This window comes from Variovorax sp. KBS0712, from assembly GCF_006323185.2.
GTDB lineage: Bacteria > Pseudomonadota > Gammaproteobacteria > Burkholderiales > Burkholderiaceae_C > Variovorax > Variovorax boronicumulans.
The window spans coordinates 1,354,152-1,410,068 of the sequence record NZ_VCCD02000002.1; the positions used below are offsets into that span (position 1 = coordinate 1,354,152).

Annotated in this window: 54 protein-coding genes (2 of these 54 running past the window's edge); 28 read left to right on the forward strand and 26 right to left on the reverse strand. The window is 68.1% G+C overall.

The annotated features are described in order from the left end of the window. The 4 genes from FFI97_RS23285 to FFI97_RS23300 form a co-directional block, all read left to right on the forward strand. Window positions 1–1,163, forward strand: partial view of an efflux RND transporter periplasmic adaptor subunit gene (locus FFI97_RS23285; RefSeq protein WP_062481754.1) — the 3' portion only. It extends 133 nt beyond the left edge of the window; only the last 1,163 of its 1,296 coding nucleotides appear in the window; the start codon falls outside the window, past its left edge; it ends in the stop codon at window positions 1,161–1,163. 15 nt (window positions 1,164–1,178) lie between these two features. After that, window positions 1,179–4,346 carry an efflux RND transporter permease subunit gene (locus tag FFI97_RS23290; RefSeq protein ID WP_062481757.1) on the forward strand — a complete coding sequence of 1,056 codons (3,168 nt, stop codon included), beginning with the start codon at window positions 1,179–1,181 and terminating at the stop codon, window positions 4,344–4,346. Further along, entirely contained in the window at window positions 4,339–5,763 is a 1,425-nt protein-coding gene (locus FFI97_RS23295; RefSeq protein ID WP_062481759.1) for an efflux transporter outer membrane subunit, read from the forward strand. The genes FFI97_RS23290 and FFI97_RS23295 overlap by 8 nt, the downstream gene beginning before the upstream one ends. A gap of 115 nt (window positions 5,764–5,878) precedes the next feature. Next, window positions 5,879–6,484, forward strand: a complete 606-nt coding sequence (locus FFI97_RS23300; RefSeq protein ID WP_062481762.1) for a c-type cytochrome — start codon at window positions 5,879–5,881, stop codon at window positions 6,482–6,484. 91 nt (window positions 6,485–6,575) lie between these two features. Here FFI97_RS23300 and FFI97_RS23305 read toward each other — a convergent pair whose 3' ends face one another. The 4 genes from FFI97_RS23305 to FFI97_RS23320 all read right to left on the reverse strand — a co-directional run bounded on the left by FFI97_RS23305 (window position 6,576) and on the right by FFI97_RS23320 (window position 9,523). After that, entirely contained in the window at window positions 6,576–7,124 is a 549-nt protein-coding gene (locus FFI97_RS23305) for a DUF2946 family protein (RefSeq protein WP_139705042.1), read from the reverse strand. Then, window positions 7,117–8,133 (reverse strand): YheT family hydrolase, encoded by a 1,017-nt coding sequence (locus FFI97_RS23310; protein WP_139705044.1) that lies wholly within the window; start codon window positions 8,131–8,133, stop codon window positions 7,117–7,119. Before FFI97_RS23310 ends, FFI97_RS23305 begins: the two co-directional genes overlap by 8 nt. A gap of 81 nt (window positions 8,134–8,214) precedes the next feature. Further along, entirely contained in the window at window positions 8,215–8,667 is a 453-nt protein-coding gene (locus FFI97_RS23315) for a YybH family protein (RefSeq protein ID WP_062481770.1), read from the reverse strand. A 52-nt stretch (window positions 8,668–8,719) separates the two neighbouring features. Then, window positions 8,720–9,523 (reverse strand): hypothetical protein, encoded by an 804-nt coding sequence (locus tag FFI97_RS23320; RefSeq protein ID WP_144004515.1) that lies wholly within the window; start codon window positions 9,521–9,523, stop codon window positions 8,720–8,722. Window positions 9,524–9,570: 47 nt separating this feature from the next. Here FFI97_RS23320 and FFI97_RS23325 point away from each other — a divergent pair, with 47 nt between their 5' ends. The 4 genes from FFI97_RS23325 to trxC all read left to right on the forward strand — a co-directional run bounded on the left by FFI97_RS23325 (window position 9,571) and on the right by trxC (window position 12,156). Further along, a complete protein-coding gene (locus FFI97_RS23325) occupies window positions 9,571–10,170 on the forward strand; it encodes a LemA family protein (RefSeq protein ID WP_172438430.1) in 600 nt (199 codons plus the stop codon). A 12-nt stretch (window positions 10,171–10,182) separates the two neighbouring features. Next, window positions 10,183–11,109, forward strand: a complete 927-nt coding sequence (locus FFI97_RS23330) for a TPM domain-containing protein (RefSeq protein WP_139705514.1) — start codon at window positions 10,183–10,185, stop codon at window positions 11,107–11,109. 5 nt (window positions 11,110–11,114) lie between these two features. Beyond that, window positions 11,115–11,645: a TPM domain-containing protein gene (locus tag FFI97_RS23335; RefSeq protein WP_139705516.1), complete on the forward strand. Its 531-nt coding sequence runs from the start codon at window positions 11,115–11,117 to the stop codon at window positions 11,643–11,645. A gap of 61 nt (window positions 11,646–11,706) precedes the next feature. Then, window positions 11,707–12,156 carry a thioredoxin TrxC gene (gene trxC / locus FFI97_RS23340; protein ID WP_070063801.1) on the forward strand — a complete coding sequence of 150 codons (450 nt, stop codon included), beginning with the start codon at window positions 11,707–11,709 and terminating at the stop codon, window positions 12,154–12,156. A gap of 18 nt (window positions 12,157–12,174) precedes the next feature. Here the strand turns inward: trxC and FFI97_RS23345 are convergent, their stop codons facing one another. The 16 genes from FFI97_RS23345 to FFI97_RS23420 form a co-directional block, all read right to left on the reverse strand. Further along, window positions 12,175–12,699 carry a DUF3617 domain-containing protein gene (locus tag FFI97_RS23345; protein WP_139705518.1) on the reverse strand — a complete coding sequence of 175 codons (525 nt, stop codon included), beginning with the start codon at window positions 12,697–12,699 and terminating at the stop codon, window positions 12,175–12,177. Window positions 12,700–12,768: 69 nt separating this feature from the next. Next, a complete protein-coding gene (locus FFI97_RS23350) occupies window positions 12,769–13,464 on the reverse strand; it encodes a phosphatase PAP2 family protein (RefSeq protein ID WP_139705520.1) in 696 nt (231 codons plus the stop codon). Between the two features lie 52 nt (window positions 13,465–13,516). After that, a complete protein-coding gene (locus FFI97_RS23355; RefSeq protein ID WP_185993698.1) occupies window positions 13,517–14,647 on the reverse strand; it encodes a Gfo/Idh/MocA family protein in 1,131 nt (376 codons plus the stop codon). 37 nt (window positions 14,648–14,684) lie between these two features. Continuing rightward, window positions 14,685–15,650, reverse strand: coding sequence for a substrate-binding domain-containing protein (locus FFI97_RS23360; RefSeq protein WP_139705524.1), 966 nt, complete (start codon window positions 15,648–15,650; stop codon window positions 14,685–14,687). 57 nt (window positions 15,651–15,707) lie between these two features. After that, window positions 15,708–16,745, reverse strand: coding sequence for an ABC transporter permease (locus tag FFI97_RS23365; protein WP_139705526.1), 1,038 nt, complete (start codon window positions 16,743–16,745; stop codon window positions 15,708–15,710). Then, window positions 16,711–18,246: a sugar ABC transporter ATP-binding protein gene (locus tag FFI97_RS23370; protein WP_139705528.1), complete on the reverse strand. Its 1,536-nt coding sequence runs from the start codon at window positions 18,244–18,246 to the stop codon at window positions 16,711–16,713. Before FFI97_RS23370 ends, FFI97_RS23365 begins: the two co-directional genes overlap by 35 nt. Beyond that, window positions 18,243–19,412, reverse strand: coding sequence for an ROK family protein (locus tag FFI97_RS23375; RefSeq protein ID WP_139705568.1), 1,170 nt, complete (start codon window positions 19,410–19,412; stop codon window positions 18,243–18,245). The genes FFI97_RS23370 and FFI97_RS23375 overlap by 4 nt, the downstream gene beginning before the upstream one ends. Window positions 19,413–19,659: 247 nt before the next feature. Further along, the gene (locus FFI97_RS23380) at window positions 19,660–20,079 is read right to left on the reverse strand and encodes a F0F1 ATP synthase subunit epsilon (RefSeq protein WP_062480186.1); all 420 of its coding nucleotides are present in this window, start codon (window positions 20,077–20,079) and stop codon (window positions 19,660–19,662) included. Window positions 20,080–20,097: 18 nt separating this feature from the next. Further along, window positions 20,098–21,513 (reverse strand): F0F1 ATP synthase subunit beta, encoded by a 1,416-nt coding sequence (atpD, locus tag FFI97_RS23385; RefSeq protein ID WP_062480184.1) that lies wholly within the window; start codon window positions 21,511–21,513, stop codon window positions 20,098–20,100. 43 nt (window positions 21,514–21,556) lie between these two features. Beyond that, window positions 21,557–22,432 carry a F0F1 ATP synthase subunit gamma gene (gene atpG / locus FFI97_RS23390; RefSeq protein ID WP_062480182.1) on the reverse strand — a complete coding sequence of 292 codons (876 nt, stop codon included), beginning with the start codon at window positions 22,430–22,432 and terminating at the stop codon, window positions 21,557–21,559. Window positions 22,433–22,465: 33 nt separating this feature from the next. Beyond that, window positions 22,466–24,079, reverse strand: a complete 1,614-nt coding sequence (gene atpA, locus FFI97_RS23395; RefSeq protein ID WP_062480180.1) for a F0F1 ATP synthase subunit alpha — start codon at window positions 24,077–24,079, stop codon at window positions 22,466–22,468. A gap of 47 nt (window positions 24,080–24,126) precedes the next feature. Beyond that, window positions 24,127–24,657 (reverse strand): F0F1 ATP synthase subunit delta, encoded by a 531-nt coding sequence (locus FFI97_RS23400; protein ID WP_062480178.1) that lies wholly within the window; start codon window positions 24,655–24,657, stop codon window positions 24,127–24,129. 7 nt (window positions 24,658–24,664) lie between these two features. Further along, on the reverse strand, window positions 24,665–25,135 hold the full coding sequence (locus tag FFI97_RS23405; RefSeq protein WP_062480176.1) for a F0F1 ATP synthase subunit B: 471 nt from the start codon (window positions 25,133–25,135) through the stop codon (window positions 24,665–24,667). Window positions 25,136–25,168: 33 nt separating this feature from the next. Further along, on the reverse strand, window positions 25,169–25,438 hold the full coding sequence (atpE, locus tag FFI97_RS23410; RefSeq protein ID WP_056576471.1) for a F0F1 ATP synthase subunit C: 270 nt from the start codon (window positions 25,436–25,438) through the stop codon (window positions 25,169–25,171). Between the two features lie 49 nt (window positions 25,439–25,487). After that, a complete protein-coding gene (gene atpB, locus FFI97_RS23415; RefSeq protein ID WP_062480174.1) occupies window positions 25,488–26,366 on the reverse strand; it encodes a F0F1 ATP synthase subunit A in 879 nt (292 codons plus the stop codon). A gap of 26 nt (window positions 26,367–26,392) precedes the next feature. Beyond that, complete coding sequence (locus FFI97_RS23420) at window positions 26,393–26,863, reverse strand: ATP synthase subunit I (RefSeq protein WP_056576477.1); 471 nt, start codon at window positions 26,861–26,863, stop codon at window positions 26,393–26,395. A 137-nt stretch (window positions 26,864–27,000) separates the two neighbouring features. Here FFI97_RS23420 and FFI97_RS23425 point away from each other — a divergent pair, with 137 nt between their 5' ends. From FFI97_RS23425 to ispC, 13 genes are all read left to right on the forward strand, one after another. Further along, window positions 27,001–27,894 (forward strand): D-amino acid aminotransferase, encoded by an 894-nt coding sequence (locus FFI97_RS23425; RefSeq protein ID WP_139705530.1) that lies wholly within the window; start codon window positions 27,001–27,003, stop codon window positions 27,892–27,894. Further along, window positions 27,891–28,199 carry a YbeD family protein gene (locus FFI97_RS23430; protein WP_095747011.1) on the forward strand — a complete coding sequence of 103 codons (309 nt, stop codon included), beginning with the start codon at window positions 27,891–27,893 and terminating at the stop codon, window positions 28,197–28,199. The genes FFI97_RS23425 and FFI97_RS23430 overlap by 4 nt, the downstream gene beginning before the upstream one ends. After that, window positions 28,196–28,873: a lipoyl(octanoyl) transferase LipB gene (gene lipB, locus FFI97_RS23435; RefSeq protein WP_139705532.1), complete on the forward strand. Its 678-nt coding sequence runs from the start codon at window positions 28,196–28,198 to the stop codon at window positions 28,871–28,873. Before FFI97_RS23430 ends, lipB begins: the two co-directional genes overlap by 4 nt. A gap of 7 nt (window positions 28,874–28,880) precedes the next feature. Then, window positions 28,881–29,864 (forward strand): lipoyl synthase, encoded by a 984-nt coding sequence (gene lipA / locus FFI97_RS23440; protein WP_062480166.1) that lies wholly within the window; start codon window positions 28,881–28,883, stop codon window positions 29,862–29,864. A gap of 411 nt (window positions 29,865–30,275) precedes the next feature. Beyond that, window positions 30,276–32,171: a 1-deoxy-D-xylulose-5-phosphate synthase gene (gene dxs / locus FFI97_RS23445; RefSeq protein ID WP_139705534.1), complete on the forward strand. Its 1,896-nt coding sequence runs from the start codon at window positions 30,276–30,278 to the stop codon at window positions 32,169–32,171. Window positions 32,172–32,213: 42 nt separating this feature from the next. Further along, complete coding sequence (locus FFI97_RS23450; protein WP_139705535.1) at window positions 32,214–33,161, forward strand: SAM-dependent methyltransferase; 948 nt, start codon at window positions 32,214–32,216, stop codon at window positions 33,159–33,161. A 94-nt stretch (window positions 33,162–33,255) separates the two neighbouring features. After that, the gene (locus tag FFI97_RS23455) at window positions 33,256–34,440 is read left to right on the forward strand and encodes a terpene synthase family protein (RefSeq protein ID WP_139705536.1); all 1,185 of its coding nucleotides are present in this window, start codon (window positions 33,256–33,258) and stop codon (window positions 34,438–34,440) included. Then, entirely contained in the window at window positions 34,437–35,510 is a 1,074-nt protein-coding gene (locus tag FFI97_RS23460) for a Rieske 2Fe-2S domain-containing protein (protein WP_139705538.1), read from the forward strand. The genes FFI97_RS23455 and FFI97_RS23460 overlap by 4 nt, the downstream gene beginning before the upstream one ends. A 53-nt stretch (window positions 35,511–35,563) precedes the next feature. Next, window positions 35,564–36,703 (forward strand): Rieske 2Fe-2S domain-containing protein, encoded by a 1,140-nt coding sequence (locus tag FFI97_RS23465; protein ID WP_139705540.1) that lies wholly within the window; start codon window positions 35,564–35,566, stop codon window positions 36,701–36,703. Window positions 36,704–36,713: 10 nt separating this feature from the next. After that, window positions 36,714–37,631 carry a polyprenyl synthetase family protein gene (locus FFI97_RS23470; RefSeq protein ID WP_409574647.1) on the forward strand — a complete coding sequence of 306 codons (918 nt, stop codon included), beginning with the start codon at window positions 36,714–36,716 and terminating at the stop codon, window positions 37,629–37,631. A gap of 29 nt (window positions 37,632–37,660) precedes the next feature. Beyond that, the gene (gene ispH, locus FFI97_RS23475) at window positions 37,661–38,608 is read left to right on the forward strand and encodes a 4-hydroxy-3-methylbut-2-enyl diphosphate reductase (RefSeq protein ID WP_139705542.1); all 948 of its coding nucleotides are present in this window, start codon (window positions 37,661–37,663) and stop codon (window positions 38,606–38,608) included. Continuing rightward, the gene (ispG, locus tag FFI97_RS23480; protein ID WP_139705543.1) at window positions 38,605–39,903 is read left to right on the forward strand and encodes a flavodoxin-dependent (E)-4-hydroxy-3-methylbut-2-enyl-diphosphate synthase; all 1,299 of its coding nucleotides are present in this window, start codon (window positions 38,605–38,607) and stop codon (window positions 39,901–39,903) included. Before ispH ends, ispG begins: the two co-directional genes overlap by 4 nt. A gap of 10 nt (window positions 39,904–39,913) precedes the next feature. Continuing rightward, window positions 39,914–41,161 (forward strand): 1-deoxy-D-xylulose-5-phosphate reductoisomerase, encoded by a 1,248-nt coding sequence (gene ispC / locus FFI97_RS23485; protein WP_139705545.1) that lies wholly within the window; start codon window positions 39,914–39,916, stop codon window positions 41,159–41,161. A gap of 94 nt (window positions 41,162–41,255) precedes the next feature. Here the strand turns inward: ispC and phnY are convergent, their stop codons facing one another. The 4 genes from phnY to psrA form a co-directional block, all read right to left on the reverse strand. Beyond that, window positions 41,256–42,713: a phosphonoacetaldehyde dehydrogenase gene (gene phnY, locus FFI97_RS23490; protein WP_139705547.1), complete on the reverse strand. Its 1,458-nt coding sequence runs from the start codon at window positions 42,711–42,713 to the stop codon at window positions 41,256–41,258. 21 nt (window positions 42,714–42,734) lie between these two features. Beyond that, a complete protein-coding gene (phnA, locus tag FFI97_RS23495) occupies window positions 42,735–43,982 on the reverse strand; it encodes a phosphonoacetate hydrolase (RefSeq protein ID WP_139705549.1) in 1,248 nt (415 codons plus the stop codon). 44 nt (window positions 43,983–44,026) lie between these two features. Next, complete coding sequence (locus tag FFI97_RS23500; protein ID WP_062480079.1) at window positions 44,027–45,343, reverse strand: MFS transporter; 1,317 nt, start codon at window positions 45,341–45,343, stop codon at window positions 44,027–44,029. A gap of 166 nt (window positions 45,344–45,509) precedes the next feature. Further along, window positions 45,510–46,604, reverse strand: coding sequence for an iron-containing alcohol dehydrogenase PsrA (gene psrA, locus FFI97_RS23505; protein WP_139705551.1), 1,095 nt, complete (start codon window positions 46,602–46,604; stop codon window positions 45,510–45,512). A 176-nt stretch (window positions 46,605–46,780) separates the two neighbouring features. On the opposite strand from psrA, the gene FFI97_RS23510 reads away from it, so the two are divergent. The 6 genes from FFI97_RS23510 to FFI97_RS23535 all read left to right on the forward strand — a co-directional run bounded on the left by FFI97_RS23510 (window position 46,781) and on the right by FFI97_RS23535 (window position 52,483). Beyond that, complete coding sequence (locus FFI97_RS23510; protein ID WP_139705552.1) at window positions 46,781–47,665, forward strand: LysR substrate-binding domain-containing protein; 885 nt, start codon at window positions 46,781–46,783, stop codon at window positions 47,663–47,665. An 86-nt stretch (window positions 47,666–47,751) separates the two neighbouring features. Next, complete coding sequence (locus tag FFI97_RS23515) at window positions 47,752–49,305, forward strand: class I adenylate-forming enzyme family protein (RefSeq protein WP_139705572.1); 1,554 nt, start codon at window positions 47,752–47,754, stop codon at window positions 49,303–49,305. Then, window positions 49,306–50,427, forward strand: coding sequence for an SLC13 family permease (locus tag FFI97_RS23520; RefSeq protein ID WP_139705554.1), 1,122 nt, complete (start codon window positions 49,306–49,308; stop codon window positions 50,425–50,427). A 38-nt stretch (window positions 50,428–50,465) separates the two neighbouring features. Further along, on the forward strand, window positions 50,466–51,158 hold the full coding sequence (locus FFI97_RS23525) for a helix-turn-helix domain-containing protein (protein WP_139705556.1): 693 nt from the start codon (window positions 50,466–50,468) through the stop codon (window positions 51,156–51,158). 64 nt (window positions 51,159–51,222) lie between these two features. Next, window positions 51,223–52,074: a DMT family transporter gene (locus FFI97_RS23530; RefSeq protein WP_070061911.1), complete on the forward strand. Its 852-nt coding sequence runs from the start codon at window positions 51,223–51,225 to the stop codon at window positions 52,072–52,074. Between the two features lie 79 nt (window positions 52,075–52,153). Further along, window positions 52,154–52,483 carry a hypothetical protein gene (locus FFI97_RS23535; protein WP_095747028.1) on the forward strand — a complete coding sequence of 110 codons (330 nt, stop codon included), beginning with the start codon at window positions 52,154–52,156 and terminating at the stop codon, window positions 52,481–52,483. A gap of 81 nt (window positions 52,484–52,564) precedes the next feature. On the opposite strand, the gene FFI97_RS23540 is transcribed toward FFI97_RS23535, so the two are convergent. Then, a complete protein-coding gene (locus tag FFI97_RS23540) occupies window positions 52,565–53,629 on the reverse strand; it encodes a DUF6708 domain-containing protein (RefSeq protein ID WP_139705558.1) in 1,065 nt (354 codons plus the stop codon). 268 nt (window positions 53,630–53,897) lie between these two features. On the opposite strand from FFI97_RS23540, the gene FFI97_RS23545 reads away from it, so the two are divergent. After that, a complete protein-coding gene (locus FFI97_RS23545; RefSeq protein ID WP_139705560.1) occupies window positions 53,898–54,770 on the forward strand; it encodes a hypothetical protein in 873 nt (290 codons plus the stop codon). A gap of 108 nt (window positions 54,771–54,878) precedes the next feature. Here the strand turns inward: FFI97_RS23545 and FFI97_RS23550 are convergent, their stop codons facing one another. Continuing rightward, window positions 54,879–55,917, reverse strand: partial view of an NADP-dependent oxidoreductase gene (locus FFI97_RS23550; protein WP_095747032.1) — the 3' portion only. 5 nt of this gene lie beyond the right edge of the window; 1,039 of the gene's 1,044 nt are visible here — the last part of the coding sequence; the start codon falls outside the window, past its right edge; its stop codon occupies window positions 54,879–54,881.

The following is a 55,917-nucleotide window of genomic DNA, read 5'->3' on the forward strand; positions in this document are numbered from 1 at the left end:
GCGGCGGCGCCCGTCCGGCGCCTGAAGTCGGCGTGGTGACGGTCAAGCCCACCGACGTGGGCCTCGTGACCGAGCTGCCCGGCCGCCTCGAAGCCTCGCGCATCGCCCAGGTGCGCGCCCGCACGCCGGGCATCCTGCTCAAGCGCGAGTTCCGCGAAGGCAGCGACGTGAAGGCCGGCCAGCTGCTGTTCCGCATCGACCCGGCACCGCTGGTGGCCGCCACGCAGAACGCCCAGGCCGCCCTGGCCCGCGCCGAAGCCAACGCCGTGCAGGCCAAGGCACTGGCCGACCGCTACAAGCCGCTGGTCGAAGCCAACGCCGTGAGCAAGCAGGAATACGCGACGGCCGTGGCCTCCGCCAAGACGGCCGACGCCGACGTGGCCGCCAACCGCGCGCTGCTGCAGACCGCCAAGATCAACCAGGGCTACGCCGATGTCACCTCGCCCATCGCGGGCCGCATCGGCCGCGCGCTGGTCACCGAAGGCGCACTGGTCGGCCAGGGCGACGCCACCGAGCTGGCCGTGGTGCAGCAGATCAACCCGCTGTACGTGAACTTCACGCAGTCGGCCTCCGACGTGCTCAAGCTGCGCCGCGCCGTGGCCGCCGGCCAGTACAAGCGTGCCAGCGGCGAAGAAGCCGCGAGCATCCGCGTGGTGCTGGAAGACGGCACCGACTACGGGCAGGACGGCAAGCTGCTGTTCTCCGACCTCACGGTCGACCCGACCACGGGCCAGGTCACGCTGCGCGCCGAGATCCCGAACCCCAAGGGCGAGCTGCTGCCCGGCCTGTACGTGCGCGTGAAGCTCGAGCAGGCCCAGGTGACGAACGCGATCACGGTGCCGCAACAGGCCGTCACGCGCACCCAGCAGGGCGACCACGTGACGGTGGTCAGCGCCGACGGCAAGCTGAGCCAGCGCACCGTGAAGATCAGCGCCGCCAAGGACAACCAGTGGGTGGTGCTCGACGGCCTGAAGGCCGGCGAACAGGTGATGGTCGACGGCTTCCAGCGCCTGCAGATGATGCCGCCCGGCACGCCCGTGAAGGCGGTGCCGTGGCAGAAGCCGACGCCGAACGGCGCGGCTGCACCCGCGGCACCGGCAGCGTCTGCTGCCGCAGCGGCACCCGCCGCCAGCCCGGCTTCGGCCCCGGCTGACAAGAAGTAATCAGGAGCGCCTCGCATGGCCAAATTCTTTATCGACCGACCTATCTTCGCGTGGGTGATCGCACTGTTCATCATCGTGGTGGGCGGCGTCGCCATCACGCAGTTGCCGATCTCGCAGTACCCGCCGGTGGCCCCGCCGGCCATCGTGATCAACGTCGCCTACCCCGGTGCCTCCGCACAAACGCTCGAGGACAGCGTGCTGTCCGTGATCGAGCGCGAGATGAACGGCTCGCCCGGCCTGATCTACATGGAATCGGTGGCCCAGGCCGACGGCACCGGCGCCATCACCATCAGCTTCGAGGCCGGCACCAACGAAGACCTCGCGCAGGTGGACGTGCAGAACCGGCTCTCGCGCGCCACGCCGCGGCTGCCCTCGGCCGTGACGCAGCAGGGCGTGCGCGTGGACAAGTCGCGCAACAACTTCCTGCTGTTCGCGATGCTGTCCTCGGACAACCCCGACTTCGACCCGGTGGCGCTCGGTGACTACGCCGCGCGCAACATCGTGCCGGAACTGCAGCGGATCGACGGCGTGGGCCAGGCCCAGCTGTTCGGCTCCGAGAACGCGATGCGCATCTGGATCGACCCGGCGAAGCTGCAAGGCTTCAACCTGTCGGCCAACGACGTCAATGCCGCAATCCGCGCGCAGAACGCCCAGGTGGCCTCGGGCACGCTCGGCGACCTGCCGAACATCCCCGGCCAGGCGATCTCCGCCACGGTCACGGTGAACGGCCAGCTCAACAGCGTCGAGCAGTTCCAGAACATCGTGCTGCGCGCCAATACCGACGGCTCGACCGTGCGCCTGAAGGACGTGGCGCGCGTCGAACTCGGCGGCCAGAACTACGCCACCTCCGCGCGCCTGAACGGCGTGCCCGCGGTCGGTATCGGCGTGCAGCCCACGCCCACCGGCAACGCGCTGAAGTCGGCCAAGGCGGTGCGCGCCAAGATGGCCGAGTTGGAGCGCTACTTCCCCAAGGGCGTGAAGTGGGACATTCCTTATGACAGCTCGCGCTTCGTGCAGATCTCGATCTCCGAAGTGGTGAAGACGCTGTTCGAGGCCATCGCACTGGTGTTCCTGGTGATGTTCCTGTTCCTGCAGAACTGGCGCTACACGATCATCCCGACGATCGTGGTGCCCATTGCACTGCTGGGCACCTTCGCCACGCTGCTCGCATTGGGCTTCTCGATCAACGTGCTCACCATGTTCGGCATGGTGCTGGTGATCGGTATCGTGGTGGACGACGCCATCGTGGTGGTGGAGAACGTCGAGCGCATCATGAGCGAAGAGGGGCTGTCGCCGCTCGACGCCACGCGCAAGGCGATGCAGCAGATCTCGGGCGCCATCATCGGCGTGACCGTGGTGCTGATCTCGGTGTTCGTGCCGCTGGCTTTCTTCGCGGGTTCGACCGGCAACATCTACCGCCAGTTCTCGGCGGTGATGGTGGCCTCGATCGGCTTCTCGGCCTTCATGGCGCTGTCGCTCACGCCGGCGCTGTGCGCCACGCTGCTCAAGCCGGTGGAAGCCGGCCACCACCATGAGAAGCGCGGCTTCTTCGGCTGGTTCAACCGCGGCTTCTCGCGCACGGCCAAGGGCTACGAAGGCGTGGTCGCGCGCATCCTGCGCCGCGCCGCACGCTACCTCGTGATCTACGCCGCGATCATCGGCGCCGTCGCGTACTTCTACACGCACCTGCCGAGCTCGTTCCTGCCCGAGGAAGACCAGGGCAACATCATCGTGAACGTGCAACTGCCCCCGGGCGCGACGCAAGAGCGCTCGCTGTCGGTGATGCAGCAGGTCGAAGGCTTCATCCTGAAGCAGCCTGAAGTGCAGAGCATCGTGAGCGTGATGGGCTTCAGCTTCTCCGGCCAGGGCCAGAACGCAGGCCTCGCCTTCGTGACGCTGAAGGACTGGGAAGAACGCAAGGACCCGGCCAACTCGGCCAGCGCGCTGGCCGGCCGTGCCTTCGGTGCGCTGTCGGGCATCCGCGACGCCTTCATCTACCCGCTGAGCCCGCCGCCGATTCCCGAACTGGGCAACGCCAGCGGCTTCAGCTTCCGCTTGCAAGACCGCGCGGGCGCAGGCCACGAGGCGCTGATCAACGCGCGCAACCAGCTGCTGGGCATGGCCTCGCAGAGCAAGATCCTCGCGCAGGTGCGCCCTGACGGCCTGGAAGACGCGCCGCAGCTGGAGATCGACATCGACCGCGACAAGGCCAACGCCCTGGGCGTGAGCTTCGACGCGATCAACAGTGCGCTGTCGACCTCGCTGGGTTCGAGCTACATCAACGACTTCCCGAACCGCGGCCGCCTGCAGCGCGTGGTGGTGCAGGCCGATGCGCCGGCACGGATGCAGCCGGACGACCTGCTGCGCCTGAACGCCGTCAACACCAAGGGCCAACCGGTGCCGCTGTCGGCTTTCGCGACCACCAAGTGGGTCTCGGGCGCCACGCAGACCGTGCGCTACAACGGCTACCCCGCCATCCGCATCAGCGGTGACGCGGCGCCGGGCCAGAGCACGGGCGCGGCCATGGCCGAGATGGAAAAGCTCGCCGGCCAGCTGCCGCAAGGCTTCGGCTTCGAGTGGACCGGCCAGTCGCGTGAAGAGAAGCTCGCCGGCTCGCAGGCCATGATCCTGTACGGCTTCGCGATCCTGGCGGTGTTCCTCTGCCTGGCCGCGCTGTACGAGAGCTGGTCGATCCCGCTGTCGGTGATCCTGGTGGTGCCGCTGGGCGTGCTGGGTGTGCTGGTGGCGACGATGCTGCGCGCCTATTCGAACGACGTGTACTTCCAGGTGGGCCTGATCACGATCATCGGCTTGTCCGCGAAGAACGCGATCCTGATCATCGAGTTCGCGAAAGACCTGCAGGCGCAGGGCCGCGGCGTGGTCGAGGCCGCGCTCGAGGCCGCGCACCTGCGGTTCCGTCCCATCATCATGACCTCGCTGGCCTTCGGCCTGGGCGTGCTGCCGCTGGTCCTGGCTTCGGGCGCAGGCTCGGCGAGCCAGCGTGCCATCGGCACCGGCGTGCTCGGCGGCATGGTGACCGGCACGGTCCTGGCCGTGATCTTCGTGCCGGTGTTCTTCGTGGTGGTGCGCACGCTGTTCAAGGGCAGCGCGCGCCAGCACGAGGCCGACAAGCGGCATGCGGCAGCTGCCGGCATCACGGGAGATACCACACACCATGACTAAGAAACCTCTGATCCCCACCGTGCTGGCAGCAGCGATGCTGCTGGCGGGCTGCTCGCTGATCCCGACCTACGAGCGCCCCGCGGCGCCAGTGCCGACGACCTACCCGGGTGACCCGGCACAGCCGTCGGGCCCCGCCGCGGCCGCCCTGCCCTGGCAGGACTTCTTCACCGACCCGCGTCTGGCGGGCCTGATCCAGACGGCGCTGGCGAACAACCGCGACCTGCGCGTGTCGGTGCTCAACATCGAGCAGGCGCGTGCGCAGTTCCAGATCGAACGCTCGGCGCTGTTCCCGGCGCTCGGCCTCACGGGCACGGGCTCGCGCTCGAGCCCCAACGCCTACCAGGCGATCGATCCGACGCAGGGCAGCGTGGCCTCGCAGTACGCGGTCAACTTCGGCTTCACCGCGTGGGAGCTCGACTTCTTCGGCCGCATCCGCGCGCTGAAGGACCAGGCGCTGTCGCAGTACCTGGCCACCGAAGAGTCGCGCAAGGCCGCGCAGATCAGCCTGATCGCGGCCGTTGCCAGCGGCTGGCTCACGCTGCTGGCCGACGACGAGCTGCTCGAGATCACGCGCCAGACCATGGTCACGCGCGACGAGTCGGTGCGCCTGACCAAGCTGCGCTTCGACAACGGCGTGTCGTCCGAGATCGATTTCCAGGCCGCGAACTCGCAGGCCGAGACCGCGCGCGCCGCCTATGCGCAGCAGCAGCGTGCCCGCCTGCAGGACGAGAACGCGCTCGCCCTGCTGCTGGGCGCGCCGGTGCCGGCCGAGGCCACCGCCGGCGGCACCAAGGGACTCGCGGGCATCCGCCCCATGCCCGACGTGCCGGCCGGCCTGCCCTCCGACCTGCTGACCGAGCGGCCCGACATCCGCGCGGCCGAGCAGCAGCTGATCGCGGCCAACGCCAACATCGGTGCGGCGCGCGCGAACTTCTTCCCGCGCGTGTCGCTCACGAGTTCGATCGGCACCGCGAGCAGCGAGTTCTCGAACCTGTTCGATCGCGGCACCAAGGCCTGGAGCTTCGCGCCCACGGTCACGCTGCCGATCTTCGATGCGGGCCGCAACATCGCGGGGCTCAACTCGGCCAAGGCCGGGCGCGAGATCGCGGTGGCGCAGTACGAGAAGTCGGTCCAGACCGCGTTCCGCGAAGTGGCCGACGCACTCGCGGGCCGCGCCACGCTGGGCGAGCAGGCGCGCGCGCAGACCGCGCAGGCCGACGCCGAGGCGGTGCGCTACAAGCTGTCCGACCTGCGCTATCGCAACGGCATCGCCAGCGCGCTCGACCTGCTCGACGCACAGCGTTCGCTGTTCACGGCGCAGCAATCGGCAGTGGCCACGCGCCTGCTGCAGCTGCAGAACCAGGTCACGCTGTACAAGACGCTGGGTGGCGGCTGGGCCACACGCAACAACGGTTGAGACACCTGCGCGTCCGATATGGAGAGGTCAATTGCCCGCGCGGGCAAAGGGCCTCTCTATAATCGCCGGTTGGTTAGAAAAAGCCCCCGACGAGCCCCCCGTTATTGAGGACGCCATGAGCGCAGACCCGCACAACCAGGCCACAGAAGAAGCCCATACCGGCCCGATCAAGAACCCGAAGCAACTGCTGCTCGCGGTATTTTTCTCTTTCATCATTCCGATCCTGATCATCGTGGGCCTCGTGTCCTATGTGGTCTCGGGCACCAAGCCCGCCGGTACCGCGGAGGGCGACAACATGGCGCTCTACGGCGTGACCAAGGAATCGCGCGACCGTGAAGTGGCCGAGCGCCTCAAGAAGGTCGGCTCCATCGAGATCCGTGACGCCAACCGGCCGCTGGCCGCTGGCGACGCCGTGTTCAAGGCCCAGTGCGTGGCCTGCCACGGCGCCCCCGGCATCCCCGGCGCCCCGCACCTGAACGACGCCGCAGCCTGGGGCCCGCGCATCGGCCAAGGCTACGCAACGCTGCTCGAGCACGCGCTCAAGGGCAAGGGCGCCATGCCCGCCCAGGGCGGTGGCGACTTCGAAGACATCGAAATCGGCCGTGCCGTGGTGTACCTGGCCAACGCCGGCGGCGCCAAGTTCCCGGTGCCGGACCGTCCGGCAGCGGCCGCCGCACCGGCCGAAGGTGCATCGGCTGCGGCCAGCGCGCCTGCCAAGTAAGCGATCGACGGCGCCTCGCGCCCATGAAAAAACCGGCTCTCAGGCCGGTTTTTTTACGTCCGGACGATCCGGATTGCTATCTTTTCAGTAGCTATACAGCCACACCTGCATGACGTTCCACCGGGCTCAGCACATGGCCGAAGCGCCCCGGCAGGTCGGCCGCGCGCACCGGCTCCGGCGTCCAGACGCCCTGCTCCACGGCCTCGGCGGCGATGCCCACGTCCTGCGTGTGCACCAGCCCGAGCCCCGCCGGGGCCACGAGATAGAGCCGGCCTTCTTCGTCGAGCAGGCAGCCCGACACCTCGGCCGGCGCGCCCGTGTGGGCCGTGACCGTGAAAGCGCCCGCGCCCTGCTGCGCCACGCGCCACACCAGCGGCGCCGCCTCCAGCTCGACATACACGCGCTGCGGCCCGTTCTGGAAGAACCACTGGCCGTCGGCGTCGTGCTCGTAGTTGCGGTGGATGAAGTCGATCAACTTGTCGTGCCGCAGCATCGAGCCCTTGGCGCTGCGAAACGGGCCCTGCGCCTGCGTGCGGTCGTCGCGCATGTACCAGTTGCCGCGCGCGTCCAGGCCCAGCCAGCCGTAGCAGTGCGGCACGTTCGGCCACTTGGCCAATGCCTGTTTGACGATGTCATCCATGGGCCGTATTTTGCGCCCGCGTCGACGAGAGGTGGTGGGCCAGCCACCCTCCTACGCGCTCGGGCATTCCGCCCACGTGCCCCGGCGGCAGGCCAAGCGGAAAGCCCACGTGGCCGCCACCCGCGGGCTGCCACAGCGTGACGTGCGACCCGACCTCGCTGGGCCCCGGCAGGCTGCGGGCCGGAATGAAGGGGTCGTTGCGCGCGTTCACCACCAGCGCGGGCACGCGGATCGCGCCCAGCAGCGGCTTGGACGAGCCGCGCGCCCAGTAGTCGTCTGTGTTGCGAAAGCCGTGCAGCGGCGCGGTGAACACGTCGTCGAAGTCATACAGGTCGCGCGCGGCCATCAGCCGGTCGCGGTCGAACAGACCCGGGAACTGCGCCAGCTTGGCCAGCGCCTTGGGCTTCATGGTCGCGAGGAACATGCGCGTGTAGACCAGCCGGTTGAAGCCGCGCCCGATCGCCTCGCCGCCCGCCGCGAGGTCGAGCGGTGCGCACACCGACGCCACCGCGTCGACCGAGGCCCGCGCGCTCTCGCCCGCCTCGCAGGCCCAGCGCAGCAGCGCATTGCCGCCCAGCGAGACGCCGGCCGCCAGCACCGGCCCGCCGCCGCCCTGCACCACGTGCTGCGCGTGCATGCGCCGCAGGATCCAGTCGATCTCCTCGTGGTCGCCCGAGTGGTAGGCGCGCGGCGCGAGGTTCAACTCGCCGCTGCAACCGCGAAAGTGCGGCACCGCGAAGGCCATGCCGCGCGCGGCGGCAAAGGCCGCGAAGGCCTCGGCGTAGTGGCTGCGCGAGGAGCCCTCGAGCCCGTGGAACAGCACCAGCAGCGGCCGGGGGCCGGGCTGCGGCGCGTCGGCGAAGTCGACGTCGATGAAGTCGCCGTCCGGCGAGGTCCAGCGCTCGCGGCGGTACACCGGCGCGGGCCCGTCGAAGCGGCGCGCGCACAGCGCGGCCCAGATGGTCTGCAGGTTGCCGCCGGGCAGCCAGCGCGGGGCGTCGTAGCCCATCGCATCGTGCGCGGCGGGCGACGCGGAATTCGGTGAGAAAGAGGAAGAAGGAAAGGGAGAGGCCATCGCTCGAAGCAGGACTCAGTGCAGGACCTGCGGTGGATCGTTCGCGTCGTCCGGCTCGCGCGCGCTGCCCGGGCTCGCGTGGTGCGCCACCATGCGCCAGCCCTGCGCGGTCTTGTGATACACGTTGGTGGCCAGCACGAAGGCATGGCGCGGCCCCTCGGCCGTGAGCACCTCGATGCGCTCCAGCACGTTGTGCACGGCGCTCGCCAGCGACTCGATCTTGCGCACGCGCGCCGGCGTCGCATGGATGGCGCCGTTGGCGAACATCTGCTCGAAGGCCGCGCGGATCGCCACCGCGCCCACCAGCCGCGGGCCGCCCGGGTGGACGCAGAACACCTCGTCCTCGTCGGCCCAGCAGGCCATCAGCGCATCGACATCGCCGCGTTGCAGCGCTTCGTAGAAGGCGGCCTCGACATCGTCGGCAGTGCCGCCGATGGCCGCGGCGGCGCGGAAAGGGGTCTTGGGCATGGCGGTGAAGGGCGAGAGCGAAGGGGGTAGGCCGGATTTTGCCCTGCCCATGTCACGGCCATGTGGCAGCAGGCGCCCCGGCCGTGGGTGCTTCGGGCGCGGACGCCGGAATCAGCCACGCGCGCGCCGCCGCCTCGGTGGCGCCCTGCGCAGCCTGCCACACCATCTCGGGCGCGGCCACGTGCACGCCGGGCGGCGCCACGCGCAGCGCCAAGTCGACCAGCTCGGCCATCTTGGGCGCGCGCACAGGTTGCTCGTTGGCCGGCACCATGAACCGCATGATCGACAGCATCCAGGCCGCGAGCCGCTCGCCGAGGTTGGCCAGGCGCACGTCGGCCGGCTTGCGCGCCGAGCGCAGCAGGATCAGGCGCTCGAAGTCGCAGGCGACCACGGCCTGCTCGTCGAGGCTGGCCAGCCCGCGCTTGAGCGCCTCGGGCAGCCGGCCGCGGTCGTGCGGCTGCACGATGGCCAGGGTGCACACGCCGCTGGCGCGCAGCCAGCGCGCCAGTTCGGGCAGGTCGGCGGGCTCGGGATGCCACAGCGCGCGCTCGCGGCCGTGGTACAGGCGCGGCGGGTCGAAGGCGACCACCGCCACGTCGGCCGCCACCAGGGGCCACTGCGCGATCGGCAGCGCCGGGCACTGCACCGTCTCGACGCCGGGCAGCCCGTCGTGCATGGGCTCGCGCGCCAGCACGCGCGTGCGCTGGAAGCGGTGGCGGCCCGCGAGCCGGTGCAGCAGCTCCTGGCCGAGCGCGCCGGTCGCGCCCGCGATCAGCAGCGTGCCGGTGGGCGGCGCGGCCGCCGGCGGCACCGCGCGGTTCGCGGCCTGCAGGGCGTGGAGGGGATCGAGGGCCATGACCCCATCTATGCTAACTTCGGCCTCCTTCTGCGGAGGTAATGCAAATGATGATGAAGCGCTGGTTCCTGATTCTCGCGGCCGTCCTGTCCCTCAGCGGATGCGGCTACAACCAGTTCCAGTCCCTCGACGAGGCCAGCAAGTCGGCCTGGAGCGAGGTCCTCAACCAGTACCAGCGGCGTGCCGACCTCGTGCCGAACATCGTCGCCACCGTGAAGGGCGAAGCCAGCTTCGAACAGGACACGCTCACCAAGGTGATCGAGGCGCGCGCCAAGGCCACCTCGATCCAGGTGACGCCCGAGACGCTCAACAACCCCGAGGCCTTCAACAAGTTCCAGCAGGCGCAGGGCGAGCTGTCGTCGGCGCTGTCGCGGCTCATGGTGGTGGCCGAGCGCTACCCCGACCTCAAGGCCAACCAGGCCTTCCGCGACCTGCGCGTGACGCTCGAGGGCACCGAGAACCGCATCACCGTGGCGCGCAACCGCTACATCGAGAGCGTGCAGGAGTACAACGTGCTCGCGCGCAGCTTCCCGACCAACCTCACGGCCATGGTCTTCAGCTACAAGCCGAAGGCGAATTTCTCGGTGCAGAACGAAGCCCAGATCTCGACGCCGCCGACCGTCGATTTCAGCACCCCCAAGAAGTAAGAAGCGGCGCCGATGGCCGCAGCCCTGATCCGCCGCGCACTGGCAGCGATCTTCATCGCGGCCCTCGCATGGGCCGGCCTGCCCGCGCTGGCACAGGGCCTGCTGCCGATCCCCACGCTCACGGCGCGCGTGATCGACCAGACCGGCACGCTCGACGCCGCGCAGCGCTCGGGCCTGGAAACCAAGCTCGCGGCCTTCGAGCAGCGCAAGGGCTCGCAGATCGTGGTGCTGATGGTGCCGACCACGGCGCCCGAAGACATCGCGAGCTACGCGCAGCGCGTGGGCGACGCCTGGAAGATCGGCCGCAAGGGCGTGGGCGACGGCCTCCTGGTCATCGTTGCCAAGGACGATCGCAAGATGCGCATCGCCACGGCCAAGACGCTCGAAGGCGCGGTGCCCGACCTCGCGGCGGTGCGCATCATCGACGAGGAGATGAAGCCGCGCTTTCGCAACAACGACTTCGCGGGCGGCCTCAACGCGGCGGTGGACCGGCTCATCGGCCTGGTCGACGGCGAGCCGCTGCCCGAGCCTTCGCGCAACAGCAGTAGCGGCAGCAGCAACGACGGCTTCGACTGGGAGAACCTCGCGATCTTTCTGTTCGTCGGCGTCTTCGTCGGCGCGCCGATCGCGCGCGCCATCCTGGGCAAGACGATGGGCTCGGTCGCCATGGGCGGCGGCATCGGTGTGGTCGCGTTCTTCCTCACGACCAGCACGGTCATCGCGGTGATTGCCGGGCTGATTGCGCTCATGGTCTCGCTGTTCTCGGGCCTTGCCGGGTTCGGCCCCGGTCGCGGCGGCCGAGGCGGTGGCGGCGGGGGTGGCTGGAGCAGTGGTGGCGGAGGCGGCGGCTGGAGCAGCGGCGGCGGAGGTGGCGGCGGCGGCTTCAGCTCCGGCGGCGGTGGCAATTTCGGCGGCGGCGGCGCCTCGGGAGACTGGTGAACGACATGGCGACTGCAGACCCCACGCTCTTCTCGAAGCTCGGCCGCATCTGGCGGCATCGCTGGACCGACGAAGCCGCGGTGCGCCGCGTGCTGCCGGCCGACGCGCTGGAGCGCCTGGCCGGCCGCGTGGCCGCGAGCGAGCGTCGCCACAGCGGCGAGGTCCGCATCTGCGTCGAGGCCGGCCTGCCGATGTCCTACCTGTGGCGCCACGCGTCGCCGCGCGAACGCGCCGTCATGCTGTTCGGCAAGCTGCGCGTGTGGGACACCGCGCACAACAACGGCGTGCTGATCTACCTGCTGCTGGCCGAGCACGCCATCGAGATCGTGGCCGACCGCGGCATCGACGCCCACGTGGGCTCCGCCGAATGGGCCGCCATGACGCAGCGCATGGCCACGGCCTTCCGCGAAGGCCGCTTCGAGGACGGCATCACGCTGGCGCTGGAAGAGGTGTCGGCGCTGCTGATGGCCCACTTCCCGCTGGCCGACGACCAGCCCGACACCAACGAGCTGCCCGACGCGCCCGTGGTGCTTTGAGGCCCGGCGCCCGCGGCGCTGGCGCCTTGCAATCCGTGCACCCGGCCCTTATTTTTCGGGCATGACCGAATCCGAATCGCTGCACATCGTCTGCCCGCACTGCCACACGACCAACCGCGTGCGCACGGCGCAACTGGGCAGCGCGCCCGACTGCGGCAGCTGCCACCGCCCGCTGTTCACCGGCCACTCCACCGCACTGCCCGACGTGGCCACCTTCGATCGCCACATCGCGCGCAACGAGATCCCGGTGCTGGTCGATTTCTGGGCGCCCTGGTGCGGCCCCTGCCGCCAGATGGCGCCGGCCTACGAACAGGCGGCGGCCCAGCTCGAACCGCAGGTGCGGCTGGCCAAGGTCGACACCGAGGCGGTGCAGGCGCTGGGCGCGCGCTTCAACATCCGCAGCATCCCGACGCTGGCGCTGTTCAAGGGCGGCCGCGAGGTCGCGCGGCAGGCCGGCGCGATGGGCGCGGCCGACATCGTGCGCTGGGTCAAGGCGAACGGCGCGGGCTGATCCGACCACCGGCCGCGCTCACTTGCGCGGCGGCATCTTCGCCATCGCATCGAGCATGTTCATCTTCATGCCGTTGCCCATGACCATGTCGCCCGGCTTCTGGCCCGGCTTGCAGGGGCCGACCCACTTGGCGTCGACGACGCTCGTGCCTTCGGTGCGGCCCATCAGCGGCGGGCTGTAGGTCGACTTGCTTTCCACGCGGTAGGCGCTGCTGAAGTCGCCGCTCATCACGGCGCGCGAGGTCGCGGTGGTGGGGCCGATCTTGCAGACCGAGTCGATGACCAGCTTCACGCCTTCGAGGCGCAGGTCCTGCTTCGAGCACATGTCCTTGCCCATGCCCTGGCCCATCTCGCGCATCGCCTTGTCGGTGGCGGCGTCGATGCATTGCTGGATCGTCTGGCCCGGCGCCTTGGCAGCTGCCGTACCGCCCTCGCCGGTCTGGATTTCCCACAGGCCCGGTTTGCGCGCCGGGTAGTCGATGGCCAGCGCGGGGCCGGCGAGAAGACAGGCGGCGGCAGCGAGGGAGAACGGGCGAAAGGTCATGGCGGGCTCGGTGGACGGCGATGCCGCTTTGTACCGTCGGCGCCCGCGCGGCGGAATACCGCGATCGGTCTAAGCCGCGACCGGCGCCAAAGCCGCCGATGGGCGCTCGCGCAACGCGAAGCCCATCGCCAGGCCGAGCCCGAGGCCGCCCAGCACATCGATCAGCACATGCTGGCGCACGGCCATCGTCGAGTACACGATGGCCACCGCCCACGCGAGGTTGAGCAGCCGCAGCCAGCCCGGCGCGCCGGCCTCGCGCAGCTGCCGCGCCAGCACCATGCAGGCGAACACCGAGAACGACACATGCAGCGATGGAAAGGCGTTGCCCGCCGCATCGAAGGTCTTGAGGAAGTGCAGCGACGAACCCGGCGCCGCATCGATCGCGAAGTTCGGGATCGCCGTGGGCATCCACCAGAACACGGCCAGCGCGATCGCCGTCATCACCGCGCAGCCGATGGCGATGGTGTTCAGCTCGCGCCGGTCCCTGGCCAGCAGCACCGGCAGCGCGATGTAGGCCCACAGCGTGAGGTACACCGGCAGCATCGCCGGCCAGAACGCGATCAGCCGGTCGACGGCCGTGAGCGGCAGCACCCACGCCGGCCCGGCGTGGTGCATGACCCAGAAGTACAGCGGGAAGAAACCCAGCGTGGCGACGGTGTTGCCGGCCAGCTTGAGCAGCCACAGCGTCCGGCAGCGCTGCCAGAGGGCGCGCGGCCATGAAGGCTGAGGCGAAGGGGCGTCGAAAGAAGATGGGGAGTGCGTCATGGCGGCCGCTGGTGCCGTGGCCTCGCCTCGTTTCAACGAGGCCCGTGCGCGGCTACCAGGGCGTCCACTTTAATTCGCTTCCAGCCGATGCCACCGTGCGCTCGATGAAGCGCACGCCGCGCGCCCCGTCTTCCACGCGCGGATAGTCCGCCGCCAGCGGATCGGCCACCTGCCCTGCGAGCCGCGCGCGGATGTCCGCCGCCACGCCCGCATAAACGTTCGCAAACGCCTCGATGAAGCCTTCGGGATGACCGGCCGGCAGGCGGCTCGCGCGCCGCGCCGACTCGCACAGCCAGGGCGCGCCGCGCGTGAGCACGCGCCGGGGCCCGTCGTGCGGCAGGTGCACGAGCTGGCTCGGCTGCTCCTGGCGCCATTCGAGCGTGCCCAGCGTGCCGGAGACGCGCAGGCGCAGGTCGTTCTCCAGCCCGGTGTTGACCTGCGAGGCCACCAGCACGCCGCGTGCGCCGCCCTGGAAGCGCAGCAGCAGGCTGCCGTCATCGTCGAGCAGGCGGCCCGGCACCAGCGCGCCGAGGTCGGCGCACAGGCTTTCGATCTCCAGGCCGGTGACGGTGGCCACGAGGTTCTCGGCGTGCGAGCCGATGTCGCCGATGGCGCCGGCCGCGCCGCTGCGCGCGGGGTCGGTGCGCCAATCGGCCTGCTTGTTGCCGCCCGCGGCTTCCACGTGGCTGGCGAGCCAGCCCTGGTTGTATTCGACGACGACCTTGCGGACCTCGCCGATCTGGCCCGTGCGCACCATCTCGCGCGCCTGCCGCACCATCGGGTAGCCGGTGTAGTTGTAGGTCACGCCGAACACCGTGCCCTGCTTCGCCACGGTGGCGACCAGCGCATCGGCCTGCGCGCGCGTGTGCACCAGCGGCTTGTCGCACACCACATGGAAGCCCGCCTCGGCGAAGGCCTGCGCCACCGGGTAATGCACGTGGTTGGGCGTGACGATCGAGACGAAGTCGATGCGCTCATCGGCCGGGCGCTTCAGCTCGTCGGCCAGCAGCGCCTGCCAGTCGCCGTGGTTGCGGTCGTCGGCCAGGCCGAGGTCGCGGCCGGAGGCACGCGCCTTGTCCGGGCTCGACGACAGCGCGCCGGCGACCAGCGCGATCTGGCCGTCGAGCGCCATGGCCTTGCGGTGCACGGCGCCGATGAAGGCGTCGCGACCGCCGCCGACCATGGCGCAGCGCAGAGGACGTGAAGCGATCTCGGTCACCTTAGAACGGCGAATTGGGATGGTAGAAATCCTTGGCGTTCTCTTTGGTGATCAGCACCGACGGAATGATCGTGGTCGCCGGCAGCTTCTCGCCCTTCAGGCGTGCCTCGGCCGTGAGCTTGATTGCGTCGTAGATGAACTTGGGCGAGTAGCTCACGTCGGCCGTGATGCGCTTGTCCTTGCCGTCCATGATGGTCTTGACCATGTCCTTGGCGCCCGCGCCGCCGAACACGATCTTGATGTCGTCGCGCTTGGCCTGCGAGATGGCCTTGAGCACGCCCACGGCCATGTCGTCGTCGGCGGCCCAGATGGCGTCGATGCTCTTGAAGCGCGTCAGGTAGTCCTGCGTGACCTTGAAGGCGTCGTCGCGGTTCCAGTTGGCGTACTTGGCGTCGAGCAGCTTGATGTCGGGGCTGCCCTTGAGCACCGCGTTGAAGGCGTCCATGCGCTCGTTGTCCAGCGTGGTCGCGATGCCGCGCAGCGCGACCACATTGCCCTTGCCGCCGAGCTGCTTGACGATGTACTCGGCCGGGATCTTGCCGAAGGCCGTGTTGTCGCCGGCCACGTACGCATCCTGCGCGCTGGTGTCGGTCAGGCCGCGGTCGACCACGGTGACGTACGCGCCCTTGGCCTTGACCTGCGCGACCGGCTTGGTGAGCGCCGCCGATTCGAACGGGAACACGACGAGCGCGTTGATCTTGGTGACCGTCGACAGGTCCTGCAGCTGGTTGGCCTGCTCGGGCGCGTTGGCTGCGGTCTTGATCGTGATCTTCAGGTCCTTGTGCTGCTTCTCAAGGTCCTTCTTCGCCTGGTTGGCCCAGTAGTTGATGCCGCCCATGAAGCTGTGCGTGGCCGCGGGAATCGACACGCCGAGGTTGACCTTGTCCGCGGCAAGCGCGGGCAGGCTGGCGGCGAACGCTGCGGTGGCAACCGCCGTGAGCGCGAGGCGTCGGGTGAAAGTCGTCATGCTGGATGTCTCCTCTTTGGTGGTGGAACGGGAACGGAACGAACGAACAACGAAAAACTAGCGGCGGCCGCGCTGCAGGAACGCGACGACGATGATCACGAAGCCCTGGACGGCTGCGTTGAGGTACACGCTGATGATGCTGGTGAGGTTCAGGATGTTGCTGATGACCGAGAGCAGGATCGCGCCCACCACCGTGCCGGTGATGCTGCCCGCGCCGCCCTTCAATGCGGTGCCGCCGACGATCACCGCGGCAATGGCTTCGAGCTCCCACAGCAGGCCCGTGGTCGGCGAGGCCGAGCCCAGGCGCGGCACGTACAGCAGCGTCGCAATGCCCACGCACACGCCGAGCAGCACGTAGGTGAGGATCTTCACGCGGTCAACGTCCACCGCCGCGTAGCGCGCCACCTGCTCGTTGGAACCGATGGCCTGCACGTAGCGTCCGTAGGCCGTGCGATTCAGGATGACGCCGCCAATGACCGCGACGATCACGAACACCCACACCGGCACCGGGATGCCTGCGAGGCTCGCGTAGTACACGGGCGCGTAGAGATCGGACAGCTCGTTGTCGAGCGTGAGCGCGCCGCCATCGGCAAAGTACGTGAGGTACGCGCGGAAGATGCCCAGCGTGCCCAGCGTCACGATGAAGGGCTCGATACGTCCCTTGGTGATGAGCAGGCCGTGCGCCAGGCCGAACAGCGCGCCGAGCACCACGGCGAGCACCGCGCCCATCATCACCGCCATCAGCGGCGAGCCCGAGGCGGGGCCGGCCCAGTTGATGAACATGATCACGCTGCCCGCGATGAGTGCGGCCATCGAGCCCACCGACAGGTCGATGCCGCCCGAGATGATCACGAAGCACATGCCCACCGCGATGATGCCGATGAAGGCGGTGCGCGTGAGCACGTTCATCGCGTTGTCGACGGTGGCGAAGTCGCCGTTGAGCAGCGTGCCCGCGATGCACAGCAGCACGAGGCCGATGACCGGGCCGAGGCCGTGCAGGCGCTCGGTCCAGCGCGGCGTGCCTTCGCTGCGGTGTTGCTGCTGCGGCTGCTGAGCGGCGTCAGGCTGCGTGGGTGTCTGCGGTTCCGGTGGCATGAGCGATGAGCTCCTCTTCAGTCAGGTGGGTCGCGTCCAGCGTGGCAACGAGCCGGCCCGCGCGCATCACCGCGACGCGGTGGCACAGGCCGATCAGTTCCATCAGCTCGGACGAGACGACGATCACCGCGAGGCCTTCGCGGGCGAGTCGCTGGATCAGGAAATAGATGTCGCGCTTGGCGCCGATGTCCACGCCGCGCGTGGGCTCGTCGAGCACCACCACCTTGGGCTGCGGCTGCAGCACCTTCGCGAGCGCGAGCTTCTGCTGGTTGCCGCCCGACAGCGACGAGGCCCGCACGTCGAGCGAACCGGTGCGGATGCCGTAGTCCTTCACCGCCTCGCCGAGCGCCGCGCGCTCCGCGTCGGGCTTGAGCCAGGGCTGCGCGTAGCGCTCCAACGCCATCAGCGTGAGGTTCTGGCGCAGGCCAAAGTGCACGTGCAGGCCCTTGCCCTTGCGGTCTTCGCTGAGGTAGGTGAGGCCGTGTTTCGCGGCATCGCGGGGGTTGCGCCAGCCCTTGCCGTGGGGCACGGGCTCGCCGCGCATCTCGACGGTGCCGCTGGCGGGGCGCAGCCCGAGCAGGCCTTCGAACAGCTCGGTGCGGCCCGCGCCGACGAGGCCCGCGAAGCCGAGGATCTCGCCGGGGCGCACCTCGAAGCTCGCGTCCTGCGCCCAGCCGGGCACGCTGAAATTGCGCACGCGCAGGGCGGGCGCATCGGCGGCCACGACGAGGTCGCGTGGCGGGTACAGGTCGGCGAGTTCGCGGCCCACCATGAGATTGGCCATCTGCTGGCGCGAGACATCGGGCGTCGGTGCGCGCGCCACGAAGCGGCCATCGCGCATCACGATCACCTCGTCGGTGACCTGCTCCACCTCGTCGAGCTTGTGCGAGATGTAGACGATGGTCACGCCATCGGCACGCAGCTGCGCGATGAGCTTGAACAGGCGCTCGGTCTCGCCGGGCGTGAGCGTGGCGGTGGGCTCGTCCATGACGAGCAGGCGCGCGCGGCGGGCGATGGCCTTCGCGATCTCGACGAGCTGCTTCTCGGCGACGATGAGGCGGCGTACCTTGGTGCGCGGGTCGATGGCCAGGCCCACGGCGGCGAGCGCGGCGGCGGCATCGCGCTCCATCGCGGCGTCGTCGAGCAGCCAGCCTTTTTTCTTCTCGTGGCCCAGGAAGATGTTCTGCGCCACGCTGAGGTCTTCGGCGAGGTTGAACTCCTGGTGGATCAGCACGATGCCCAGTGCCTCGGCATCGCGCGAGCTCGTGAAGCTTTGCGGCTGGCCGTTGATGCGCAAGGTGCCACTGGTCAGCGACTCGTAGCCCGACAGGATCTTCATCAACGTGGACTTGCCCGCGCCGTTCTCGCCCAGCAGGCCGTACACGCGCCCCGGCGCGAGCGCAAAGCTCACGCCGTGCAGCACCTGCACGGGGCCGAAGGCCTTCACCACGCCGTCGAACTCGACGGCCACGCTGCCCTTGGTTGTCACGGCGTTCGTCATGGCGCCACCCCGCGGGCCTTGAGCGTTTCCTGCATCGCCAGCACGCCCGCACCGACGAGGCCGCCCTGCGTGCCCAGCGGCGTGTACTGGATCTCGAGGTGCCGCGTCGACAGCGCCAGCGAGCGCTGGTAGACGCTCTGGCGCACGGCCGCGAGAAACAGCGGCCCGATGCGCGTGATGCCGCCGCCGATGAACACGTGCGACGGGTTGAAGAAGTTGACGACCGACGCGAGCATCTGCCCGATCAGGCTGCCCGCGCGCTGGATGATGGCGTTGGCCGCCGGGTCGCCGCCGCGGCTGGCCTGTCCCACGTCGAAGGCATCGATGCGTCCGCGCGTGCGCAGGCATTCGGCGAGCGTCGCGCTTTCGCCGGCTTCGGCCGCCTGCATCGCCATGCGCGTGATCGCGGGGCCAGCCGCCATCGCCTCGACGCAACCCAGGTTGCCGCAGTGGCAGCGCGGGCCTTCCTGGTCGACGCAGATGTGGCCCACGTCGCCGGCCGAGCCGGCCGCGCCGCGGTACACCTCGCCGTGGCAGACGATGCCGCAGCCGATGCCTGTGCCGATCTTGATCACGAGGAAATTGGAGAGCGAGCGCCGCAGCCGCCACAGCTCGCCGAGCGCCATCAGGTTGACGTCGTTGTCGACGAACACGGGCGCCGCGTAGTCCTCGCGCAGGTAGTCGCGGATCGAGAAGCTGTCCCAGGCCGGCATGAGCGGCGGGTTCACGAGCTGGCCGATCTCGAAGTTGACGGGGCCGGGCACGCCGATGCCGATGCCCAGGACGTTCCGTGGGCCCTGCCCGCAACGCGCGAGCAGTTCGCGCATCAGCACGCGCACGCGCGCCAGCACCACGGCCGGGCCTTCGCGCACGTCGGCGGCTTCCTCGTGCTGGGCCAGCACCGTGAGGTCGGGACGCAGCACCGCGACATCGAGGCTGGTGGCGCCGATGTCGATGCCGACGAGCACGCCGAGTTCGGCATTGAGCTGGAGGTTTTCGGCGCGGCGTCCGCCCGAGGAGCGCTGCAGGCCAGCCTCGGCCAGCAGGCCCTGGTCGACCAGGCCGGCGATGAGCGCGTTGGCCTTGCTCTTGGAGAAGCCCAGTTGCTCGGCCATGGCATGGCGCGAGCCGCCGGCCGACCAGAAGGTCGATTCCAGCAACCGCATTTCGTCGGTCGTGATGCCGCTCCAGGGTGCCACGCGTGTTGTCTCCGCTCTTCTTGTGGGAAAGGCGCCGGTCAGAAAGCACCGGTCGCCGGGCGAAGGCGAATACTAGGAGGGCATCTTCAGCCGGGCAAGGCTGAACTTCGACCTATTTCAGATCGAACACACCTTCATCCTGGCGAGGAGGGACGAAAAAAAGCCGCCCGGAGGCGGCTTTCTCGTTGCATCTGCCCGAAGGCAGCGGCTTTGATTACTTCTTTTGGCGGTACTTGCGCAGCGCAGCGATCTGCGCAGCCATCACGGCCAGTTCCGACTGCGCCATCGCGATGTCGATGTCGCTCTTCGCGTTCTTCAGCGCTTCCTCGGCGGCCGCCTTGGCCTTGTTGGCCTTCTCGTCGTCGAGGTCCTTGCCGCGGATCGCGGTGTCGGACAGCACGGTGACGGCGTCGGGCTGCACTTCGAGGATGCCACCGGCCACGAAGACGAACTCTTCGCCGCCGTCGGCCGTCTCGATGCGCACGGCGCCGGGACGGATGCGCGTGATCAGCGGCGTGTGACGCGGATAGATGCCGAGCTCACCGGCTTCACCGGGCAGCGCGACGAACTTGGCTTCGCCCGAGAAGATCGACTCTTCCGCGCTGACCACGTCGACGTGAATGGTGTTTGCCATCTGAGTTCCCATGCCGCCTTAGGCGACCTTCTTGGCTTTTTCGAACGCTTCGTCGATGGTGCCGACCATGTAGAACGCTTGTTCCGGCAGGTGGTCGGCTTCGCCGTTCACGATCATCTTGAAGCCGCGGATGGTTTCCGACAGCGGCACGTACTTGCCCGGCGAACCCGTGAACACTTCGGCCACGTGGAACGGCTGCGACAGGAAACGCTGGATCTTGCGGGCGCGGGCCACGGCGAGCTTGTCGTCGGGAGCCAGTTCGTCCATGCCCAGAATCGCGATGATGTCGCGCAGTTCCTTGTAGCGCTGCAGCGTGCCTTGCACGGCGCGGGCCACGTTGTAGTGCTCTTCGCCGACCACGTTCGGGTCGAGCTGGCGCGAGGTCGAGTCCAGCGGGTCCACGGCGGGGTAGATACCCAGCGAAGCGATGTCACGCGACAGCACCACGGTCGAGTCCAAGTGGGCGAAGGTCGTGGCAGGCGACGGGTCGGTCAAGTCGTCGGCAGGGACGTACACGGCCTGGATCGAGGTGATCGAGCCGACCTTGGTCGACGTGATGCGCTCTTGCAGGCGGCCCATTTCCTCGGCCAGCGTCGGCTGGTAGCCCACGGCGGAAGGCATGCGGCCCAGCAGTGCCGACACTTCGGTACCGGCCAGCGTGTAGCGGTAGATGTTGTCCACGAAGAACAGCACGTCACGGCCTTCGTCGCGGAACGACTCGGCGATGGTCAGGCCGGTCAGGGCCACGCGCAGACGGTTGCCCGGGGGCTCGTTCATCTGGCCGTAGACCATGGCGACCTTGGAGTCTTCGAGCTTCTCGAGGTTCACGACGCCGGAGTCGGCCATCTCGTGATAGAAGTCGTTGCCTTCACGGGTACGTTCGCCCACACCGGCGAACACCGACAGACCCGAGTGGGCCTTGGCGATGTTGTTGATGAGTTCCATCATGTTCACGGTCTTGCCCACGCCGGCACCACCGAACAGGCCCACCTTGCCGCCCTTGGCGAACGGGCACACCAGGTCGATCACCTTGATGCCGGTTTCCAGCAGGTCCTGCGACGGCGACAGTTCGTCGTACGCGGGAGCCTTGCGGTGGATGGAGGCGGTCAGCGTCTGGTCGACCGGACCACGCTCGTCGATGGGCGCGCCCAGCACGTCCATGATGCGGCCCAGCGTCGCCTTGCCCACGGGCACGGTGATGGGGGCTTGCGTGTTGGTCACGATCAGGCCGCGGCGCAGGCCGTCGGAAGAACCCAGCGCAATCGTGCGGACCACGCCGTCGCCGAGCTGCTGCTGGACTTCGAGCGTCAGTGCGCTGCCTTCGAACTTGAGGGCGTCGTAGATCTTGGGCATCTTGTCGCGCGGGAATTCCACGTCGACCACAGCGCCAATACACTGAACGATCTTGCCTTGAACTGCTTCTGCTTGAGCCATGTCTGCTCCGATAAAAATTTAAATCTGTTGAGGTCCGAAGGGCTCAGACACCGGCGGCCGCCGCAGCGCCCGAAACGATTTCCGAGAGCTCCTTGGTGATGCCGGCCTGGCGGGTCTTGTTGTAGACCAGCTTCAGCTCGCTGATCACATTGCCTGCGTTGTCGGTGGCAGCCTTCATGGCCACCATCCGCGCCGAATGCTCGGACGCCATGTTTTCTGCCACGCCCTGGTAGACCAGCGACTCGACATAGCGGACCAGCAGCTCGTCGATCACGCTTTGCGCATCGGGCTCGTAGATGTAGTCCCACGAATGCTGGCCTTCCTCGACTTGCAGCGAGTCTGCGGCCAGCGGCAGCAGCTGCTCGACGAGCGGCTCCTGCTTGATCGTGTTGATGAACTTCGTGTAGCACAGGTACACGGCCGAGAGCTTGCCTTCCGCGTAAGCGTCCAGCAGCGTCTTGACCGGGCCGATGAGCTTGTCCAGATGCGGCGTGTCACCCAGGTGGGTGACGTGCGCCACCACGCGGGCACCGATGCGGTTCAGGAAGCCCAGGCCCTTGCTGCCGATGGCGACCGACTCGATCGCCACGCCGGCCGACTGCGCTTCGCGCAGCTTGGCCGTCACGGCGCGCAGCAGGTTGGTGTTCAAGCCACCGCACAGGCCCTTGTCGCTCGTCACGATGATGAAGCCGATCGCCTTGGCGTCGTTCTTCTTCATGAAGGCGTGCGTGTACTCGGGATTCGCCTTGCCAAGGTTCGCCGCGATGTTGCGGATCTTCTCGCTGTAGGGGCGTGCGGCACGCATGCGCTCTTGCGCCTTGCGCATCTTGGAAACCGAGACCATTTCCATGGCCTTGGTGATCTTCTTGGTGTTCTCCACCGATTTGATCTTGCCGCGGATTTCCTTACCAGCTGCCATATGAGCTCCTTCTTGCGTCGGTCAAAAGGTCGCTCAGGCGAACGACTTCTTGAACGAGGTGGCTGCTGCCAGCAGTTCGGCTTCGGCGTCCTGGCACACCTTCTTGAAGGCCTGCTTTTCCGCGCTGTCGTCCGGCTTGGCCGGCTTGACGTCCCACTTGGCACCATGCTTTTCCATGGTTTCGAGCAGGGCGGCGTGGCTCGTCTTCAGCAGCTGGTGGAAGCCGTGTTCGAACGGGAGCACCTTCTTGACGTCGATGTCGTCCATGAAGCCCTTGTTCACTGCGAACAGCGTGGCATTCATCAGCGAGATCGGCAGCGGGCTGTACTGGGTCTGCTTGAGCAGTTCCGTCACGCGCGCACCGCGGTCGAGTTGCTTGCGGGTCGCTTCGTCGAGGTCGGAAGCGAACTGCGCGAACGCGGCCAGTTCACGGTACTGGGCCAGGTCGGTACGGATACCGCCCGACTGGTTCTTGATCAGGTTGGTCTGCGCCGACGAACCCACGCGCGACACCGAGATACCGGCGTTGATGGCGGGGCGGATGCCGGCGTTGAACAGGCTGGTTTCCAGGAAGATCTGGCCGTCGGTGATCGAGATCACGTTGGTCGGAACGAAGGCGGACACGTCGCCGGCTTGCGTTTCGATGATCGGCAGGGCCGTCAGCGAACCGGTCTTGCCCTTGACTTCACCCTTGGTGAAGGCTTCGACGTAGTCGGCGTTCACGCGGGCTGCGCGCTCGAGCAGACGGCTGTGGAGATAGAACACGTCGCCGGGGTAGGCTTCGCGGCCTGGCGGGCGGCGCAGCAGCAGCGACACCTGACGGTAGGCCACGGCTTGCTTGGACAGGTCGTCATAGACGATCAGGGCGTCCTGGCCGCGGTCGCGGAAGTACTCGCCCATCGTGCAGCCCGAGTAGGCCGACACGTACTGCATGGCAGCCGATTCGGAAGCCGATGCGGCCACCACGATGGTGTAGTCCATCGCGCCGGCTTGTTCCAGCGAGCGCACCACGTTCTTGATCGACGAAGCCTTCTGGCCGATCGCAACGTAGACGCAGGTCATGTTCTGACCCTTCTGGTTGATGATCGCGTCGATCGCCACTGCCGTCTTGCCGGTCTGGCGGTCACCGATGATCAGCTCGCGCTGGCCACGGCCGACGGGCACCATCGAGTCGATCGACTTCAGGCCGGTCTGCATCGGCTGGTCGACGGACTTCCGTGCGATCACGCCGGGAGCGACCTTTTCGATCACGTCGGTCATCTTGGCGTTGATCGGACCCTTGCCGTCGATCGGCTGGCCCAGTGCGTTCACCACGCGGCCGATGAGCTCGGGGCCCACGGGCACTTCCAGGATGCGGCCCGTGCACTTGACGGTGTCGCCTTCGGAGATGTGCTCGTACTCGCCCAGAATCACGGCGCCGACCGAGTCGCGCTCGAGGTTCAGCGCCAGGCCGAACGACGGCGTGCCGTCAGCCGTGGGCGGGAATTCCAGCATTTCGCCTTGCATCGCGTCCGACAGGCCGTGCACGCGCACGATGCCGTCGGTCACCGAGACCACGGTGCCCTGGTTGCGGATGTCGGCGCTGACGCCAAGGCCTTCGATGCGGCTCTTGATCAGTTCGGAAATTTCTGCGGGATTGAGTTGCATGACTCTTTCCTTCTTTCAATAAATAGGGCCAACCGCGGCTCGCCGCCTCAGGCGGTGAGCGCTGCTTTCATTTGTTCGAGACGCGCCTTGACGGAGGTGTCGAGAACTTCGTCCCCCACCACCACACGGATGCCGCCGATCAGCGAAGGATCGGATTCCACACGCGTGTTCAGCGGGCGACCGAAACGGCGCTGCAGTGCCACGGCGACCTCGGCGAGGCTCGCCGCGTCGATCGGGAAGGCGCTGTAGATCACCGCGTCGGCCGTGCCGCCCTTGGCGTTCTTGAGCTCGCGGTACTGGGCCGCGACTTCAGGCAATGCAGCAAGCCGGCCGTTGTCGATCACCGTGCGCAGGAAGTTCTTGCCGGTGTCCGGCAAGGCTTGCGGCAGCAGACCGGAGATCAGATCGAAGATCTGTTCCGGCGACACCTTCGGGTCGGCAGCGAACTGCAGGAGCTGCGGATCGGCAGTGATGGCGGCCAGCTGGCCGATCCATCCGGCCGTGCCTTCGAGGTCGCTCGAAGTAGCCCCGAAGAGCGCGTCCGCGTAGGGGCGGGCAATGGTCGCAAGTTCGGCCATATCGTCCTCAGAGCTCGGTCTTCAGGCGCTGGAGCAGGTCGGCGTGGACACCGGCGTTGACTTCCTTGCGGAGAATCTGCTCGGCACCCTTGACAGCCAGTGCAGCGACCTGCTCACGCAGGGCTTCACGGGCACGCACGGACTGCTGTTCGGCTTCGGCGTGCGCGTCGGCCACGATCTTGTTGGCCTCCACAGTTGCACGGCCCTTGGCCTCTTCGATGATCTGCTGGGCGCGGCGCTCGGCATCGGCCAGGCGGCTGGTGGTCTCGTTGCGAGACTGAACCAGTTCCTGCTCGACGCGCTGGTTGGCGGAAGCGAGTTCAGCCTTGGCCTTCTCGGCGGCCGCCAGGCCCGCAGCGATCTTTTGTGCGCGTTCATCCAAAGCCTTCGCGATGGGCGGCCACACGAATTTCATCGTGAACAGCACCAGCAGCAGGAAGACGATGGCCTGAACGAACAGGGTCGCGTTGATACTCACGGCAACACCTTTCTGGAGTGGCGTTGAACCGGCTTACTTGGGCAGGTTGGCCAGCAGGGTCGCGGCGAACGGGTTGGCGAAGGCGAACAGCAGGGCGATGGCCACGCCGATCAGGAAGGCCGCGTCGATCAGACCAGCCAAGATGAACATCTTGGTCTGCAGGTCGTTCATGAGCTCAGGTTGACGGGCCGACGATTCCAGGAACTTGCCACCCATCAGCGCGATGCCGATGGAAGCACCGATGGCGCCGAGACCGACGATCAGACCACAAGCGAGAGCGACGAGACCGAGAATGTTTTCCATGATGACTCCTTAGAACAGATTTAAAGCAAACGAAAAGAAAAAGGGAAACTCAATGCGCCTCATGCGCCTGGCCCAGATAGATCAGGGTCAGCATCATGAAGATGAAAGCCTGCAGCGTGATCACCAGGATGTGGAAGATCGCCCAGACGGTGCCGGCAATGATGTGCCCGATGGGCAGCATCACACCGGAGAACGAGGCCGCCATGGCACCGCCCATGAGAGCGATGAGCATGAAGACGAGCTCGCCCGCATACATGTTGCCGAACAACCGCATGCCGTGCGAGACCGTCTTGGCCAGGTACTCGATGACCTGCATCAGCAGGTTGACGGGCCACAGCAGAGGGTGGGCACCGAAGGGCGCGGTGATCAGCTCGTGGCCCCAGCCGCCCAGGCCCTTGACCTTGACGCTGTAGAAGAGGCACAGGAGCAGCACGGAAGTGGAAAGACCGAGCGTGGTCGAGAGGTCGGCAGTCGGCACGGCACGCATGTAGGCGTGGTGCGGATCGTGGCCCAGGGCAGAGTAGACCTGGGTCCAGATGGCCGGCAGCAGGTCGACCGGCAGCATGTCCATCGCGTTCAGCAGGAAGATCCAGACGAACACGGTGAGCGCCAGCGGGGCAATGAACTTGCGGCTCGCGGCGTTGTGCACGTTGGCCTTGGCCTGGTTGTCGACCATCTCGACCAGGATTTCAACCGCCGCCTGGAAACGGCCGGGCACGCCGGGCGTTGCCTTGCGGGCAGCCAGCCACAGCACGAAGCAGCCCAATGCGCCAATGATCAGCGCGTAGAGCACCGAGTCGAGGTTGATGACGTTGAAGTCAACAATGGCGGATTGAACGACGGGCTTGAGGCTCCAGTCGACTTGCCAGTGCTGGAGGTGGTGAACGATGTATTCACTCGCGGTCGGGGCGTGTCCTTCGGCGGCCATCTTTCAGCGTCTCTCTTCCAAAACAGTCAAATCCGGTTCAAAAATTTGGGCCGCACCAACAGTGCCACCCAGTACATCTTCATGGCGACCACCACGCCAGCCACCATGGCCAGCCAGACGAGCCCCCCGATCAGCCACGGCGCCGCAGCCAGCAAGGCAACGGTCAGCGCGATCTTGATCATCTCCCACACAAAAAACCTCAACATGACAGCCTGCGACGGCATGCCCGGTTTGCGCCGGACACCGCGGACAAACAAGGCCGCGGGGATCGCTACTGTCATGGCTCCGTAAAACGCCGAGATTGCAGCCTCGGATCGCGCCGTCCAGATCCACGCCAGGCAAGCTACCACCACGCCTGCAGCCACTTGGGCTGCGATCACCCACCAGGGTGACAGCTCGGGGTTTTGCTCGCGCAACTTCTGGGCCTCTTCGGCCGTGAGTGGCTTGAAATCGGATTCTTCGGCGTCAACCTCAGGGACAGGGGCGTTGGTTGTCATTCGAATGCACCCCGTGTTTGTCCCCGGAGAATTTTACAAAGCCATTGATTATAAGTAAAACCTAGCGGGGTCCCGCCATAACGTGACACTTCGTCGACAGTTCTGCACCGAGTGTGGCGTCCGCCCATAATTTGCGGATGCAAGACATCACCTCGGCACTGCCCGACACGCCGTGCTTTCTCAACGGCGAATTCACCCCCCTGCGCGACGCGAAGATCAGCGTCCTCGACCGCGGCTTCATCTTCGGCGACGGCATCTACGAAGTGATCCCCGTCTACTTCGGCGTGCCCTTCTGCTTCGATGAACACATCGCGCGCCTCGAGCGTTCGCTGGCCGAGTTGCAGATCGACAACCCCTACTCGCGCGACGAATGGCGCGCCATCGCGACGCAGCTTGCCGCACCGCAGGGCAAGGCACCGCAGGCGATCTACTTCCAGGTCTCGCGCGGCGTGGCGCCGCGCGACCACGTCATGGTGCGCGGCCTGCGCCCCACCGTGTTCGCGATGGTGAACCCCCTGCCGCCCGTGGCGGGTGCGGTGCGTGCCAAGGGCGTGACCTGCGTCACGGCAGACGACTTCCGCTGGCAGAAGGCCCACATCAAGAGCACCAGCCTGCTGGGTGCGGTGCTCGCGCGGCAGATCAGCGTCGAGGCCGGCGCCACCGAGACCGTGATGTTCCGCGGCGAGTGGCTCAGCGAGGCCTCGTCGAGCAACGTGTGGATCGTGAAGGACGGCACGCTCATCGGCCCGCCCAAGGACAACCTCGTGCTGACCGGCATCCGCTACGGCCTGCTCGAACGCCTGTGCCAGGACAGCGGCATTCCCTTCGCGCTGCGGCGCGTGTCGCGCGACGAGGTGTTCGGCGCCGACGAGCTGCTGCTGTCCTCGGCCACCAAGGAAGTGTTGCCCGTCGTCACACTCGACGGCCAGGCCATTGGCAATGGCCATCCCGGCCCCATCTACCAAAGCTTGTATGCCGCCTACCAACAGGCCAAGCAACGCAACGCCGACGCGCCAGGAGCCACCGCATGACCGACACAACGCCCCCTACCGACACCGCATCGATCCCCGATCCGCGCAAGGAATCGCTGATCGAGTACCCCTCGCAGTTCCCCATCAAGGTGATGGGCGCGAAGGTCGACGGCTTCGTGCACGCCATCACGCAGATCGCCGAGCGCTTCGACCCGGCCTTCGACGCCACCACGGTCGAGCTGCGCGACAGCAAGGCCGGCAACTACCTGGGCGTGACCATCACCGTCACCGCCACCAGCCGCGAGCAGCTCGACGACCTCTACCGCGCCCTGTCCGCGCACCCGATGGTGAAAGTCGTTCTTTGACACCCCTCGAAGCGCAGTGGCTCGGCCGGGCCGACTACCTCGCCACCTACGCGGCGATGCAGCGCTTCACGCAGGAGCGCACGCCCGAGACGCCCGACGCGCTATGGATCTGCGAGCACGACCCCGTGTTCACCCAGGGGCTGGCGGGCAAGACCGACCACATCCTGGCCCCCGGCCCGGTCCCGGTCGTGCAGACCGACCGGGGCGGGCAGGTCACCTTCCACGGCCCCGGCCAGGTGGTGGCCTACCCGCTCATCGACCTGCGGCGCGCGGGCTACTACGTCAAGGAATACGTCTACCGCATCGAGGAATCGGTGCTGCGCACGCTCGCCCACTTCGGCGTGACGGGCCACCGCGTGGCCGGCGCGCCGGGCATCTATGTGCGCCTGGACGACCCGTTCTCGCACGCCGCCCTCACCGGCCCGATGCCCGGCGCCGACCCGTTCCGGGGCCTGGGCAAGATCGCCGCGCTGGGCATCAAGGTGAGCCGCCACGCCACTTACCACGGTGTGTCGCTCAATGTCGCGATGGACCTCGAACCCTTCTCGCGCATCAACCCTTGCGGCTACGCGGGGCTGCAAACGGTCGACCTTTCTACAATCGGCGTCCAAACCACATGGGAAGAAGCCGCCAAAGTGCTGAGCCAAAAGCTCGGGGCTTTCCTGGCTCCTTGACACACCAATGAGCACCACCGAAGTCGTCCGCGACGCCCAGAGCGCCGAAACCTACAACCCGCTGGCCAAGCAGAAGGCCGCGGCCAAGCTCTCGCGCATCCCCGTCAAGGTGGTGCAGACCGGCGAAGTGCTCAAGAAGCCCGAGTGGATTCGCGTGAAGGCCGGCAGCCCCACCACGCGCTTCTACGAGATCAAGCAGATCCTGCGCGAAAGCAACCTGCACACCGTCTGCGAAGAAGCCTCGTGCCCGAACATCGGCGAATGCTTCGGCAACGGCACGGCCACCTTCATGATCATGGGCGACAAGTGCACGCGCCGCTGCCCGTTCTGCGACGTGGGCCACGGCCGCCCCGACCCGCTGGACAAGGACGAGCCGCTCAACCTGGCCAAGACCATCGCCAAGCTGCGCCTGAAGTACGTGGTGATCACCAGCGTCGACCGCGACGACCTGCGCGACGGCGGCAGCCAGCACTTCGTCGATTGCATCAGCAACATCCGCGAGCTCTCGCCGATGACGCAGATCGAAATCCTGGTGCCCGACTTCCGCGGCCGCGACGACCGCGCGCTGGAAATCCTCAAGGCCGCGCCGCCCGACGTGATGAACCACAACCTGGAAACCGCGCCGCGCCTGTACAAGGAAGCGCGCCCCGGCAGCGACTACCAGTTCAGCCTGAACCTGCTGAAGAAGTTCAAGGCGCTGCACCCGAACGTGCCGACCAAGAGCGGCATCATGGTCGGCCTGGGCGAGACCGACGAAGAGATCCTGCAGGTGATGCGCGACATGCGCGCCCACGACATCGACATGCTGACCATCGGCCAGTACCTGTCGCCGTCGGGCTCCCACCTGCCGGTGCGCCGCTACGTGCACCCCGACACCTTCAAGATGTTCGAGGAAGAGGCCTACAAGATGGGCTTCAGCCACGCCGCCGTGGGCGCGATGGTGCGCTCCAGCTACCACGCCGACCAGCAGGCGCACGCCGCCGGCGTCTGACGGCACCGCCCGGCCGCCCGCCATGCGCGGGCGTCGGCGCCCCCTCCCTCCTCTCCCCCTGACCTCGCACCGCGGCCGTTTTGGAACGGCCGTAGCGGTCGTGCGCGCGCGCCGCGCCATCCAAAAAACTGATTAAAACCTCGGGGGTAAATAACCCGGGGTATCAAAAAATTTGCAGCCGCATTCGCTTGCGTGCGTCAAATCCATCCCCTACGCTGACCTCCTGATTTCGCCCGACCCGGAATTAAAAACCCGGAGCCAACGCGCTTTCAGGTTCCCTCGGAGGCTTTGACAAGGAAATTGAACCGTCAATTTCCAAGGCATTGTTTTGTCCGAAATTAGCCAGTACCGCATCGCATAAAGAATTCAATCGCCACGGCCCGCGCGTTTCCATCTCACGGAGAAACCGGAATGCACGCCCTGCTCGAAGCCATAGATTCGCCCCATTCGCTGCGCCAGCTCGGCATTGCGCAATTGCCGGGCCTTGCGGATGAATTGCGATCCTTCATCGTCGACAGCGTGTCCCGCACGGGCGGCCACTTCGCCTCCAACCTCGGCACGGTCGAGCTGACGGTCGCCCTGCACTACGTGTTCGACACCCCGCGCGACCGCATCGTCTGGGACGTCGGCCACCAGAGCTACGCCCACAAGATCCTGACCGGCCGGCGCCAGGCCATGCCCACCTTGCGCCAATTCGGAGGCATTTCCGGATTTCCGAGGCGCACCGAATCCGAACACGATCATTTCGGCACCGCGCATTCCAGCACGTCCATTTCAGCCGCCCTGGGATTTGCACAGGCCGCCCGCATTTCCAATTCGACCGACCACGCCATTGCGGTGATCGGCGATGGGGCCTTGAGCGCCGGCATGGCCTTCGAGGCCATGAACAATACGCAGGCCTGCGGCCGCTTATTGGTGATATTGAACGACAACGACATGTCGATTTCACCGCCCGTCGGCATGCTGCGCCTTTATCTGGGCGGATTGATTTCAGAACGCGCCTATGCCAGCGCCAATGAAGCCAGCCGGCAAAGATGGCGCGCCATGCGCCCGGCGCTGGCCCCCTGCGAGCCCTCGGAGCTCGGCCTGTCGCCCGCCACCCTGTTCGAGCAATTCGGCTTCCACTACACCGGCCCCATCGACGGCCACGACCTGGGCGCATTGATTCCGGCCCTGCAGAAGCTGCAGGCGCAGCCAGGGCCGCAGCTGCTGCACATCGTCACCCAGAAAGGCCACGGCTACCGCCCGGCCGAGCAGGACCCGGTCCTGTACCACGGCCCCGGCAAGTTCGACCCCGCCGCCGGCATCAAGACCGCCCCGGCAGCCGCCCCCGCCAAGCCGACCTACGCCCAGGTCTTCAGCGACTGGCTCTGCGACGAGGCCGAGGCCGATGCGCGCGTGGTCGCCATCACGCCGGCCATGCGCGAGGGCTCGGCGCTGATGGACTTCGAGCGCCGCTTTCCCGAGCGCTACTTCGACGTCGGCATCGCCGAGCAGCACGCCGTGACCTTCGCCGCGGGCCTCGCGGCGGCGGGGATGCGGCCGGTGGTCGCCATCTACTCGACCTTCCTGCAGCGCGCCTACGACCAGCTGATCCACGACGTGGCGCTGCAGAACCTGCCGGTCGTGTTCGCGGTCGACCGCGCCGGCATCGTCGGCGCCGACGGCGCGACGCACATGGGCGCCTTCGACGTCGCCTACCTGCGCTGCATTCCGAACATGGTCGTGATGGCCGCGTCCGACGAGGACGAGTGCCGCCAGATGCTGCACACCGCCCTGCGCCACGACGGCCCCGCCGCCGTGCGCTACCCGCGTGGCGGCGGGCCCGGCGCGCTGCCCGTGCGTGCGCTGCAGCCGCTGCGCATCGGCCGCGGCCAGGTGCGGCGCGAATCGACGCAGCCGATGGGCGCGCGCATCGCCATCCTGGCCTTCGGCACCATGGTCGCGCCCAGCCTGGCCGCCGCCGAACGGCTCGACGCCACGGTCGCCAACATGCGCTTCGTCAAGCCACTCGATGCCGACCTGGTGCTGTCGCTCGCCGAGACGCACGACGTGCTCGTGACCGTCGAAGAAGGCTGCGTGATGGGCGGCGCCGGCGCGGCCTGCCTCGAATCGCTCGCCACGCAGGGCGTGCTGATTCCGTCGCTGCAGCTGGGCCTGCCCGACCAGTTCGTCGAGCACGGCGACTGCGCCCGATTGCTCGCCGCCCACGGCCTGGACGCCGACGGGCTGGTGCAGTCGATCCAGGCGTTTTTCGATGCCAACGCCCCCGCGTTCCGCACGGCTCGCATGAGCCTCGTTTCCTGAAACCCACCGTTCCCTTCGTTGAAATCGCCACAGGAGAACCCGATGAGCACAGCCACCGCACGCCGCATCGATACGCCCGCCCCGCCCTCGCTGCGGGTGATCCGGGGCACCGAGGTCAGCGCCTACCAGGCCAAGGTCGAATACACCTACCAGGACAACCCCGAGGACTGGCGCAAGGCCATCGGCGACTACCTGCTGTTCCAGTTCGGCGTGTACGACGACCCCGAGTCGCCGCAGCCGATCACTCTGGACGAATCGGGCATCAAGTACTTCGACCGGCAGCTGAAGCTGGCGGGACTGACCGACCCCGACCGCCGCCCGGTCCACCGCATCCTGGACATCGGCTGCGGCTGGGGCTACATCCTCAAGCACCTGGCCACGCGCTTCCCGGAATGCCAGCGGCTCGAAGGCGTGAACGTCAGCCGCTCGCAGCTGGAGCACTGCGCGCGCTTCCATGCCGAACAGGGCCTCACCGACCGCATCACGCTCTACCAGTGCAACGCGCAGGACGTGGACCTGCTGCCCGACCCGCAGCTGCCCTACGACCTGGTGATCATCCGCGGCGTCATCTCGCACTTTCCGGACGACCTGTACGAACGCACGATGAAGAAGCTCGCCACCCGCGTGCGCGTCGGCGGGCAGGTGATCATCTCGGACAACCTCTACAACGTGGCGCCGGACAACTACAAGTCGGACACCTCCGACGAGGTCGACCGGCTGGCCTGCAAGCACCGCAAGACGCCCGCGTACTTCCGCCAGGTGCTGGAGGACAACGGCTTTCCCGTGACCGACATGCGCGTGCTGCCGTCCAACATCGACGTGGCGCACTGGCTGATGGACTCCAAGGCCAACATCGAGCGCCACTTCACGGCGAACAACATTCCCGCCCCGCTCGAAGAGCTGCGCGTGCTGGCCGAGAACTGGTCGGTGGCGCTGATCAAGAACAAGGTGTCGACGTACAGCGTGATCGCGCGCAGGTCCGCGTCCTGAGCTGGTGCGCACAGCGCGCGCCTTCACCCCTCGTCGTCCGAATGCCCGCAAGGCCGGGCAGCGCCTCCCCTCCAGAAGGAACTCGGTGAACCCCATGAGAACTTTGATCACGCTCCCCCCGATGTACTGCCCGTTCCAGCACGTCATGCATCCCAAGGTGGCGCAGTTCGACAAGGACACGGCGGACTGGCTCGAGCACTGGGAACTCTATTGGGACGAGCCCCAGAAGCGCCGCATGGTGCGCGCAGGCTGGGGGCGCCTGGCCGCGCTGGCCTACCCGACCGGCACCGACGCACTCATCCAGATCGCGTCCGACTGGATGGCCTGGGCCTTCGCCTACGACGATGAGTGGTGCGACGAAGCGCCTGTCACGAAAAAGCCGGAAGCCATGATCATGGCCGCCGCACGCATGAGCCGCGCGCTCGAGTCTCCCGAGCATCCGGTCGACCCGACGGACCGCTACAGCCTGTCGATGCAGGAGCTGCGCATCCGCCTCGAACAGCACGCCACACCCGACCAGGTGGGGCGCGTGGTCGAGGCGCAGAAGGGGTACTTCATGGCCGAGATGGTGAAGGCTGCCTGCATGTTCCCCAGCCTGAGCGAATGCGTCCTGCTGCGCCTCACCGGCGGCGGCGGCATGGTCTTTCCGGTGCTGCGGCACGTGGTGGCCGGCATCGACATCGACCAGGCCACCTACCTGGACCGCAGGATCGTGGCCATGACCGAAATGGCCGCCACGCTGGTGGTCTGGGAGAACGAGTTCTTCTCTTATGCCAAGGAGACCATGCGCAGCAGCCTGGACACGCGCGGCCACAACGTGATCGATGCCATCCGTCGCGAATTCAACTTCGACGGCATGCAGGCGCTGAACTGGCTCAACGCCATGCACGACCGTGTCATGGGCCTGTTCGTGCGGCTGCGCGAGCAACTGCTGCAGGATGCCACGCCAGAGGTCGCGCGCTACATCGAAGCACTGATCCACTACCAGACCGGCATCCTCGAATGGCACCGGATCGACGAGCGCTACCGTTGCCTCAGCGCGGACGACACGGCCCCCTGCTTCGATGGCGGCGGACCGGCCGACCAGCCCCACGACAGGAGCCTCGAGCCGGTGCCGATCGCAGCGATCCAGTGGTGGTGGCGCCACGACCCCGCGCGCCGCAGCGCGAACAGCGATTTCCATCCGAACCAACTGGTGGAACCTGCCCGGGAAGCCGGACGCATCTTCAACGCGACGCAGGAAAGCTACGTCCACAGGCCGCGCGCGGTGGCCGCATGACCCACGCTGCCGTGGTGCACGACCTGCGCCCGGCCGAGCGCAGCGGTCCGAGGGCGTCGGACACGCTCATCCGCGGCCGGCGCGTGCTGCCCTATCCGGACGGATGGTTCGCCGTGTGCTTCAGCCACGAACTGAAGCGGGGCGACGTGCGCACCGTGCCGTTCATGGGGCAGGAACTGGTGGTCTACCGGACCCACGCCGGCGAGGCCTTCGCCGTGGAACCCTTTTGCCCGCACCTGGGTGCGCACCTGGGCCACGGCGGCAAGGTCGACGGCGACGACCTGGTCTGCCCGTTCCATGGGCTCGCGTTCGCGCCCGACGGAAGCTGCGTGCGCGCCTGCGGCGGCCAGAAACCGCCCCACGCGACGCTGACACGGCGGTTCACGCAGGAGCGCAACGGCATGGTGGTGGTCTGGAATCACCGCACAGGGCAGGCCCCGGAATGGGAGATTCCGGACGTCGACACGCAAGGGTTCTCCAAGCCCAAGGGCAGCAGCTTCGACCTCGAGGGCTACCCCCACGACGTGGCGGAAAACGCCACCGACCTCTCGCATTTCGCCTGGCTGCACGGGTTCACCGACGTGGCGATGCATCACGAGGCCGGCCCCCAATGGATGACGACCCACCTGAGCGGCCGCTGGCACGGCATCGAGATCAAGATCCGACTCACCTCCCACGGGCTGGGCTACGTGCTGGGAGAAAGCGACGTGGCCAGCCTGGGCGTCAAGGTGACGACCTGCGCTTTCCCCACGCCCACGGCGCCGCTGAAGTGGACGTTCCGATGGACGGATGCCTTGCGTGTGGCGCGCATGGATGCGCTGCCGGCCGTGCTTCGCCGGCCGCTGTACGCCCTGATCATCAAGCTGGCGCACAAGTGGTTCGTCCACGTGGTCGCCGCCGACTTTCCTATCTGGAGCAACCGGCGCTATGTCGAGCACCCGAAACTCATGGCAGGCGACGCGGCGGTGGCAGCGTTCCGACGCTGGTCGGCCCAGTTCTACCCGGGAGCACCGGTATCGGACACCGACCTCCCCGACATCGACGGCGGCGGCGTGTGGACCCGCGGATGAAGGCCGGCCCAGGCCCGGCCATGGCACTTTGACGCAAAGACAGGAGTTCCCGCATGACCAATACCTTGTTTCAGGCCAGGGTCGACGGCGCACCGCCCCCGGTGGCGCGGTGCAGCGAAAACACGCGGGCCGTCTGCCCCCAGTTCCGCAGCACCGTGGGAGAGACGCGCCAGGCCCTGCCCTATGCCGACGGGTGGTTCCTGGCATGCTTCGCCCACGAACTCAAGCCGGGCCAGGTTCGCACCGTTGCCTTCATGGGGCAGGACCTCGTCCTGTATCGCACGCACGCGGGGCTCGTGCGCGTCGTCGAACCCTATTGCCCCCATCTCGGCGCGCACCTGGGCCATGGCGGCAAGGTCGACGGCGAGCACCTCGTGTGCCCGCTGCACGGACTCGCGTTCGGCCCCGACGGCGGCTGCGTTCGCACTGGCGGGGGCGACAGCCCGCCACGCGCCGCCCTCACGGCCCGCCATGTGCGGGAGGTCGACGGCGGCATCCTCGTGTGGGTTGATCATGCCGGCCTGCCACCGACCTGGGAGATGCCGACCCAGGACTTCGAGGCAGGCTCCGCTGCGCTCTACGTCCACCAGGAGCTGAAGGGCCAGGCGCACGACGGCGTCGAGAACAGCGCGGACGTCGCACATTTCGGCTGGGTCCACGGCCTCACGGACACGCAGATGTCGTACCGGATCGACGGCAGCCTGTTCGAAGTCACGCTCACGGCGCGCTGGAAGGGACAGCGCTTCCTGGGCACCTTCCTGAACTACGGCGTGGGCTGCGCTGTGGGTCTTTTCCACATGCCGGACCTCGGGGTCCGGCTGAATTCCATCGCGCATTTCGTCCAAACCGAGCCCTTGAAGTGGCGCCTGGACGTGGCGAACCAGCTGAGCATCGCACGGGTCAACCGATGGCCGCCGATGCTCAGAAACCTGACCTATCGCATGCTCGTGCCGTTCGCCAATTTCTGGCTGGGATGGTTTGTCAAGCCGGACTACCAGATCTGGAACGCCAAGCGCTTCGTGAGGCATCCGCAGCTGATCGCGAGCGACAAGACCATGATCGCCCACCGGCGCTGGGCCTCCCGCTTCTACCCCGGCGGCCTGGTGGACGGCCTCGACCCCGGCGCCCTCCCGGTGCCTTCGCAGCGCGATGCCGCACCGGTGCGCCTTCGGGAAGCCAGCCATGCGCCATGAAGCACGGCAGATGCCGGCAGCGGACATCGAACCGGCCGACACCTTCGAAGAATGGATGCGCGGCACGGTCCAGCGGACCGAAGCTGCCCTCGGCATGCACCTGCCGCCGTCCGACACCCTCCCCTCGCGCCTGCACGAGGCCTTGCGCTACGCCACGCTCGGCGGCGGCAAGCGCATCCGCCCGCTGCTGTGTCAGGCCGCGGGCGCCCTGGTCAACGCACCGCCCGACGCGCTCGACGCCACGGGCGCCGCCATCGAGATGGTCCACGTCTACTCGCTCGTGCACGACGACCTGCCCGCGATGGACGACGACGACCTGCGCCGGGGCAAGCCGACCGTGCACGTGGCCTACGACGAAGCCACGGCCATCCTCGTGGGCGATGCACTGCAGGCGCAGGCCTTCCTCACACTGGGCGAACTGCCGCTGCCGGCCGAGCGCCGCATCGCGCTGGTGTGCGAGCTCGCGACGGCGGCCGGCTCGCGCCACCTCGTGGGCGGCCAGGCCATCGACCTGCAGAGCGCGGGCCGCGCGCTGAGCCGGCCGGCGCTCGAGCAGATGCATCGCATGAAGACCGGCGCGCTGATCCGCGCGGCGGTGCGCATGGGCGCGCTGTGCGGCCTGGCCGACGTGCCGGCCAATGCCGCGCTGTACCGCGCGCTCGACGACTACAGCAGCGCCATCGGCCTGGCCTTCCAGGTCGTCGACGACATCCTCGATGCGACCACCGACACGGCCACGCTCGGCAAGACCGCGGGCAAGGACGCGTACGACGACAAGCCGACCTGTGTATCAATGCTGGGCCTCGACGCCTCGCGCGCGCTGGCCCGCACGCTGAACGCGCGCGCCCATGCGGCGCTGGCGCCCTGCGGCGTGCGTGCAGAGCGGCTCGGGCAGCTGGCCGATCTCGTGGTCCACCGCGTGAACTGACCCCTCCAACCTCTCGAGGAGCCCCCACCATGCGCGTCATCCTTGCCCAGCCCCGAGGCTTCTGCGCCGGCGTCGTGCGGGCCATCGACACGGTCGAACACGCGCTGCGGCGCCACGGCACGCCCATCTACGTGCGCCACGAGATCGTCCACAACAAGCACGTCGTCGACGACCTGAAAGCGCAGGGCGCGGTCTTCGTCGAGGAGCTGGCCGAAGTGCCCGCGGACGCGGTGGCGATCTTCAGCGCGCACGGCGTGAGCCACGCGGTCGAGGTCGAAGCCCGCGCGCGCGGCCTGCGCGCGATCGACGCCACCTGCCCGCTGGTCACCAAGGTGCACGAGCAGGGGCGCCGCTATGCCGCCAAGGGCTATGCGCTGATCCTCATCGGCCACGCCGGTCACCCCGAGGTGACGGGCACGCTGGGGCAGATTCCCGCGCCGGTCACGCTGGTGCAGACCGAGGCCGACGTGGACGCGCTGGTGCTCGATGCCGACACGCCGCTGGCCTACATCACGCAGACCACGCTGTCGGTGGACGACACGCGCGGCATCATCGACGCGCTGCAGCGGCGCTTTCCGCAGATCGTCGGGCCCGACACGCGCGACATCTGCTACGCCACGCAGAACCGGCAGACGGCCGTGCGCGAACTGAGCCAGCAGGTCGACGTGGTGCTGGTGGTCGGCGCGCAGAACAGCTCCAACTCGCAGCGCCTGCGCGAGATCGCGGCGCAGGCCGGCGTGCGCAGCTACCTCATCGCGCAGGGCAGCGAGCTCAAGCCCGACTGGGTGCGCGACGCCGGCGCGGTGGGCGTCACCGCCGGCGCCTCGGCGCCCGAGACCATGGTGCAGGACGTGGTGGCCGCGCTGCGCCGCCTGGCCGAGGTGGAACTACTGACGCTGCCCGGGCGCGAGGAGCACGTGGTGTTCCGGCTTCCGGCCGAACTCGCGGCGGACACGGCCATAGAGGCCACGCCATGAAACCGCCCGTCGCACGCCGCCTCTCGCGGCAGGTGCGTGTCGGCGCGGTGCGCATCGGCGGCGACGCGCCCGTGGCCGTGCAGGCCATGACCAACACCGACACCGCCGACGCGGCCGCCACCGTGGCACAGGTCGCTGCGCTCGCGCGCGCCGGAGCCGAGCTGGTGCGCCTCACCGTGAACAACGAAGAGGCCGCCGCGCAGGTCGCACCGATCCGCGACGCGCTCGCGCGCCAGCAGGTGAATGTGCCGCTGGTGGGCGACTTCCATTTCAACGGCCACCGCCTGCTCGCGCAGTACCCCGACTGCGCGCAGGCGCTGGCCAAGTACCGCATCAACCCCGGCAACGTCGGGCGGGGCGACAAGCGCGACGCGCAGTTCTGCCAGCTCATCGAGATCGCCTGCCGCCACGGCAAGCCGGTGCGCATCGGCGTGAACTGGGGCAGCCTCGACCCCGCGCTGCTGGCGCGCCTGATGGACGCCAACGCGCAGGCCGCGCAGCCGCAGCCCGCCGACGAGGTGATGCGCCAGGCGCTCATCGTCTCGGCGCTGGAGAACGCCGCGCGCGCCGAAGACGTCGGCCTGCCGCCCGATCGCATCGTGCTGTCGGCCAAGGTGAGCCAGGGGCAGGACCTGATCGCCGTGTACCGCGAGCTCGCCGCGCGCTGCGACTACCCGCTGCACCTGGGCCTGACTGAAGCCGGCATGGGCTCCAAGGGCATCGTGGCCTCGGCCACCGCGATGGGCGTGCTGCTGCAGCAGGGCATCGGCGACACCATCCGCGTGTCGCTCACGCCCGAGCCGAACGGCGACCGCACGCGCGAGGTGCTGGTGGCGCAGCAGATCCTGCAGTCGATGGGCCTGCGCGCCTTCACGCCCAGCGTGACCGCCTGCCCCGGCTGCGGGCGCACCACGAGCACCTTCTTCCAGTCGCTGGCCAGCCAGATCGAAGGCTGGCTGCACGCGCAGGCGCCGGCCTGGCGCGTGCGCTTTCCGGGCGTGGAAGACATGCACGTGGCCGTGATGGGCTGCGTGGTCAACGGCCCCGGCGAGAGCCGGCTCGCGCACCTGGGCATCTCGCTGCCGGGCTCGAGCGAGCAGCCGGTGGCGCCGGTGTACATCGACGGCGAACGCGCGCTGACGCTCAAGGGCGAGCACATCGCCGACGACTTCACGCGGCTGGTCGAGACCTACGTGGCCGCGCGCTACGGCGCCGATGCCGAGGCGCGCGAGCGGCTGGGTGCGTGGATGAAGCCGTCGTCGCGCGAGCGCGTCGTGCCGATCGCTGCCGTGTGAAGGCACTGCCATGGCCCCGCAACGCCTCACCCTGCTCGGTGCCACCGGGTCGATCGGCGACAGCACGCTCGACCTCGTGGTGCGCCACCCCGACCGCTTCACGGTGCACGCGCTGACGGCGCACCGCAACCTCGACAAGCTGTTCACGCATTGCGTCGCCTTCCGCCCCGAGGTCGCGGTGGTCGGCGATGCGCGAGACGCCATGCAGTTGCAGGCGCGGCTGCGCGCGGCCGGCCTGCGCACCGAGGTCATGCACGGCCCGCAGGCGCTGTGCGAGGTGGCGCAGTCGGCGGGCTGCGACACGGTGGTGGCGGCCATCGTCGGTGCGGCGGGGTTGCTGTCGTCGCTGGCGGCGGCGCGTGCGGGCAAGAAGATCCTGCTGGCGAACAAGGAGGCGCTCGTGATGTCCGGCGCGCTGTTCATGCGCGCGGTGGCTGCGCACGGCGCCACGCTGCTGCCGCTGGACAGCGAGCACAACGCGATCTTCCAGTGCCTGGCGGGCGCGCCGCCCGGCGGCGCGGGCGTGCAGCGGCTGGTGCTCACCGCCTCGGGCGGGCCGTTCCTGCATCGCCCGATCGAGGCGCTGGACCGCGTCACGCCCGACGAGGCCTGCGCGCATCCCACCTGGCGCATGGGCCGCAAGATCTCGGTCGACTCCGCGACGATGATGAACAAGGGCCTCGAGACCATCGAGGCGCGCTGGCTGTTCGCGATGCCGCCCGAGCGCATCGAGGTCGTGATCCACCCGCAGAGCGTGATCCATTCGATGGTGGCCTATGCCGACCAGTCGGTGCTGGCGCAGCTGGGCCGCCCCGACATGCGCACGCCGATCGCGCACGCGCTGGCCTGGCCCGAGCGCATCGACTCGGGCGTAGCGCCGCTGGACGTCCTGCAGCTCGCCCACCTGAGCTTCGCAGCGCCCGAGCTGAAACGCTTTCCCTGCCTGCGGCTGGCGCTGGAGGTGCTGCGCGAGGGGTGCACGGCGAGCGTCACGCTCAATGCGGCGAACGAAGTGGCGGTCGATGCGTTCCTGAACGGGTGCCTGCGCTACACCGACATTGCGCACGTGGTGGAAGACTGCCTGCAACACGCGCCCGCATCTGCGCACGAGAACCTCGACGACATCCTCGCGGCCGATGCGCATGCGCGCGTGCTGGCGGGTCAGGCGATCCAGCGTGCGGCGTTGCGGTCCCCGTCGCCGGCGGTCTCACTTTCCGAGTCGGTCACCTTGGACGAAGGCACGGGCGCGCGGCTGTAGCGCGACAGCCATTTGGCCGCCACGGCCAGCGCCATCGGCGGTGGGGTTTCACGCACGGCGCGCGATGCGCCATGCGCCTCGTGCGCCGCGCCGGTCACCATGGCAACGAGTAGGTCTTGGTGTTGGTGAAGCTCTTCATGGCCTCGAGCACGCCTTCCTTGTAGCCCAGGCCCGAGTCCTTGATGCCGCCGAAGGGCGTGAGCTCCAGGCGGTAACCCGGCACTTCGCGCACATTCACGCTGCCCACGTTCAGCTCGCGGATGAAGCGCGTGATGTAGTCCAGCCGGTTGGTGCAGATCGAGGACGACAGGCCGTAGGCCGTGCCGTTGGAGATGCGGATCGCCTCGTCGATGTTCTTGAAGCGGATGACGGGCGACACGGGGCCGAAGGTCTCGTGCTTGGCCACCGTCATCTCGGGGTCGACGTGGTCAAGCACGGTGGGCGAGTACAGCGCGCCGCGGCGTTCGTTGCCGTAAAGCAGCTTGGCGCCGGCTGCGATCGCTTCATTGACCACGGCTTCGAATTGCTTCGCAGCCGCCTCGTCGATCACGGTGCCCATGTCGGTGTCGGGGTCCATCGGGTCGCCGTATTTCAGCGCGCGGGTCTTCTCGACCAGCAGTTCGACGAAACGATCAGCCACGGCTTCGTGCACCAGCATGCGCTTCACGGCCGTGCAGCGCTGCCCCGAGTTCTTGTACGACCCGTTGGCAGCCAGCGTCGCAGCCTCCTCGATGTCCGCGTCTTCCATCACGATGATCGGGTCATTGCCACCCAGCTCCAGAATCTGGCGCTTGTAGGTGGCCTTGCCCGCGATGTACTTGCCGATGGGCACGCCCCCCGTGAAGGTGACGAGGTCGACGTCGGCATTGGTCAGCAGCTCGTCGGCAATTTCCTTCGGGTCGCCCGTGAGCACCGACAGCATCTGCGGCGGCAGGCCGGCTTCGTACAGGATGTCGGCCAGCAGGAAGGCCGTGAGCGGCGTCTTCTCGCTGGGTTTCAGCACGATGCGGTTGTTGGTCGCAATGGCCGGCGCCACCTTGTGGATCACCTGGTTCAGCGGGTGGTTGAACGGCGTGATGGCGGTGATGGCGCCCAGGAGCGGCTCGCGCATCGTGTAGACCTTGCGGCTCTTGCCGTGGTGCGTGAGGTCGCAGGAGAACACCTGGCCGTCGTCCACCAGCGCCTGGTTGGCGGCGAACAGCAGCACGTCGGAGGCGCGGCCCACTTCGTACAGCGAGTCCTTGCGCGACAGGCCCGATTCGAGCGTGATGGTGCGCGACATTTCATCCAGGCGCGAAGCGATGATCTCGCCGGCGCGCATGAGGATCTTGTAGCGCTCGTAGCGCGTGAGCGTTGGCTTGTAGTCGCGGGCGATGCGCAGGGCATGGCGCACGTCGTCCAGCGTGGCCTTGGGCACGGTGGCGATCACCTCGCCGGTGTACGGGTAGGTGACCTCGATGGTGCGGTCGCGGTGGACTTTTTCGCCCGCGATGCGCAGCGCTTCGCGGTACACGGTGCCGGGCTTCAGGGCGGCGTGGTCGGACTTGCTCATGGAATGCTCCGTCAAATAAGTTCAGGCGGCGGCCACCAGCGGGCCTTGGGCGTGGTTCAGTGCGAGGTCGAGCGCGTCGAAGTTGCGCAGCCGGCGCGTGCTCGCCACGCCCGCGACGGGGCGGTTGCAGATCAAGGGCACCTTCTGCTCCGAGACACCACCGTGCGAGCGCAGCGGCACTTCGAGCGCCGTGAGGTCGTGGCGCGTGGCCGAGGTGCCGATGACGGTGCTCTGTTCGCTCACCACCACGATGTCGCCGATGCGGTCGGGCGGCAGCTCGAAGCGCTGTGCGGCTTCCTTGCGCGAGAGCACGAGCTGCATGCCGGGAATGCGCTGGATGCGGTCGATCCAGCCGGGCACCTCGTCCTCGCTGGGCACATACACGGTGGCGAAGGAACCGAGCGCGCCGTGGTGCACCACGTACGGATCGGTGATCGGCAGGATCACGCGCGCGCGGTCCGGGCCGTACCAGCCGTCGAGCACGTCCTGCAGGTAGATGACGTTCGGCGAACCGTCGGCACCATGCTTGTCGTTCATGCCGTGGTCGGCCGTGAGCACGATGGTGGCGCCCAATGCATCGAGCTGCGCGAGGTAGCCGTCCATCATCTTGTAGAAGGCATTCGCGGCGGGGCTGCCCGGCGCGGCCTTGTGCTGCACGTAGTCGGTGGTCGACAGGTACATCAGGTCGGGGCGGCGCGATTCCATGAGCTTCACGCCGGCGGCGAACACGAACTCCGACAGCTCCGCGCTGTACACCGAGGGCACCGGCATGCCGACCATGTCGAGCACGTTGTCGATGCCGTTCTCTTCCATCGTCACCTGGTCCGACTTCTCGGACGAGAAGCAGATGCCCTTCATCTTGTGCCCCAGCAGCTTGCGCAGCTTGTCTTTCGCCGTGACCACCGCGAGCTTGGCGCCGGCATCGGCAAACGCGGCCAGCACGGTGCCGGCGCGCAGGTACTTGGGGTCGTTCATCATCACTTCCTGGCCCAGCTCGCGGTCGAAGAAGTAGTTGCCGCAGATGCCGTGCACGGCCGGCGGCGCGCCGGTCACGATCGACAGGTTGTTGGGGTTGGTGAACGAGGGCACGACGCAATCGGCCAGCAGGTCGGCGCCGCCTTTGCGCATGGCCTCGAGGTACGGGGCCACGCCGGCGGCAATGGCCGCGTCGAGGTACGCGGGCTCGCAGCCGTCGACGCAGACGACGACCACCGGGCGGACCATCCAGCGGTAGCTGCGGCCGTTCACTTCGAGTCGATCGGATTTCATGAAGAGATGCTCCTTGGCAAGTTGGGTGTGTCGGTGCGCGGGCCTCAGCGGCGGATGAACAGCGCGATGAAGGCACTGATGAGGCAGCTGGCCGCGACGATGGGGAACACCACCGAGGTGCTGCCCGAGTGGTCCAGCATCCGGCCGATCAGCGGTTCGCCCAGGCCGGCCAGCAGGTACGAGAAGAAGTTCATGACACCGGTGGCGGTGCCGGCGCGCTTGGCGCCCACGAGGTCGGGGCACAGGGCCCAGAACGACGAGGCCGGGCCGTAGACGAAGAAGCCCGCCAGGAACAGCAGCCCCAGGCCGAGGATGCTGGTGGGCAGCAGGTACATGCCCATCGAGGCGATGGCGCCCAGCAGCATGTACAGCACGATGGCCTTGTAGCGCTTGGAGCCGAACACCTTGTCGGAGATCCAGCCGTTGGTGAGCGCGCCGAAGGCCATGCCCACGGGCAGCGCCACCGAGATCCAGGCCGGGTCGATCATGCCGTCGGCGGCCTTGGCCCAGTCCTTGCCCAGGAAGTGCACCGGCACCCAGACGATGAGGCCGTAGCGCGCTGCGTTCTGGAAGCCGATGGCCAGCGCGGCGATCATCAGCTTGGGGTTGCTGAGCACGGCCTTGTAGCGCGACCAGGAGCTTTCCTGCGGCTCGCCGTCGGCCACGCCGGCCTTGTCGGCTTCCTGCGGGTTGTTGTTGGCCACGCCGGTGTCGGGCGACTTGAAGCCCAGGTCTTCCGGCCGCTCACGGGCGATCAGGTAGAAGGCGATGCCGCCCACCAGCATCAGCAGCACGGGGAGCCGGAAGATCCAGCGCCAATCGAGGTGCAGTACGTTGACGACGATGATCGAGGTCACGAACGACAGCACCGAGGCGCAGCCGGCGGCGAACACGTAGAAGCCGTAGACCTTGCCGCGCTCGCCCGCGCCCCACCAGTTCGACAGCAGCCGGCTGCCCGGCGCCCAGCCCAGGGCCTGGAAGTAGCCGTTGATGCCCCACGGAATGGCCAGGCTCTTGAAGCCGACCGCGAAGCTCACGACCCAGTTGGCGGCGCACGAGAGGATGGCGCCGGCGGTCATCACGCGGCGTCCGCCGAACTTGTCGCCCAGGTTGCCGTTGATGGCCTGTCCGACGGCATAGCACCACAGCAGCGAGGTCGAGGCCCAGCCCAGCATTTCCTTGGAGAGGCCGAACTCCTTCTGGATGCCGGGGATGGCGAAGCCGAAGGTCTGGCGCCCCGTGTAGAAGAAGAAGTAGCAGAACATGGCCGCCAGCAGCATCCGCCACTGCGCCTTGCGGAACGAATTGTCGAGGGGGCGTGCGTAGGTGCCCGCCTGCAGGATGGGATTGGCCGCTTGCATGGTATGTCTCCTTGTCTTGACGGGCGTGGGGCCCGTGGGGCCGGCTCGATGGCCGGCATGCTGTCTGTCTTGTCTGGCTGTCTTGTCTGGCTGTCTTGTCTGGCTGTCTTGTCTGGCTGTCTTGTCTGGCTGTCTCTGTCTTTTCTCGCTGCGCAGTCCCTGCCTGTCAGGCCAACGCCGCCGCGCCGATGAAGTTCTTGCCGCGCGCCCCGTCCATGGCGCGCGCGATCATGGCCGCCGCTTCGCTGTCCGCCACGCCATAGTCGGCAAACTCGGTCTTCACGCCAAGCCCCTGCAGGAAAGCCCGCAGTCGCTGCGTGGCGGTCGCCAGGTCGGCGCCGAACAGCAGCTGCAGCGTCCGGTCGCGGTCGGGCGAGCGGGCCCAGGCTTTCTCCAGCACGAGGGGCAGCGTGAACGAGCAGGCGATGCCGTGGGCCAGGCCGTGGCGCAGCGTCATCTCGTAGGAGATGGAATGCGCCAGCGCCGTCTTGGTGTTGGAAAACGCCATGCCGGCCTTCAGCGCGGCCAGCGCCATGCGCTCGCGCAGGTCGAGGTTGCCCAGGTCCTTGAGCAGCGCCGGCAGGCAGTCGAAGATGTCGCGCACGGCCGAGACGGCGAAGGTGTCGGAGACCGGGTTGGCATTCACGTTCCAGATCGCTTCGAGCGCGTGCGACAGCGCATCGAGCCCCGTCGACACCGTGGTGCCCGCCGGCACCGAGAGCATGAGCTCGGGGTCGACGATGGCGGCCTCGGGCCAGGTGGCGTCCAGGTGCAGCGAGTATTTCTTCTGGTTGCCGGCGTCCCAGATGGTGGCCCACGGCGTCACCTCGCTGCCGGTGCCGGCGGTGGTCGGCACGGCGATCAGCGGCTTGACGCTGGCGGGCACGAAGGGCTTGCCGGTGGCCAGCAGCGCGACGAGCTCGTCGAACTGGCCGTTGGCCGTGCCCACCATCAGCGCCTTGGCCGTGTCGATGGCGCTGCCGCCGCCGACCGCCACGATGGCGTCGCAGGACGCGTCCGACTGCCAGAAGGTGTTGTACAGGTCGCGCAGGTGGGCGACGTCGGGGTTGGGGCGCACGTCGTCGATCACGGTGACGAGCGCGTCGCCCAGCAGCGCCTGCAGGCGATCGACCAGGCCGAGACCGCGGGCCTCGGGGAAGGTGACGAGCGCGACGCGGCGCCCCGCCAGGAGCGCGGGCAGCCGTGCGAGGCTGCCTCGCCCGGAATGAATGGACACGGGGTTGCGGTAGGCGTGGGGCATGTTTTTTGTCTCCGGTTTCTGTCTGGGCCGCAGTGTCGAAGCGGCGCACCGGGGCGTCCAATCGCATTTCGCGCGTGCAACCCGTCCAAAACCGATGGATGCCTTGGGGAAAGCCTGCATAGGCGCCAGCGCCGCATCTGAGGGAGGCTCGGCGCACGCCCCTCACGACCGCCTTCATGTTTCACCAGTACTACAAGTGGATCCGCTGCTTCCACGCCGTCGCCAAGACCGGCGGCTTCACCACGGCCGCGCGCTACCTGCACATCGGCCAGCCCACCGTGACCGACCAGGTCAAGGCGCTGGAAGAGCGCTTCAACGTCGAGCTCTTTTTGCGCAGCGGGCGCGCCGTGCGGCTCACGGCCGCGGGCGAGCAGCTGTATGCGATCACGCAGGGCCTGTTCGGGCAGGAGGAAGAGGCGATGCAGTTCCTGCAGCGCGCCCACACGCTGCGCACGGGGCTGGTGCGCGTGGGCGCGGTGTCGCCGCCCATTGCGCTGGAGCTGGCGCGCAGCTTCAAGCGCAGCCACGCCGGGCTCGACCTGACGGTGTCGATCGGCTCCGAGGCCTCCACGCTCGGCGGGCTGCAGGACTTCGACATCGACGTAGGCATCCTCGTGGAGCCGCCCGAGATCGAAGGCCTGCACCAGGTGCCCTACCGCGTGGAGCGCATCGTGGCCGTGGTGCCCGCGAAGCACCCGTGGGCCCGAAAGCGCACCATCGCCACGCGCGACATCGCGGGCGAGCCGGTGATCCTGCGCGAGCCCGGCTCCAAGACGCGCCACCGCGTGGAGCGCGCCTGCGCGCAGCAGGGCGTGCAGATGCACTGCGTGATGGAGATCAACAGCCGCGAGGCCATCCTGCACGCCGTGGCCAACGGCATGGGCGTGGGCTTCGTGACGCAGATCGAGTGCATTCCGCTGCCCGGCCTGAAGATGGTGGAGATCGACGACGACGAGCTCTCGATCAGCTACTCGCTGTGCTGCCTGGCGGTGCGCAAGGACCGGCCACTGATCCGCGCGCTGTTCGAGGTGGCGCAGCAGGGCGACGACACCGCCGGCTGATCGGGTTTCGTCGCGGGCGGCACACCCCGCGGCGGGCTTCTTCGCTATCCTGCCGTCTGGCCCCAGACGAAGGATCGACCTTGAACTTGCACCCCGCCCTCCAGGACGCCGCCGCGCGCGACTTCGGCACCCTTGCCGACCTGGTCCGCCTCCACGCCCAGCACACCCCCGAGCGCCCCGCGCTGGCCGATGCCCAGCAGACGCTGGACTACCGCGCGCTCGACGCGCTCATGGACCGCATCGCCGCTGCCCTGCAGCGCGACGGCCTGCGCGCCGGCGACGCCATCGCCGTCTGCGCCGCCTCGTCGGTGCCTTATGCCGCCGTGTTCCTGGGCGCGCTGCGCGCGGGCGTGGCGGTGGCCCCGCTGGCCCCCGGCTCGGCGCCCGCCAGCCTGGCGCGCATGATCACCGACGCCGACGCGCGCCTGCTGTTCACCGACGCCTCGGCCGCCGAAGTGGTCGGCGCCGCGCAGGCCACCGGCCTGCCGCACATCGCGCTCGACGGCTCCGACGTCGGCCGCGCGCTCGACGACTGGCTCGCCGCGCCCGGCGCGAAGCCGGAGCCGGTCGACGCGCAGCCCGACTGGGCCTTCAACATCATCTATTCGTCGGGCACCACCGGCGAGCCCAAGGGCATCGTGCAGGGCCACGGCATGCGCTGGTCGCACATCCAGCGCGGCGCCAAGTACGAGTACGGGCCCGAGACGGTCACGCTGCTGTCGACGCCGCTGTACTCCAACACCACGCTGGTCGTGTTCTTCCCCACCCTCGCCTTTGGCGGCTGCGTGGTGCTGATGCCCAAGTTCGACGCGCTGGGCTACCTGCAACTGGCCGAAAAGCACCGCGTGACGCACACGATGCTCGTGCCGGTGCAGTACCAGCGGCTGATGGCACACCCGCGCTTCGACGCGCACGACCTGTCGACCTTCCGCCACAAATTCAGCACCAGCGCGCCCTTCAACGCGGCGCTCAAGGCCGACGTGCTCAAGCGCTGGCCCGGCGGACTGGTCGAGTTCTACGGCATGACCGAAGGCGGCGGCACCTGCATCCTGGAGGCGCACCTGAACCCGACCAAGCTGCACACCGTGGGCCAGCCCGCGCCGGGCAGCGACATCCGCCTGATCGACGAGGAAGGCAACGAGCTGCCGCGCGGCGACACCGAGGTGGCCGGCGAGGTGGTGGGCCACTCGGCCGGCATGATGACCGGCTACCACCGCCAGCCCGCGAAGACGCGCGAGGCCGAATGGTTCGACGCCACCGGCAAGCGCTTCATCCGCACCGGCGACGTGGGCCGCTTCGACGCCGACGGCTTCCTCACGCTGTTCGACCGCAAGAAGGACATGATCATCAGCGGCGGCTTCAACATCTACCCGAGCGACCTCGAAAGCGTGCTGCGCGGCCATGCGGCGGTGGCCGACGTGGCGGTGGTCGGCATTCCGTCGGAGCAGTGGGGCGAGACGCCCGCGGCCTTCGTGGTGCGCCGCGAGGGCGACGCCACCACCGAAGAGGCGCTGCTGCAATGGGCCAACGCGCAGGTCGGCAAGACCCAGCGGCTGGCGCGCCTGCGCTTCATCGACGAGCTGCCGCGCAGCGCGATCGGCAAGGTGCTCAAGCGCGAGCTGCGCGACCTGAGTGCCTGAGTGAGCGCCGCAAGCACCGACACCGCCCCGCCCGAACACGGCGGCGGCAACGGCCTGCTGTGGGTGCTCGTGGCCGTCGCGGTCGTGTTCGCCTTCGTGCGCCCGCGCGCGCCGATGGACTGGCTGCGGCTGGTCGACTGGCAGACCGTGGGCGCGCTGGCGGGCCTGCTCGCCATCACCCAAGGCGTCGAGAAGAGCGGCATGCTGCAGGCCGCCGCGCGGCGCCTTCTGGCGCACACGCACAGCCAGCGCGGCCTGGCGATGGCGCTCACGGCCACGGCCGCGCTGCTGTCGGCGCTGGTGACCAACGACGTGAGCCTGTTCCTGCTGGTGCCGCTCACGCGCGTGCTGGCCGTGCAGGCGCACCTGCCGCTGGCGCGGCTGGTGGTGCTGCAGGCGCTGGCCGTCAACGCGGGCTCGGCGCTCACGCCCATCGGCAACCCGCAGAACCTGTACCTGTGGCACCGCTCGGGCGAGAGCTTCTTCGGCTTCATGGCCATGATGGGCCCGACCGTGGCGATCATGCTGTTCTGGCTCTTCGTGGCCGTGTGGTGGCTGGTGCCGCACACGCCGATCGCGCTGCGCGAGGAGACCGAGGCCGCGCCCGTGCAGCCGCGCCTGCTGGCGCTGGCCGGCGTGCTGTTCGTCGGCTTCGTGGTCGCGCTCGACCGCCACTGGCTGCTGCCCGGCCTGGGCGCGGTGTTCGGCGTGCTGCTGCTCACCTACCCGCGCGTGCTGCGCGGCATCGACTGGGCCTTGCTGGCGATCATCGCGCTGATGTTCGTCGACCTGCGCCAGGCCGCCGAGCTGCCCGCCATCGCGGCGCTGCTGGGCCACTGGCCCATCGGCGAGGGCTGGCGCGCCTACCTGGCGGCCATTGCGGCCTCGCAGGTCATCAGCAACGTGCCGGCGGCGATCCTGCTCGACCGCTACGTGCACGACCTGCCCGCGCTGGCGGCCGGCGTGAGTGTGGGCGGCTTCGGCTGCGTGCTGGGCTCGCTGGCCAACCTGATCGCGCTGCGGCTGGCCAAGCTGCCGCACGGGCTGCGCGAGTTCCACCGCATCAGCATTCCGTTCTTGCTGGTGTGCGCGGCCTCGGCGCTGCTGCTGCGGCTGGGGTGATGACAGGCGGCGGGGCGGCGCGGACAATCGCTCCCGCCATGCACACGCCCGCCCCCGTCCTCTCGTTGCGCGACTACACGCCATCGCGCGGCAGCCATGCGCACGACCACTTCCAGGTGCTGCTCGGGCTCGACGGCGTGCTCGAGATCGAAGTCGAAGGCCGCGGCTCGGGCATCGGCACGGGCCAGGCCCAGGTCGTCGCACCCGGCGACCGGCACGACTTCGAGGCCCGGCGCGGCGGCAGCGTCTGCCTCGTGCTCGACACGCCGCATGCCCCGTGGGCACGCTGCGTCGAACAGCCGCCGGCCGATGCGCCCCGGCTGCACGCGCTGGCCCGCTACCTCGCGCACTGCCTGCAGCAGCCGCAGCACGCGGCGCTCGCCCTGCAGCACGGTCCGGCGCTGCTGCTCGAGGCCTGGGGCGCCGTCGCCCCGTCGGTCGCCGACACGCGCCGCCGCCGCATCGACTGGCCGGCCCTCGCGGCCTGGGCGCAGACGAACTGGCACCGGCCGCTGGGCGTGGCCGACCTGGCCGAGGTCGCCTGCCTGAGCCCCAGCCAGTTCGCGCAGCGCTGCCGCGAGGAGCAGGGCCAGAGCGCGATGCTCTGGCTGCGCACACTGCGGCTGGCCCATGCGCGCGAACTGCGGCTCGAAGGCCTGAGCGTGGCCGAGACGGCGCGCCGCACGGGCTACCGGTCGCCGTCGGCGCTCACGGCCGCCCTGCGCCGCTGACACCGTCGTTGCGCGACGACGCACCGTCGGGCCGCGACGAACGCGGCGCGTAGCCTCGGCGTCCATGCCCGCCACCTTCTACGCCCTGCTCGCCATCGCGCTGTGGGCCACGCTCGCCACCTTCGGCACCGCGCTGTCGCACCTGCCGCCCTTCCTGCTGACCGGGCTGGCGCTGATCGTCGGCAGCGTGCCGAGCTGGCCGCTGGTGCTGCGCGACCGCCGCGCCTGGCGCGTGCCGCCGCGCACGCTGGCGCTCGGGGTGTACGGGCTCTTCGGCTTTCACTTCCTGCTGTTCATCGCGCTGCGGCATGCGCCGCCGGTCGAGGCCAACCTCGTGAACTACCTCTGGCCGCTGCTGATGGTGGTGCTGGCGCCGGTGCTGCTGCCGGGCGTGTCGCTGCGCCCGCTGCATGTGGTGGCGGCGCTGCTGGGCTTTGCGGGCGCGGCCATCGCGATCCTCGGCGCGCGCGGCGGCAGTGCGGCGCTTCCCGGCGCGCCCGCCACGTACTGGGGCTTCCTGCCGGCGGCCGGCTCGGCCTTCATCTGGGCCAGCTACTCGCTGTGGACGCAGCGCGTCACGCCCTTCCCGACCTCGGCCATCGGCCTGTTCGGGCTGGTGTCGGGCGCGCTCTCGCTGGCCTGCCATGCGCTGCTGGAGCCGTCGGTGGCGCTGTCGGCCAAGGACGGGCTGCTGGTCGCGCTGTGCGGCCTGGGCCCGCTGGGCGCGGCGTTCTTCGTGTGGGACATGGCGCTCAAGCGCGGCGACGCGCGGCAGATCGGCATCCTGAGCTACCTCACGCCGCTGGCCTCCACCGCGCTGCTGCTGGCCGTGACCGGCCGGGCGCTCACGGCCAGCATCGCGCTGGCGGCGGCGCTGATCATCTCGGCCGCGGTGATGGGCACGCGTGCGAAATGAGACAAATCAGGGCGATGCCCGACAGAGCTTGTCGTTTTTTGTGGCTAGAGTGGAGGCTCAGGAAAAAGGAGTCACCCCCATGGATCAGAAGAACAACAAGACCGAGGATTTCGAGATCACGCCCAAGCTGGTGTTCGACATGAACCTGGCGCTGTACCTCGACCTGGTGGCCGCGCTGGAGGGCGCGGGCGCCGTCACCTACCGGCAGATGGCGGCGCGGGTCCTGAACATCAGCATGGACGCCCGCACCGACGGCGACACCAACCTGTCGACCGTGCTCGAAGGCATCGCCCAGGGCTTCGCAGGCCACGGCGACGGCCTCTCGATCGAACTGCTGAAGGCCGCGCGCGGCCTGCGCGAGGACGATGCGATGGGCGACATTCCGATGCGGCCCAACCTGGACGACTGACCCGTCGCCTGCGGCATCGATCTCCGGCGGCCGATGCGCCGTGCAATCGGCGGGGCGAGGCGACGCTGCCGCTTTCACCGCTCAAGGCGACTTCCTGACGGGCAAAGGCCGCCCCACCCGTTCCAGTACCTCCTGCGGCCAGATGACCTTGCGCATGGTCATGTGGCTGATCCAGTTACACAGCGCCCACAGGGTGAAGAACGGCAACGTCACAGGAAAAAGGAGCAGAAAAAGAACGGTCGGAAAACGGTTGGTTCTCCACCACCAGCCCAGCTTGGGCCCGAAGGGGCTGACCACGCCCATGCTTTGCCACAAGCTGCGGGGGCGCTCGAAGATTTGAAGCTGCTCGCCCTGCGGAACACCAGCCCCCCCGTCTTCCATGAAGCGACGGATGTGCTCCCACAGCATCGGCACGGTGTACTCGCCCATGCCCAGGCTGTTGCCCACATCGAATTCATCAAGCAGGCGGCCCTCCTTTTCGTCGGGCTTGCGGTAGTCGCGCACCACCAGCGTCAGGCTGTGCAGGCGCGAGAGGGCCTGACCAGTGGATGCCAACGTCACACGATGTTCGGCCGTGATGCAAGCCCAGTCGTATTCCACCGCCTGCAGCGCGATGGGTTTGAGGCGCAGGCGCCGCCACCCGCTGTCGGCAGAACCGTCGAGCGGCGGAAACAGGCGATAGACCTTGCGGTGCTTGCGGTCGAAGACGGTCGGCTCGTCCTCAGGGGCGAAGAGGTCCATGCGCAAGAAGAAAAGGTACCAGCGGGGAAAAACGTAGAACGCCAGGAATGCAACGACCACCATCTCCAGCGCCAGGAACGGATGCCGCCAGGACGTGAACACGCTCAATATTCCCGAGGAAACCGCCATCCAGAGGGCCCATGTCTGGACGACAACGCCGGCCGCCACGCTCATCAACGCAAATCCGCGCATCTGTGCGGATGCCCCCGGTTGCTGAAGCACGATCGCGTCCTTGAACACCGCCACCACATTGTTCATGGCACTGGGCTCGTCGCTGGCGCGCTTGTTCTTTCTGAAACGCTCCAGCACGCCATTGAGCGCCTGGCCGTCTACCGTGTTCGGCACAGGCTCGACGCCTTGCAGCAACGCGATGGCTGGTGCCACGAACTCACCATGCTTGAGCACGTTCAGCGTCCTCCGATGCAGCTGTATCGTGCTGCATTTTCTTGAAAATCATCCAATCAGGGCTCGATGGGTCTGGGTGCGGAGATTCTGGGCCACAGCCAGTGCATCGGGTCGGCCTTCAGCGCTGCTTGAATGACGGCCCCCAGAGCGTCCAGTATCTTGCTGTGGTCCATGCGCCGTGCAGGTCGTTCACACGACCGGCCCACTGACGAAGCGCGGAGGTTGTCAGAATTTCTTCCCTTTCATACCCACCTGTCCCGAGAGCACGATGACCTCATCGAAAACCCCCTCGGATGGGGCCCTGTCGGCAGTGCTGCACAAGGTCAGCGACAACATCGTCCTCATCGGACCTGCGCGAAACAGGTTGCAGACGGGCGCAGCATTCGCGTCGTTCTGCTCGATGGTCTTGCTCTGCCTGCTGTGCGCGACCTTCATCGTGGGCGACGACGGGCCCAACGGATGGGCATCTTTCCTTCTCTCGCTTGGCATCGCCATGTTTCTGCTGGTGATGGTCTGCACGCAGTTTTTGTATCCTCGAAGCTTTCTGTTTCAACGTGCGCCGACCTATGCGGTCTTCGATTGCGAAGCGCAGCGGGGCTACTGGGCAAGCGATGGCCAGTTGCGCCCTGTGGCATGGAAGGAAGTTCGTTTCGATGCCTTCGAAACCAGCCGCCGATTGAGCGCTGGACAATGGCTGCACCAGCATTTCCTGCGGATCGAAAGCTCAGGACCGTGCGAGGGAAGCAGCATCGACATACCGGTCACTCAGACCTTTGACAGCTGGAGCGGCACCCTGGTTGTTTCCAGGCTCAACACTGCCTTGCGTGGCTTCATGGGCAGCAGCCATGCCATGGGCGCTGACATCGCGGACCTTCGCCAGCAGCCTCAAGGGAGCATTCTGCGGTCCATCGGATCGTGGGTCATCCCGCCCCATCAGTCCCTCAAGACGCACCCCTGGAGCGTTCTTTTCGGGGTGTTCGGCTTTCCATGGGTCAGCTTGTTTTTCATCTTCACCGCCTTCTACATGGCGGCTGTCAAAGCCACGAGCACGCCCGCCCGCTGGTCGGATGAACTGCTGTCCAGGATCGGGGAGATTCCGGCAGGGTCCCAGCTGGAAGCCATCATCTCGTCGAAGGTCTGACCGACCGTTGCGCAAGGCCCGCCCGCGTTTGCCAACGATCGGTCGTCTTCCCGATGCCCCGCTGGGGGGCAGCCCCGCCTGACGGGGCTGCTGATGCTTTCGGCAGCGTCAGTCTTCGGCGACTTGCAGCACCAGCTTGCCGAAGTTCTCCCCAGCGAACAGCTTGTTCAGCGACTCGGGGAAGGTGTCGAGCCCCTTCACGACGTCTTCCTTGCTCTTCATGCGGCCGTCCTTCAGGTAGCCGGCCATCTCGGCGATGGCAATGGGGTAACGGTCGGCGTAGTCGAACACCACGATGCCTTCCATGCGCGCGCGGTTCACGAGCAGGCTCAGGTAGTTCTTCGGGCCGGCGGCCGGCATGCTGTTGGCGTTGTTGTACTGGCTGATGGCGCCGCAGATGATCACGCGGGCCTTGCGTGCCAGGCGTGCCAGCACGGCGTCCAGAATCTCTCCGCCGACGTTGTCGAAGTAGATGTCCACGCCCTTCGGGCAGTGGGTCTTGAGGCCTTCGCGCACCGCGCCCGCGCCGGCCTTGTAGTCGATGCAGGCGTCGAAGCCCAGCTCTTTCACCACCCAGTCGCACTTGGCGGCGCCGCCGGCGATGCCGACCACGCGGCAGCCCTTGATCTTGGCCAGCTGGCCCACGGTCTGGCCCACGGCGCCGGCCGCGCCCGAGACGACCACGGTTTCGCCCGCCTGGGGCATGCCCACGTCCATCAGGCCGAAGTAGCCGGTCATGCCGGGCATGCCCAGCACGTTGAGCCACTGGGTGATGGTGCCCACGCGCAGGTCGACCTTCACGAGGCCGTTGCGCTTGATCTGGTCCTGCGGGATCAGCATGTATTCCTGCACGCCGAGCGTGCCGTACACGGTGTCGCCCACGGCGAACTGCGGGTTCTTCGAGGCCACCACGCGGCCGATGCCGCCGGCGCGCATCACCTCGTCGATGGCCACGGGCGGGATGTAGCTCTTGGCGTCGTTGAGCCAGCCGCGCATGGCGGGGTCGAGCGACAGCGACAGCGTCTTGACCAGCACGCCGCCCTCGTCGGGCTGGGCCACGGGCTCGGTGCTGAAGCGCCAGTGCTCGCGCGTGGCCGTGCCCTCGGGGCGCTTGGCAAGACGGACCTGGTGGTTGGTGAGGGCGCTG

Excerpts from the sequence above, each read along its gene's own strand:
- FFI97_RS23290 (WP_062481757.1), top strand. The coding sequence starts at position 1,179 with ATGGCCAAATTCTTTATCGACCGACCTATCTTCGCGTGGGTGATCGCA.
- FFI97_RS23295 (WP_062481759.1), top strand. The coding sequence starts at position 4,339 with ATGACTAAGAAACCTCTGATCCCCACCGTGCTGGCAGCAGCGATGCTG.
- FFI97_RS23300 (WP_062481762.1), top strand. The coding sequence starts at position 5,879 with ATGAGCGCAGACCCGCACAACCAGGCCACAGAAGAAGCCCATACCGGC.
- FFI97_RS23305 (WP_139705042.1), bottom strand. The coding sequence starts at position 7,124 with ATGGATGACATCGTCAAACAGGCATTGGCCAAGTGGCCGAACGTGCCG.
- FFI97_RS23310 (WP_139705044.1), bottom strand. The coding sequence starts at position 8,133 with ATGGGCTACGACGCCCCGCGCTGGCTGCCCGGCGGCAACCTGCAGACC.
- FFI97_RS23315 (WP_062481770.1), bottom strand. The coding sequence starts at position 8,667 with ATGCCCAAGACCCCTTTCCGCGCCGCCGCGGCCATCGGCGGCACTGCC.
- FFI97_RS23320 (WP_144004515.1), bottom strand. The coding sequence starts at position 9,523 with ATGGCCCTCGATCCCCTCCACGCCCTGCAGGCCGCGAACCGCGCGGTG.
- FFI97_RS23325 (WP_172438430.1), top strand. The coding sequence starts at position 9,571 with ATGATGATGAAGCGCTGGTTCCTGATTCTCGCGGCCGTCCTGTCCCTC.
- FFI97_RS23330 (WP_139705514.1), top strand. The coding sequence starts at position 10,183 with ATGGCCGCAGCCCTGATCCGCCGCGCACTGGCAGCGATCTTCATCGCG.
- FFI97_RS23335 (WP_139705516.1), top strand. The coding sequence starts at position 11,115 with ATGGCGACTGCAGACCCCACGCTCTTCTCGAAGCTCGGCCGCATCTGG.
- trxC (WP_070063801.1), top strand. The coding sequence starts at position 11,707 with ATGACCGAATCCGAATCGCTGCACATCGTCTGCCCGCACTGCCACACG.
- FFI97_RS23345 (WP_139705518.1), bottom strand. The coding sequence starts at position 12,699 with ATGACCTTTCGCCCGTTCTCCCTCGCTGCCGCCGCCTGTCTTCTCGCC.
- FFI97_RS23350 (WP_139705520.1), bottom strand. The coding sequence starts at position 13,464 with ATGACGCACTCCCCATCTTCTTTCGACGCCCCTTCGCCTCAGCCTTCA.
- FFI97_RS23355 (WP_185993698.1), bottom strand. The coding sequence starts at position 14,647 with ATGGTCGGCGGCGGTCGCGACGCCTTCATCGGCGCCGTGCACCGCAAG.
- FFI97_RS23360 (WP_139705524.1), bottom strand. The coding sequence starts at position 15,650 with ATGACGACTTTCACCCGACGCCTCGCGCTCACGGCGGTTGCCACCGCA.
- FFI97_RS23365 (WP_139705526.1), bottom strand. The coding sequence starts at position 16,745 with ATGCCACCGGAACCGCAGACACCCACGCAGCCTGACGCCGCTCAGCAG.
- FFI97_RS23370 (WP_139705528.1), bottom strand. The coding sequence starts at position 18,246 with ATGACGAACGCCGTGACAACCAAGGGCAGCGTGGCCGTCGAGTTCGAC.
- FFI97_RS23375 (WP_139705568.1), bottom strand. The coding sequence starts at position 19,412 with ATGCGGTTGCTGGAATCGACCTTCTGGTCGGCCGGCGGCTCGCGCCAT.
- FFI97_RS23380 (WP_062480186.1), bottom strand. The coding sequence starts at position 20,079 with ATGGCAAACACCATTCACGTCGACGTGGTCAGCGCGGAAGAGTCGATC.
- atpD (WP_062480184.1), bottom strand. The coding sequence starts at position 21,513 with ATGGCTCAAGCAGAAGCAGTTCAAGGCAAGATCGTTCAGTGTATTGGC.
- atpG (WP_062480182.1), bottom strand. The coding sequence starts at position 22,432 with ATGGCAGCTGGTAAGGAAATCCGCGGCAAGATCAAATCGGTGGAGAAC.
- atpA (WP_062480180.1), bottom strand. The coding sequence starts at position 24,079 with ATGCAACTCAATCCCGCAGAAATTTCCGAACTGATCAAGAGCCGCATC.
- FFI97_RS23400 (WP_062480178.1), bottom strand. The coding sequence starts at position 24,657 with ATGGCCGAACTTGCGACCATTGCCCGCCCCTACGCGGACGCGCTCTTC.
- atpE (WP_056576471.1), bottom strand. The coding sequence starts at position 25,438 with ATGGAAAACATTCTCGGTCTCGTCGCTCTCGCTTGTGGTCTGATCGTC.
- atpB (WP_062480174.1), bottom strand. The coding sequence starts at position 26,366 with ATGGCCGCCGAAGGACACGCCCCGACCGCGAGTGAATACATCGTTCAC.
- FFI97_RS23420 (WP_056576477.1), bottom strand. The coding sequence starts at position 26,863 with ATGACAACCAACGCCCCTGTCCCTGAGGTTGACGCCGAAGAATCCGAT.
- FFI97_RS23425 (WP_139705530.1), top strand. The coding sequence starts at position 27,001 with ATGCAAGACATCACCTCGGCACTGCCCGACACGCCGTGCTTTCTCAAC.
- FFI97_RS23430 (WP_095747011.1), top strand. The coding sequence starts at position 27,891 with ATGACCGACACAACGCCCCCTACCGACACCGCATCGATCCCCGATCCG.
- lipA (WP_062480166.1), top strand. The coding sequence starts at position 28,881 with ATGAGCACCACCGAAGTCGTCCGCGACGCCCAGAGCGCCGAAACCTAC.
- dxs (WP_139705534.1), top strand. The coding sequence starts at position 30,276 with ATGCACGCCCTGCTCGAAGCCATAGATTCGCCCCATTCGCTGCGCCAG.
- FFI97_RS23450 (WP_139705535.1), top strand. The coding sequence starts at position 32,214 with ATGAGCACAGCCACCGCACGCCGCATCGATACGCCCGCCCCGCCCTCG.
- FFI97_RS23455 (WP_139705536.1), top strand. The coding sequence starts at position 33,256 with ATGAGAACTTTGATCACGCTCCCCCCGATGTACTGCCCGTTCCAGCAC.
- FFI97_RS23460 (WP_139705538.1), top strand. The coding sequence starts at position 34,437 with ATGACCCACGCTGCCGTGGTGCACGACCTGCGCCCGGCCGAGCGCAGC.
- FFI97_RS23465 (WP_139705540.1), top strand. The coding sequence starts at position 35,564 with ATGACCAATACCTTGTTTCAGGCCAGGGTCGACGGCGCACCGCCCCCG.
- FFI97_RS23470 (WP_409574647.1), top strand. The coding sequence starts at position 36,714 with ATGCCGGCAGCGGACATCGAACCGGCCGACACCTTCGAAGAATGGATG.
- ispH (WP_139705542.1), top strand. The coding sequence starts at position 37,661 with ATGCGCGTCATCCTTGCCCAGCCCCGAGGCTTCTGCGCCGGCGTCGTG.
- ispG (WP_139705543.1), top strand. The coding sequence starts at position 38,605 with ATGAAACCGCCCGTCGCACGCCGCCTCTCGCGGCAGGTGCGTGTCGGC.
- ispC (WP_139705545.1), top strand. The coding sequence starts at position 39,914 with ATGGCCCCGCAACGCCTCACCCTGCTCGGTGCCACCGGGTCGATCGGC.
- phnY (WP_139705547.1), bottom strand. The coding sequence starts at position 42,713 with ATGAGCAAGTCCGACCACGCCGCCCTGAAGCCCGGCACCGTGTACCGC.
- phnA (WP_139705549.1), bottom strand. The coding sequence starts at position 43,982 with ATGAAATCCGATCGACTCGAAGTGAACGGCCGCAGCTACCGCTGGATG.
- FFI97_RS23500 (WP_062480079.1), bottom strand. The coding sequence starts at position 45,343 with ATGCAAGCGGCCAATCCCATCCTGCAGGCGGGCACCTACGCACGCCCC.
- psrA (WP_139705551.1), bottom strand. The coding sequence starts at position 46,604 with ATGCCCCACGCCTACCGCAACCCCGTGTCCATTCATTCCGGGCGAGGC.
- FFI97_RS23510 (WP_139705552.1), top strand. The coding sequence starts at position 46,781 with ATGTTTCACCAGTACTACAAGTGGATCCGCTGCTTCCACGCCGTCGCC.
- FFI97_RS23525 (WP_139705556.1), top strand. The coding sequence starts at position 50,466 with ATGCACACGCCCGCCCCCGTCCTCTCGTTGCGCGACTACACGCCATCG.
- FFI97_RS23530 (WP_070061911.1), top strand. The coding sequence starts at position 51,223 with ATGCCCGCCACCTTCTACGCCCTGCTCGCCATCGCGCTGTGGGCCACG.
- FFI97_RS23535 (WP_095747028.1), top strand. The coding sequence starts at position 52,154 with ATGGATCAGAAGAACAACAAGACCGAGGATTTCGAGATCACGCCCAAG.
- FFI97_RS23545 (WP_139705560.1), top strand. The coding sequence starts at position 53,898 with ATGACCTCATCGAAAACCCCCTCGGATGGGGCCCTGTCGGCAGTGCTG.